The following is a 56,869-nucleotide window of genomic DNA, read 5'->3' on the forward strand; positions in this document are numbered from 1 at the left end:
GCCGCGCTTCTTGGCGTAGAGCCAGTTGAACAACGCGGTGCGGGCGCCTCCGATGTGGAGGAAGCCGGTGGGCGACGGGGCGAAGCGGGTGACGACGGAATCAGTCATTATCGGGGCGGGCCATATGCATGAGAGGCGGTGGTGTATAGCAGGACCGGTGCATAACTAAAGTCTCGCTATGGGCAAGGTTTGGGCAAAGCGGGCTTGGCTGATGGGGGCGAATTTGGCAGAAGGGCCGCTGATCCCGAACAGGAATTAATAATGACCACAGAACCGGTAGCGGCAGAGGCGGGGCGCGATTTCATCCGCGACATCGTCCAGGCCGACCTCGACTCCAAAAAACACAGCCTGATCGTGACCCGGTTCCCGCCCGAGCCGAACGGCTATTTGCACATCGGCCACGCCAAGTCGATCGGGCTCAATTTCGGCATCGCGCAGGAATTTGCCGGGCGTTGCCATTTGCGCTTCGACGACACCAATCCGACCAAGGAAGAGCAGGAATACATCGATTCCATCCAGGCCGACGTGCACTGGCTCGGCTACGACTGGGGAACCGATCTGTTCTACGCCTCGGACTATTTCGAGCGCCTCTACGGCTGGGCGGAGGGCCTGATCGCGGCCGGCCATGCCTATGTCGACGACCAGTCGCAGGAGGATATCCGCCTTGCGCGCGGCACGCTGACCGAGCCGGGCAAGAACAGCCCGTTCCGCGAACGTACGGTCGAGGAGAACCTCGATCTGTTCCGCCGCATGAAGGCCGGCGAGTTTCCGAACGGCGCTCGGGTGCTGCGCGCCAAGATCGACATGGCGTCCGGCAACATCAACCTGCGCGATCCCGTGCTCTATCGCATCCTGCATGCCGAGCATCCGCGCACCGGCACCAAATGGTCGATCTATCCGAGCTATGACTACGCCCACGGCCAGTCGGACGCCATCGAAGGCATCACGCATTCGATCTGCACGCTGGAATTCGAGGACCACCGGCCGCTGTATGAGTGGCTGCTCGACAAGCTGCCGGTGCCGTCGAAGCCGCGGCAGTACGAATTCGCCCGCCTGAACCTGACCTACACGCTGCTGTCGAAGCGCGTGCTGACCCAGCTCGTCCGCGAAGGTCACGTCTCCGGCTGGGACGATCCGCGGATGCCGACGATTACCGGCCTCAAGCGGCGCGGCGTGCCGCCGGCGGCGGTGCGCGAATTCATCAAGCGCATCGGCGTGGCGAAGGCCAACAGCGTGGTCGACGTCGGCATGCTGGAATTCTGCATCCGCGAACACCTCAACAAGACCTCGCAGCGCCGGATGGCGGTGCTGCGGCCGCTCAAGGTCGTAATCGAGAACTATCCGGAAGGGCAGACCGAGGAACTCGAAGCCATCAACCATCCCGACGACCCGGCGGCGGGCACCAGAAAAATCTCATTCGGCCGCGAGCTCTATATCGAGCAGGACGACTTCATGGAGAATCCGCCGAAGAAGTTCTTCCGGCTGTCGCCGGGCAACGAGGTGCGGCTGCGCTACGCCTATTTCATCAGGTGCCGGGAAGCGATCAAGAACGCCGCCGGCGAAGTGGTCGAGCTGCGCTGTACCTACGATCCCGCGACCAAGGGCGGCAACGCCCCGGACGGACGCAAGGTCAAGGCCACGATGCACTGGCTGTCGGCGGCACAGTCGAAGCCGGCCGAGATTCGCGTCTACAGCCAGCTGTTCGCGAAGCCGAGCCCGGATGCCGGCAATTTCGCCGCCGACATCAATCCGCAGTCGCTGGAAGTGCTGTCGGACGCGCGAGTCGAGGCATCGGTCGCCGAGAGCAATTCGAACGAGGTGATGCAGTTCGAGCGCCAGGGCTATTTCGTCCGCGACAAGGACTCCGCGCCGGGCAAACCGGTGTTCAACCGCACCATCGGCCTGCGCGACACCTTTGCGAAGGAAGTCGCCAAAAGCTAGGCCTGTGTGACGGGATCATCCGATGAGCGCGACCGACGACATCGTCTCCGGCATCATGGCGAAATGGGCTGACAATTTCAGCAAGTTCGACGCTGACGCACAGGCTTCGCTCTATTCGAAGAACGCGCTGTTCTTCGGCTCGAAGCCGACGCTCTATCGCGGGCAGGACGGCGTGGCGTCGTATTTCAACGGCCTGCAGAAGTGGCGCTCGCGCGAGGTGACGTTCACCGATCTCGTCGTAGTGCCCGCCGGGGACGATGTGATCAACGTCGCCGGCATTGCGAACTTCGTGATCGACGAGGGCGCCACCAACCTGTCGGTCAAGATCACCTGGGTCATCGTGCGCGAAGACGGCGACTGGAAGATCGTCAGCCATCACGTCTCGTCCAGGGGCGCGCTGATCTAGCAACTGGTTGTCCGAAAGGCCGTCTAGCAGCCCCGGCAAATGCCGCGCATGGCGCGGGCGAGCGTTACATCGTCCGATGCCATCGGCTCAAGCGGCTTCGATTGTTCGGCCTCGCGGGCCGCTTGCGCCTTTTGCCGGTCGGCGCGGGCCGCTTCCTGGCGCTGATAGCACGCCTCCCGTTCGACCTTCTCCTGGACAAAACGGCATTGCTCGGCCGCGGCGTTTGCGGAAACGCAGGCGGTCATGGCCAAGGGAAATGACAAGGCCAATGAAAAGGCAAATGTAAAGCAGGCCGCAAGTTTCATGTCTCGCCCTTGATCCCGGTCCGAATCCGATGTGCCCGATTGTACCGATAGTCGGGATTGGTTTCCTCAGGTTTCTGCATCCGTTCTGCTATCGCTGTCATGACACGTTCCGGTAGCTTTGCGCCCTGCAGGACATCGCGGGTAGCGGGATGGCGGAGCAGGGCAATACGCCGGGTGGGCGGCGCGGCTATGCCGGGACGTGGCCGCCGCGTGCGGCGGCGCCGGTTGGCGGATTTGCGCCGTCCATTCTCGGCGCCTGGCCGCCGTTCATCGAAACCCTGCGCCAATGGGTGCGCGCGGAAGCGGGCGCCGGGCGCCTCCTGCCGTGGGTGCCGGTCGCGTTCGGCACCGGCATCGCGTTTTATTTCGCCGCCGATCACGAGCCGGTGCTGCCGGTGGCCGTCACCGTGGCGCTGGCGCTGTGCGCGCTGGCGTTGCTGTTGCGGCGACAGAAATTCTTCGCCGCAGCGGTGATGATCGCGGCCGTGGCGGCAGGCTTTGCGACAGCTACCTGGAAGACCGCGCGGATCGCGCATGGCGTGCTGGCACAGCCGATGTTTTCGGTGACGCTGACGGGCTTCGTCGAGACCCGCGACATCCGCGAGCGCACCGACCGCTTCGTGCTGCGGGTCGTCACCATGGAAAGCGCGCGCGGGCAAACCAAACTGGAACGCGTGCGGCTGTCGGTAAAGAAGGGGACCGCGCCCGCGGTCGGCAGCTTTGTCGCGCTGAAGGCGCGGCTGTTGCCGCCGCTGGCGCCATTGCGGCCGGGCTCCTACGATTTCGGCCGCGACATGTTCTTCTCCGGCATCGGCGCTTCCGGCTTCGCGATGGGAGCGATCAGGACCGCGGAGCCGCCGGCGGCGGGCGGGCTGGCGTTGCGCTATTCGGCGGTGATGCAGAATCTACGCGATGCGATCGATGCGCGGATCCGCACCGTGCTCGACGGCGACCGGCGCGCGATCGCGACCGCGCTTCTGACCGGGCGCCGCGACGCGATCACGACGCCGGTCAACGATGCGATGTTCATCTCCGGCCTCGGCCACGTGCTGTCGATCTCGGGCTACCACATGGCGGTTGTCGCCGGCGTGGTGTTCTTTGCGGTGCGGGCGCTGCTGGCGCTGTTTCCGGCACTGACCGCGGCCTATCCGATCAAGAAATGGTCGGCGGCGGCGGCACTGGTGGCTGCCGCCTTCTATCTGCTGCTGTCGGGCGCCGAGGTCGCGACGCAACGCTCGTTCTTCATGACCGCGGTGGTGCTGATCGCGGTCATGGTCGACCGCCGCGCCGTCACCTTCCGCACGCTGGCGGTCGCGGCCATGATCGTGCTCGCGATCGCGCCGGAAGCCCTGGTGCATCCGAGTTTTCAGATGTCGTTTGCGGCGACCTTAGGTTTGGTCGCGCTGGTGCAGATCGGCATGCCGCGCCTGTTCGCGACGGCAGATCATTCCGCCACCGCGCGCGTGGCGCTGTGGGGCGGACGTGAGATCATGGTGCTGTTGCTGGCCTCGCTGGTGGCGGGGCTGGCGACCACGCCGTACGCGGCGTTTCACTTTCACCGCATCACGCCCTACGGCGTGCTGGCCAATCTTGCGGCGATGCCGGTGGTCTCGGCAGTGGTGATGCCGGCGGGGCTGCTCGGCCTCGCGGCGATGCCGTTCGGCTTCGACGGGTTTTTCTGGTGGCTGATGGGGCTCGGCATCGACTGGATGATCTGGGTCACGCAATGGGTCGCGGGCCTGCCCGGCGCGGTCGGCCGGGTGTCGGCGTTCGGCATCGGTCCGTTGATCGCGGCCAGCGCCGGCATCATCCTGCTTGGCCTGTTGCGGACCCCGTTGCGCTGGTCCGGCGTGGCGCTGATGCTGTTCGCGGCGGTGTGGGCGGCGCGCGTGCCGCAACCCGACATCCTGATTTCCGCCGATGGCCGCCATGTCGGGGTGCGCGGCCAGGACGGCCGGCTGCATTTGATGCAGGCCGCAAAGGGCTCCAAAGACGCCTTCCTGGTCAGGGAGTGGCTGGCGGCGGACGCGGATGCGCGAACCGCCGACGACGCCACGCTCGGCGAGGGCGTCTCCTGCGACGACAACGGCTGCGTGACGGCATCGCCCGGTGGCGCGCTGGTCGCATGGGCGCTGCGGCCCGAGGCGCTGGCGGATGATTGCGAGCGCGCGGCGCTGATCGTGACCACAAGGCAGTCGCCGGCCGCCTGCGCCGCGTCGGCGATCGACACCGAGCGCCTGCGCCGGCAGGGCGCGCTGGCGCTGCGGCGCGGCCGCGACGGATTTGTCGTCGATGCCGTCAAACCCGGAGGGATCGATCGTCCCTGGTCCAAGGCGATCGCCGAGGATGGCGAGACCGACAGCGCCGTGCTGGCGCCGCGCAAGCCGTCGCCGCGCGCCGTCGATGCGACGCCGGCGGACGCCGACCTGCAGGCGGAAGAGTGAGGCGCTAAGTCAATGCTCGTCGAGTACGGGGGAGGCCGGCAACTCAAACGCGCCGAGATGAAATTCCTCCGGCGCATCCGGCTCCGAGGGCAGGTTGACCAGCGTAAACGCCGCATCGGGAAACTGCTGCCAGATCGCGAGATCGTCCGCGCTCACCGTGAGCCAGCCGAACCGGAACATGTAGCGGCCGGGCTCGGTGACACGACCAGCCTTTTGCCACGTGACCTTGTTGACCATGATCAGCCCCGATACCGGGCTCCGCCGACGGTTGCCGGCGGAGCCTAGTCCCGAGAAATCAGCCGGTAAAGATCGATGTCGCTGAAGGTGATGTCACTTCGCTCGCAGCGGGCGCGCGTTCTACCGCCGGCTGTTGCACCGGCAATTGTAGCACGCTGACGCGCTGGCCTTCGCAGAGCTGCGTCACCAGCACACGGCTTCCGTCCGGAAATTCGATCGCGTCGTGATGACGATCGGGCACATCAGGCGCGATCTGGTTGAACTTGCAGACCCGCCAGTCGAGCGTGCGCGTCCAGATCCAGCGGTTATCGTATTTGACCTCCTGCGCGAAGGCGAGCTCGGTGCCGGGAAGCATGCAGACCGCTACCGCAGGTTCGTTTTCGGATGCAAAGCCGCGGGTCGACGTGCCGCGGAAGGTGGTGGTGATCAGCGTCTCTCCGACCTTGGCGGGGCGCGATGCCACGGCGTGCAGACTGTAGTCACACATCGGATGGCTCCCTCGATTGAGATAGCTAACCCGTGTCTGTGGGAGGCACAGGCCTCTATCAGAGTGGACATTGGCGCTGAGTCTCCTCCGCTTTCGGGGCAATTCTGCGACTCTGCGCCGGTGCCTTTATCACAAACGCGCTAGCGCGCGTTGGTTCCAAATGCGCAACAAAAAACCCCGGCCGACGGCCGGGGCTGTGTTCGATGTCGCGGCTGGCGGCTGCCGGGAGCCGATCAGTACTTCCGGTACAGCCCGATCAGCTTGCCCTGAATCCGGACCCGGTTCGGCGGCAGGATGCGGACCTCGTAGGAAGCGTTGGCGGGCTCGAGGGCGATCGAGGCGCCGCGGCGGCGGAAGCGCTTCAGGGTTGCTTCCTCCTCGTCGATCAGGGCCACCACGATGTCGCCGGTGTCGGCGGTCTCGTTGCGCTGGATCAGCGCCATGTCGCCGTCGAGAATGCCGGCGTCGACCATCGAGTCGCCGCGCACTTCGAGCGCGTAATGTTCGCCGCTTCCGAGCATGTCGGGCGGCACGCTGATGGTGTGGCTGCGGGTCTGCAGCGCCTCGATCGGTGTACCGGCGGCGATCCGGCCCATCACGGGGACGGCGACCGGGCGGTTGCCGTCATCCTCGGCGGCCGAGGCGCCGGTGGCGCGGACCTTGCCCAGCGTGCCCTCGATGACGCTCGGCGTGAAGCCGCGGCGACCGTTGCCGTTGTTACCACCGCCGGTAATCTCCGGAAGCTTGATGACCTCGATGGCCCGGGCGCGGTTGGGCAGGCGGCGGATGAAGCCGCGCTCTTCCAATGCGGTGATGAGACGGTGGATGCCGGATTTCGAACGCAGGTCGAGTGCGTCCTTCATTTCGTCGAAGGAGGGCGGCACCCCGGCCTCCTTCAGCCGTTCGTTGATGAAACGCAGAAGTTCATACTGTTTGCGCGTAAGCATCGCGAGCATTCCCCCGGTTGGCGGTATTCGTCCGGTTTCGAAACCTCAGGCCCAGATCGCCGAGAGTTCCGAAACTCTCGTTTGTAGACACTAGTTCTCGAAACAAATCATGAACGAACACTATATGTTCGATATGTGTTCCGCAACCACTTAATTTCCGGTGAATGCGATCAGGGTTTTGGCAGCAGGTGTCGCTCGGGGCGTCACTCCGGCAGCCGCAAGAACGTGCAAGGCGTCCCTTTCGGGGCGGCGGCGGCAAACGGCGGACGTATCAAAAGTGCCCGTGCCGCAGCGAGATTTCCAAGCAGCGAGGAATCCTGATGATTGACGGGCATCGCCGTCAGCGTGCCGTCGGCGCGCTCCTCGAGCCGGGCGCGCAGATAGTCTTCGCGCTGGTCGTTGGCGGCGAGATCGCGGCCGAGCAGGGCGGTCTCGCGCGCGTGATGGATGCTGTTGCGGCCCGAGAGCGCCCGAATCAACGGCACCAGAAACAGGAACCCGCAGACATAGGACGAGACCGGATTGCCGGGCAGGCCGATCACCCGCATCCCGCCGAGCCGTCCGTGCATCATCGGCTTGCCGGGCCGCATCGCGATCCGCCAGAACGCCATGGTGACGCCCTCGGCCTCCAGCGACGGCTTGACCAGGTCGTGGTCGCCGACCGAAGCCCCGCCCGTGGTGATCAGGATGTCGGCGCCGGAATCGCGGGCGCGGCGGATGCCTTGCGTGGTAGCGGCCACCGTGTCGGCGGCAATCCCGAGGTCGATGGTCTCGGCGCCCTCGGCCCGCGCCAGCGCGCGCAAGGCGTAGCCGTTGGAATAAACGATCTGGCCCGGGCCAGGCGTCGCACCCGGCATCACCAGCTCGTCGCCGGTGGCGAGTACCGCGACCTTCGGGCGGCGGCGCACCGAAAGCTCCGGATAGTTCATGCCGGCGGCGAGCGACAGATCGCGGTCGGTGAGGCGGCTGCCGCGCGCCAGCAAGACGTCGCCCTCGCGGAAATCTACCCCGGCGGGGCGGATGTGGCGCCCGGCGACGGCGGTCTCGGTGATGGTGATGTGATCGCCCTGGACGTTGGTGTCTTCCTGGATGATGACGGCATCGGCGCCGTCGGGGACGACACCGCCGGTGAAGATCCGCACCGCTTCGGCGGCGCCAACCTTGCGCCCGAACGGCCGCCCGGCCGCAACCTCGCCGATCACCTTCAGCCGCGCGGTGAGGTTACCGGCGTCGGCCGCGCGGACCGCATAGCCGTCCATCGCCGACATTGCCTGCGGCGGCTGGGTGCGGCGCGCGGCGACGTCGCGCGCCAGCACGCGATGCCAGGCGGTATCGAGCGCGGCCATTTCCTCCGGCAACGGGTCCGCGCCCGCGAGAATGGCGGCAAGCGCGTCGGCAACCGGCATCAAGGCCACGGGCGAAACTCCCTCAAATTCCAGACTCAAGTCCCGGGTGCGGTAATCCCGAGTGCGGTGAGTGCCTTTGCCACGTCATCCGTCGATGTCACGTGGACAGCAGCCAGGCCGCGCGCCCGCGCGCCCTCGATGTTGGCGGCGACGTCGTCGAAGAACAGAACTCGCGACGCCGGCACGCCGATCGCCTTTACCACATGATCATAGGCTGCGGCGTCGGGTTTTCTCAAGCCGATGGTCGAGGACAGAAATATCTCGCGGAAGTGACCGAGCACGTCGGAATACGCCTGCAAGAAGTGCGCGACATGGGCCGGATTGGTATTGGAGAAGGCGTAAAGCGGCATCCGCTTGGCGGCGTTTGCCAACAGCGGTGCGATGCCCGGCATCTCGCCGGCGAAGATCGCATTCCAGCCGTCGAGAAACTGGTCGTCGGTGATGCCGATGCCGAGCGACGTGCGCAGGTTGTGGAAGAACGCTGCGTCGTCGATCCTGCCGACCTCATGGTGCTTGAAACTGTCGTCGACGACAAAGCGGTTGGCGAGCTCGGCCGGCGTGCAGCCGGCATGACCGGCCCAGCTGGTCATGACCTTGCTGAAATCGAGGTCGAGTACGACGCGCCCGATATCGAACAGCAGGACGTCGGCGGATCCTTGGGCAAGCCGGGTCTGGGTGAGCGGGGTGGTCATGGCCGTCGTTTACAAAACCGGACAGGTCCGGGCAATGGCTCGCCGTTATGTCACAATGTCCGGTCATGCAATCCAGCGCTTAAGCCGGTGCGCGAGCTGTGCTAAGCGTTGGGAAAGTTTTTGGGAGTGGTCGTATGACAATCTTGAGCCGAGTCTTCAGCCGGGTTTTGGGCCTGGTCGCGTTGATCGCGTTGTTGGCAGTCGCCATGGATTTGCCGGCCTCGGCGCAGAGCAAGAGCATTCCAAAATACGGGGAGACGGACAAGGATAAGACGCCAAGCGAAAAGGCAGCCGAAAAAGAAGCCCAGAAGGCCTACGAACGGTCGCTGGGCAATATTCCGGAGCAAAAGAGCGCGGACCCCTGGGGAATCGCGCGTGGCGACAACTCCCCCCCGAAGGCCGCTACCAAGACCGCGTCGCCGAAGCCGAAGGCCAAGAACGACACGAAGAACGACACCAAGACCGACAGCGCCGCCAAGCAATAGAAACACCAAGAGACCCGCCGGCGCGATGCCCGGACAATCAGGGTCCGGCCAGGAGGAAACGCCGAAATGTCGGACACGCTGCTGTTTTCCCCGATGTCGATCCGCGGCGTCGAGTTGCGCAACCGCATCGTGGTGCCGCCGATGCACCAGTATTCGGCGGTGAAGGGCTTTCCGACCGACTGGCACCTGATGAACGCCGGCAAGTTCGCCGCCGGCGGCGCTGGCCTCGTGGTGGTGGAATCGACCAAGGTCGAGCGGCGCGGCTGCGGCACCGTCGGCGACCTCGGCATCTGGGATGATGCCTTTGTCGAGCCGCTCAGCCGTCTCGCCAAGTTCATCAAGCAGCAGAACTCGGTTGCCGGCATCCAGCTCGGCCATTCCGGCCGCAAGGCGCGTGCGACGCGCCCGTGGGAAGGCGACCGGCCGCTGCAGCGTTCCCCTGAGATCGAGGATTGGGACGTCTGGTCGCCGGTGGCGCCGAGCGCGATCGCCCATAGCGAGAAATGGCCGGTGCCGAAGGCGCTGGAACGCCACGAGGTCAAGGATCTGGTGCAGGCCTGGGGCCACGCGGCGCGCCGTGCCCATGAGGCCGGCTTCGACGTGCTGGAGCTGCACGGCGCTCACGGCTATCTCGTGCACCAGTTCCTATCGGAGCGATCCAACCAGCGCAGCGACGAATATGGCGGTTCCGAAGCCAACCGGATGCGCTTCATCACCGAAATCACCGAAGCGGTGCGGACGCACTGGCCCGATCACAAGCCGTTGTTCGCCCGCCTCTCGGTCGAGGACAATGCCGGCTGGGGGCCGGAACAGAGCGCGCGGCTGGCGAAAATCCTCAAGGCCAAGGGCGTCGACGTGATCGACTGCTCATCCGGCGGCATCACCGAGATGGCCCCGATCCTGGGCAAGGAAATCAAGTACAGCTACCAGGTTCCATTGTCGGAATACGTCAAGCGCCACGCCGATATCATGACCATGGCGGTCGGCCTCATCATCCATGGCGATCAGGCTGAGCAGATACTGCGCGACAAGCAGGCCGACCTGATCGCTGTGGGGCGCGAAATCCTCAACAATCCGAACTGGCCGATGGATGCCGCCCTGAAGCTCGGCGTCGACGGGCCTTTCCGCCATGTGCCGCCGCAGTTCGGCTATTGGCTGGGAACCCGGGCCAAGCGCGGTTTTGGAACCCAGCCCTCGACCTGGCAGAGCGGGCTTCAGGAGTCGGGCAAGGCGACGTGAAAAGATGCATTCTGGAGGCTAGGCATTCCAAAAAAGCCTTCCCGAACAATGCCCACCGAAAGCCACCGTAATGACCCGGTAAGGTCATGGCCTTGATCCGACCAAAATGACGTTGTGTGGTCCGCCTGCCGGGTCAGGACGCCGATTCACGTGAACCGCGTGAATCCAGGCTGTCGATATCAAAAAGGACCGCTCGTGATGCGCAAGAACATTACCTTTCTGCTGGGCACGGCCACGGGCGTCTGCCTAACCCTTCTGGTTGCCGGACCCCAGCAACTGGCGACCGCGGCCAGGGCTGCGGTCGAGTCCGGCACCTACTCGAAACTCAATCTGTTCGGCGACGTGTTCGAGCGGGTCCGCTCCGACTATGTCGAGAAGCCCGACGACAGCAAGCTGATGGAAGGCGCCATCAACGGCATGATCTCCTCGCTCGATCCGCATTCGCGTTACATGAACGCGAAGGGCTGGAGCGACATGCAGGAGACCACGCATGGCGAGTTCGGCGGGCTCGGCATCGAGGTCACGATGGAAGACGGCTTCGTCAAGGTGGTGACGCCGATCGACGATACGCCGGCCGCCAAGGCTGGCATCATGTCGGGCGACGTGATTACCCAGATCGACGACGATACCATTCAGGGCCTCACGCTCGACCAGGCCGTGGCCAAGATGAAGGGACCGGCCGACAGCAAGATCAGGCTGAAGATCGTTCGCAAGAACGCCGAGGCGCCGATCGACGTCGCATTGGTGCGCGAAGTGATCCGCGTGAAGCCGGTGCGCTACCACACCGACGGCGGCGATATCGGCTATATCAGGATCACCAGCTTCAACGAGCAGACCACCGATGGCCTGCGCAAGGCGATCACGGAAATTTCAAAGGAAATCCCGCAGGACAAGCTCGCGGGTTACGTCGTCGACCTCCGCAACAATCCGGGCGGACTGCTCGATCAGGCGGTATCGGTGTCGAGCACCTTCATGAACCGGGGCGAGGTGGTCTCGACCCGCGGGCGCACGCCGGAGGAAACCCAGCGCTTCACCGCGCGCGGCGGCGACCTCACCAAGGGCAAGCCGCTCGTCGTGCTGATCAACGGCGGATCGGCTTCCGCGTCCGAGATCGTGGCCGGCGCCTTGCACGACCACAAGCGTGCCACGCTGATCGGCACGCGTTCGTTCGGCAAGGGCTCGGTGCAGACCATCATTCCGCTGGGCTCAGGCAATGGCGCGCTGGCACTGACCACTGCGCGCTACTACACGCCGTCCGGGCGTTCGATCCAGGCCCAGGGCGTGACGCCCGACCTCGAAGTGCTTCAGGTGGTGCCGGACGAGCTGAAGAGCCGCGCCGAACTGCAGGGTGAGGCGTCGATGCGCGGCCATCTGGCCGCCGATGGCGCCGAGCAGACCGGCTCGCAATCCTACGTCCCTCCGTCGGAGAAGGACGACAAGGCGCTGAACGCCGCCTTCAATCAACTCCGCGGCGTCACCGTGAATGCCAACGCGCCGTCGGCGGTGAAGCGGCCGGTGCCGAACTAGCGGGGCAAGCTGGAGCGTCTTATACCGTCATTCCGGGTTCGCTTCGCGCCCCGGAATGACGCCGGAAATTGTATGCCTTGGCGGTTGGAATCCAAACTCTCCACGTCATTGCGAGGAGCGCAAGCGACGAAACAATCCATCTAGCGGCGCAAAGAAAGAATGGATTGCTTCGCTCCGCTCGCAATGACGGTAGCCGGCGTCAGCGCTCCGTCCCAATTCTCAAGCGCTACGGGCGATCGGCTTGGGTTTGCCGCCCCGGGCCGGGCGCGCCGCGTCGGAGCCTTGCCGGTGCGTGGACAGTAACGGCCTGATATCGGCCGCGGGCTTCGCCGCGCTGAACAGGTAGCCCTGCATTTCTGAACAGCCAAGCCCCCGCAGCAATTCGCGCTGCTGCTCGGTCTCGACGCCTTCGGCCGTCGTCGTCATGTGGCGATCGGCGGCGATGTTGACCACCGCCTGGACGATAGAGGACGAGCCTTCCGGCGACGCGAGATCGGTAACGAAGCAACGGTCGATCTTGATCTTGTCGAACGGAAAGCGTTGCAGATAGCTCAGCGAGGAGTAGCCGGTGCCGAAATCGTCGAGCGCGATTCTAACGCCGATGTCGCGAAGCTGGTGCAGGATGGCAAGCGCGGCGTCATCGTCGCGGATCAGCACGGCTTCGGTGATTTCGAGTTCGAGACGGCTGGCGGCAAGGCCCGATGCGGCCAGTGCGCCAATGACTTTCAGCGCCAGCGTGCCGCTCTTGAACTGAACCGGCGAGACGTTGACCGCGAGCCGGATATGGTCGGGCCAGGTCGCGGCCTCCGTGCAGGCGGTGGTCAGCACCCATTCGCCGAGCTGGTTGATCAGGCCGGTTTCCTCGGCGATCGGGATGAAGTCGGCTGGCGAGATCATGCCACGCTGCGGATGGCGCCAGCGCAGCAGCGCCTCGCAGCCGGTAATGCGGTTGTTCTGCAGGCTGAGACAGGGCTGGTAGTAGACCTCGAAGCCGCCATCCGTGATGGCCTGGCGCAGGTCGATTTCCAGGACGCGGCGGGCGCGGACCTCGGCTTCCATCGCGGGTTCGAAGAACCGGGAGGTGCGGCGGCCGGCGGCCTTGGCCGCGTACATCGCCAGATCGGCATTCTTCAGGATCTGGTCGAGATCGGATCCGTCCTGCGGCGCCAGCGCGATGCCGATCGAGGCGTCGGTGGTCACCTGATGGCCGAGGCATTCATAGGGCGCGCGGATCGCCTCGAAGATGCGGTTGACGAGTTCGGTGACGTCGGAGGCGCTCGTGACGCCGGTCTGAACGATGGCGAATTCGTCGCCGCCGAGCCTCGCGACGAAATCGGTTTCGCGCACGCAGCCGCCGAGACTGACCGCCACCGACTTCAAGAGTTCGTCGCCGATCATGTGCCCGAGCGAGTCGTTGACGCTCTTGAATTCGTCGATGTCGATATAGAGAACCGCCAGTTGCTGGCCGGATGCGGCGTGAGGCAGTTCGCGCTTGAGCCGTTCGTGGAACAAAGCGCGGTTCGGCAGATCGGTCAGCGCGTCGTAATGGGCGAGGTGGGTGATGCGCTCCTCGGCGCGCCGGCGCTCGGTGACGTCTTCATGGGTCACCACCCAGCCGCCGTCCGCCAGCGGTTCGTTGACGACCTGGATCGAGCGCCCGTCGGGCGTGGCGATGACCATCACGTTCTGATGCGCGACGTCGCGCAGCACCAGCCGGACGTAACGCTCGACGTCGCCATCGAAGGAGCCGGTCTGTGCGCGGTGGGCGATGACGTCGTGGAAACTGCAGCCCGGTTTTACGACCTCGGCCGACAGGCCGTACATCTCGATATAGCGTTGGTTGCAGATGACGAGCCGCTGGGTTGAATCGAACAGCAGCAGGCCCTGGGTCATGTTGTTGACGGCGGTGTCAAGCCGCTGCTTCTCCAGCGTCAGCCGCTGCTTCGACGCAAGGTGTTGCTGCGAAAGCTTGCGCACCACTAGAAACAGCAGCACCGATATCGCCAGCACCGACAGGCCTGCCACCACGATCAGGATGGCGATCTGCTCGCGCCAGTCCGCTAGCGCCGCGGAGGTCGTCGTCGCCGCGACGATCACGATCGGGAAATTCGTCAGCGCGCGCGAGGAAATCAGCCGGTCCTCGCCGTCGACCGGACTGGTGAGGCGGGACGTGCTGTGGGGCAGATTGAACACCTGCAGCTGGCTGGCCGCGCCGGTCTTGAAGTTCTTGCCGATCATCTCGTCGACATGGGGATAGCGGGCGAGCAGCGTGCCGTCGCGATGGTGCATCGATATGGCCGCGCCGCTTCCGAGCGCCACGGTTGCGAAGAATTTCTCGAAATTGACTGGTTCGATGCCGCGCCCGACGACGCCGAGGAACTCGCCGTTGGGGCCGGTGACCTTGCGGGCGATCACCGTGGTCCAGACGCCGGTGATGCGGCTGTAGACCGGCTCGATCAGCATGGCCGGCGATTGCGGATCGGACTTGAAGGTCTTGAAGTAGGAGCGGTCGCCGACGCTGACCGCGGGCACCGGCCAGGCGGCCGAGGCGTTGATCAGTCTGCCGTCGGCGTCGAAGACGTTGACGCCGCCGACATAGGACAGCGCATCCATCTTGGACTTGAGCATCAGGTGAATTTCCTGGCTCGACATCCGGCGCTTGAAATTCTCTGCGGTGGCGATGCCGTTGGACCGCATGAAGCTGATGAGGTCCTTCTGGACGACCTCGAAATCCCCGAGCTGCTGGTCGAAATGGCGGGCCAGCAACAGCACGGTATTTTCCAGTTCGCGCTCGCTGTTGCGCAGCGCACGTTCGCGGAAATTGCCTGCCATCAGCGTAGCGCCGATCGCAATCGCTGATATCAGCAATATGCCGCCAAGGATCAGCCAGCGGATCGGGCCACCGCGGAAGCCTGGAGCAGTGTTGAGGGAACTAATGCCGGTCGAATCCATCGAAAGGGTCGCTGTCTGGAGAGAACTCCGGAAGCAGAGTTCTCTCAGCGTCCGGCCCATCATCTCAGTAACGCGGCGAGATGGAGTTGACGTTAGTAAGTCTGGTTAACGAAGCGTTATCCCGGTTGCGGCCGCGACCTTCGCAACTGCAGAAGTTGCCGCTTCCCGTCAGCCGGTCGATGGCGCCGGGTTGGCCGGAATGCGCAACGCTGCGGGCCGTCACTGCATGCGTGTCGCCGACGTGTGCGATCGCTTCCTTGCGACGCCCATCGTTTGGCCGGGAACTGTGGCGCCCGCGTTAACGCTTCGCTGATAGTTGCTGTCGGTGTAGGGATTGCCCGGTCCCTTGTTCTGGCAATTGGCGTTCGGATAAAAAAATGCGCAGTAACCGGGTTCGGCAATCACCTGCTGTGCCATTGCCGGTCCGGTGATCATGGCGAGCGCAGCGACGGCGCTGAGAAGCCTGCAAGTCGGCATTGGATTCCTCCTCGTGAAGGTCCCACAGGAAACAACCCCGCCGGCGCATGCGGCATTCCTCGCTGCGCTGGTCACACTGGCGTTACCGCCGCAGCGTCCCCTTGCTCAGTCCCCGGAACGATAATGTCCGGACTTACCGCCCTGCTTCTCGACGAGGTGAATGCCCTCGATGCGGACGCCGCGTTCGACCGCCTTGATCATGTCATAGATCGTGAGACAGGCCACCGACACTGCCGTCAGCGCCTCCATCTCGACGCCGGTAGGCCCGGTGACCTTCACGGTGGCGCGGATGATGCAGCCGGGAAGCTTGTTGTCGGGGGTGATGTCGAGCGTTACCTTCGACAGCGCCAGCGGATGGCACAGCGGGATCAGATCCGAGGTGCGCTTCGCCGCCATGATGCCGGCAATGCGCGCGGTGCCCAGCACGTCGCCCTTCTTGGCATTGCCGGACACGATCAGCTCCAGCGTCGCCTTGTGCATGACGACACAGCCTTCGGCGACCGCGACGCGTTCGGTCGCCGGCTTGGCCGACACGTCGACCATGCGCGCTTCGCCCGCGGCGTCGATATGGGTGAGGGCGGCGCCGGCTTTGGAAGGCTTACCTTTGGAAGTCTTGCCTCTGGAAGTCTTGTCTCTGTAAGTCTTGCGGGCCATCTTCTAGCGGGTTCCGGTGGCGCGGGGCGTGTCGGTGCGGGCCAGCAGCGCACGGGTTGCCGCCGTCACGTCGGCCTGCCGCATCAGGCTTTCGCCGACCAGGAAGGTCGACATCCCCACGCGTTCCAGTCGCGCGAGGTCGGCCGGGGCAAAGATACCGCTCTCGCCGACCATCAGCCGGTCTTTCGGGATCAACGGCGCCAGCGCCTCGCTGGTCGACAGCGTGGTCTCGAAAGTGCGCAGATTGCGGTTGTTGACGCCGATCATCGGCGACCGAAGTTTCAGGGCGCGATCGAGTTCGGCGCGGTCGTGGATTTCGATCAGCACGTCCATGCCGAGCGCAATCGTCGCGTCCTCGATATCCTTTGCCGCGGTATCGTCGAGTGCTGCCATGATGATCAGGATGCAGTCGGCGCCATGGGCGCGGGCCTCCACCACCTGATAGGTGTCGAACACGAAATCCTTGCGCAGCACCGGCAGATGGGTCGCCGCGCGTGCCGCCACCATGAAATCGAGATGGCCCTGGAACGAAGGCGTGTCAGTCAGCACCGACAGGCAGGCCGCGCCGCCGGCCTCGTAAGCCCGGGCGAGCACCGGCGGATCGAAATCGGCGCGGATCAGTCCCTTCGAGGGCGAGGCCTTCTTCACTTCCGCGATCAGCGCATAGTCGCCGCGCGCAAGCTTCTCGCGGATCGCGCGCACGAAACCGCGCGGCGGCGAGGCGGTCTTGGCGCGCGCCTCGACCTCGGCCGGCGGATGCGCCCGCTTGGCGGCGGCGATTTCCTCGCGCTTGTACGTCTCGATCTTGGTCAGGATGTCGGACATGTCAGGCGCTCCCGCGGTCAGCCGTTGGAAACCGCGATCAGGTGTTTGAGCCGTGCCGCCGCGGTACCGCTGTCGAGCGACGTAGTGCCGAGCGCCACGCCTTCCTTCAGATCCTTGGCGCGGCCGGCGACGATCAGCGCGGCTGCTGCGTTCAAGAGGGCGACGTCGCGATAGGCGCTCGGCTTGCCGTCGAGCACGCTTTGCAGCGCCACCGCGTTGGCATCGGCGTCGCCGCCCTTGAGGCCGTCGCCACCGGCGCGGGCAAGGCCAGCGTCCTCCGGCGTCACCTCGAAGGTGCGGATGTTGCCGTTCTCAAGGCTCGCCACGAAACTCGGGCCGGTGAGGGTGATCTCGTCCAGCCCGTCGGAGCCGTGCACCACCCAGGCGGATTCGGAGCCGAGGTTCTTCAGCACCTGCGCCAGCGGCTGCACCCAGTGCCGGGAGAACACGCCGACCATCTGCCGTTTGACGCCAGCCGGATTGGAGAGCGGCCCGAGCAGGTTGAAGATGGTGCGGGTGGCGAGTTCGACCCGGGTCGGGCCCACGTTCTTCATGGCGGGATGATGCGTGGGCGCGAACATGAAACCGATGCCGGCCTCCTGGACGCAGCGGCCGACCTGCTCCGGCGTCAGGTCGAGCTTGACACCGAGCGAAGCCAGCACATCGGCGGCGCCCGAGCGCGACGACAGCGCGCGGTTGCCGTGCTTGGCGACCGGCACGCCCGCGCCCGCGACGATGAAGGAAGCGCAGGTCGAGACGTTGACCGAGCCGGAGCCGTCGCCGCCGGTGCCGACCACGTCGACGGCGTTGGCGGGCGCCGTGACCCGCAGCATCTTGCTGCGCATCGCCGATACCGCGCCGGTGATCTCGTCGACGGTTTCGCCGCGCACCCTGAGCGCCATCAGCAACCCGCCCATCTGCGAGGGCGTCGCCTCGCCGGACATCATGCTGTCGAAGGCGGATGCCGCTTCGTCACGCGACAGCGTCGCGCCGGTGGCGACTTTTCCGATAATAGATTTGAGGTCGTCCATCTCGTGCTTTCAGGATCGCGCTTGCGTTCGGATTAGGCTCAGTTGTTGGCGCCCGTCACCTGCGCGAAGGCGGCCTGATTGATTGACGTACCGATCTCGGATTCGATCTTGGTCACGTATTGCGCGACCTGTTCGTCGGTCAGTCCGCGCTGCAACGTGTCCTTGAGCTTCTTCATCTCGTCGGATGCCGCATCGATCTGCGGCACGCTGACATCGGTGACGCGGAACACGATCCAGGCGCTGCCGCCGGCGTCCGGGGTCTGCCCGACGCCGTCCTTGGGCGTGCGGAAGGCGGCGGTGACGACCGAGGAGGGCACGCCTGCCGGCGAGGCGTCGCGGCGGAAATCCTTGACGGTCTCGACCTTGGTTCCGATCGCGCTGGCTTCCGCGGCGAGTGTGGCGCCTTGCTCGAGCTTTTGCACCATCTCGGTCGCTTTGGCCCGTAGCCTGTCCGAGATCTGGTCTTCGCGCCATTTCGCCTCGACCTGGTCCTTGACCTCGTCGAGGTTTCGCTCGCGCGAGGGCGTGACGCCGAGCACGTCGAACCAGACATAGCCGCCGCGGAACTGGATCGGGTCGTTGTCGACGCCGACGTCGCTGTTGAAGGCCTGCGAGACCAGGTCGAGACCCTGCGGGATGTTGGCCACGGGCTGCCCGCTCGGCAGACGGCCCGAGCGATCGACGGCGTCGATCGTCACGGCGGTCAGACCGAGCTTCTGCGCGGCTTCCACCACATTGGAGCCGCCGCTGCGCTCGTCTTCCATCTTGTTCTGGATTTCGGCGACCTTGGCGCGCGCGCGCTCGGTCGCGAGCTCCTTCTTCACCTGGCCCGCCATGCTCTCATAGGTGGGCGTGACGCCCGGTTCGATCTTGCCGATCTTGACCAGCGCCACACCGAACTGGCCTTTCACGGGCTGGCTGATCTCGCCGGACGGCAGCGCGAACGCCGCGTCCGCGATGGCGGGATCGATGATCGCGGATTTCGTGATCAGGCCGAGGTCGACGTCGGACAGATTGAGGTTGCGCTCCTTGGCGAGGTCGTCGAACGACAGTCCGCCGGTGACGCGGCTGCGCGCCGACAGCGCTTCCTCGGCATTGGGAAACACGATCTGCGTCACTTCGCGCTTCTCCGGCGTGCCGATCTTGTCGCGGCGCTGCTCGAAGACCTTTTTCGCATCCTCGTCGGAGACGTCAGACCATTTGCCGATCTCTTCGGGGTTGATCACGACAAAGGCCAGCTTGCGATATTCGGGCGCGCGGAACTGGGTCTTGTGGTCCTCGAAATAGGCGGCGAGCGTCTCGGGCGAGGGCGTCTCGATGGTGCCGGCCTGCGCGGCGTCGAGCTTGAGATAGTCGATCGAGCGCTGCTCGTTCTGGAAGCGGGTCAGTGCGTCCACCATCAGCTTCGGCGGCTCCAGGCCTGCCGAAATGGTGCCCGCGATCTGGCGCCGCAGCCCGACGCGCCGCTGTTCAGCGAGATAGCGCTGCTCGGTGTAGCCGAACTGCCGGATCGCGGCCTGGAAGCGCGCGGGCTCGAACGTGCCGCCCAGTCCCTTGAAATTGGGGTCGGAGTAGATCGTTCGCATGGTTTCGGCCTCGGACTGGCCGAGCCCCATGCGCCGGGCTTCCTCGTCGAGCGCGGCCTCGGCGATGGTCTGCTGCAACACCTGGCGGTCAAGCCCAAAGGCGCGGGCCTGGTCCATGGTCAGGGGACGGCCGAAACTGCGGCCAAGCTGCTGCAGCCTGTCGGTGTAGATCTGGCGGAACTGCTCGGTCGAAATCTCGGTCTTGCCGATCTTGGCCAGCGAGGACTGTCCGAACCCCTTGAAGATGTCGGCGATACCCCAGACTCCGAAACTGACGATCAAAACGCCCATGACGACGCTCATGATCGCCTTGCCGAGCCAATTTGATGAGGCCTTGCGTATTCCTCGAAGCATGGGTCCAACTTGTCTGATTATGAGGGAACCGGGTCGCGCCTTGGCCAGATCCTCGAACGGATACCGAGAAGGGCGTCACCGAGTTGATAAAGCATCATAAAGTGGCAACGTCCCGGTCGCAACCCGACCGGGGCGGGCCAATTGAAGCGGTTAACGGCCGGGGATCGCAAGGGGATGGCTCTTGGCTGCATCTGGAACTGGCCGCAAGCCTCTGCTAGCGCATCTCTAACGCTGACATTGCGAGAATTTTGACATGACCGACGCCATCCGGCCGCTGATCGCGGGCAACTGGAAAATGAACGGCCTGAAATCGGCTTTTGCCGAATTCGATGCCATGATCGCCGGCGCCGCCGCCCTGGCCGCCAAGGCCGATTTGCTGGTCTGCCCGCCGGCGACGCTGATCGCAGGCTTCGCCGACAAAGCAAGGGGCTCCAAACTCGCCGTTGGCGCGCAGGATTGCCACCCGAAAGCCTCCGGCGCCCATACCGGCGATCTCTCGGCGGAAATGCTGGCCGATGCCGGCGCCAGCGCGATCATCGTCGGCCATTCCGAGCGGCGCGCCGACCACGGCGAAACCGATGCGCTGGTGCGCCAGAAGGCCGAAGCCACCTGGCGCGCCGGGTTGACCGCCATCGTCTGCATCGGCGAGACCCAAAAGCAGCGCGATGCCGGCCAGACATTGGACATCTGCGGCGGCCAGCTTGCGGGATCGCTACCTGATGGTGCGACCTCGGCCAATCTGGTGGTGGCCTATGAGCCGGTCTGGGCGATCGGGACCGGACTGACGCCGACGACCGGAGATGTCGAGCAAGTTCATCGGTTTATCCGGCAGGTGCTCACCGATCGATTTAAGGCGGAAGGCGGCAAGGTCCGCATTCTCTATGGCGGCTCGGTCAAGCCCTCGAACGCCGCGGAGCTGATGGCGGTGGCCAACGTCAACGGCGCCCTGGTCGGCGGCGCCAGCCTGAAGGCTTCGGATTTCCTGGCGATCGCGGCGGCGTGCTAGTTCAGGCCGTCTCTCGCTCCTGCAACCGCTTCCAGTAGATCAGCGTCCCCGTGAGGCCGCCGTGCGGTTTCAGCGCGTAGTCGGGGATCACGCCGGTCAACCGGAACCCCAACCGCTCGTACAATCCGGCCGCGCCTTCATCCTCGGCGGTGTCGAGCACCAGCAGCCAGCGTCCATGTTCGAGCGCGATGCGCTCGGCTTCGCGCAGCAAGGCCGTCGCTATGCCGCGATGGCGGTGACTGAGCCGCGTCATCATCTTGGCGATCTCGGCGCGATGCGGCTGGTTCGGCGGCAAATTCAGCAACAGCGTGACGGTTCCGATCAGGCTCTCGCCGTCGAAGGCGCCGAGGACGATCCGCTCGCCGCGGGCCGCCGCGCCGAGTGAGTCCTGCCAGAACGCATTCGCTGCTGGCGCCGGCATCGGGTGCATGAAGCTGACCGAACCGCCATGGGCGACCGTCTCCACCAGCATTTCGCTCAATGCCGCAATCGTGTCCGGCGAAGCAGTGAGGGGTGCAATCCTGATCGGCGGCATCATCTCAGCTCCGTGCCAGCGCAACGACGTAGACGCAGGGTGCCGCGCTCTCATTGGCAAAGGTGGTTTCTGCGGGCGGCCCAAAGCCGAGGCAATCGCCGGCGCTCAGCTCATGGCGCTCGCCAGCTTCGGTGATGACCAGCGCGCCCGACAGCACCCAGAGGGTTTGGCGGATGTGGGCGTAGGACGAGGCCGGCAGCGTCACCTGTTGTCGCGCCGGCATTTCGACCCTGACGATCTCGATCGGGTTGTCGGGACGGCTGAACACCTGCCGGCGCAGGTAACCGGTCTCGGGATCGCGCCACACTTGTTGGTCGGCGGCCCGGGAAATGCGGTCGCCCTGGCCCTCGGCGCGCAGCATCAGGCCCGCGAGCGTCAGGTCGAAGGCGCTCGCCAGCCGCACCAGCACGACGGCGGTCGGGCTGACCTCGGCGCGCTCGATCTTGCTGATGGTGGCCTTCGAGACGCCGGAGCGCTCGGCGAGATCCGCCAGCGACCAGCCGCGGCTGTCGCGCTCAAGCCGCAGCCGGTGGGCGAGGCGGTTGCTTAGATCGTCTATAATAGTATCCATATGTCTATTATAGGAGAAATTCGAGCTGCCTCAAGCCTGAATTGAACGGATCGGGCGGGGCCGAATTCCTTGTCCCCAAAGGCTGCGGCAATTATCTCCCGCGCAGCGGTTGGGGGTGACAATGCCCCTGCCGATCGTGTAACACCGCGCAACTTCAGGAAAACCCGCAAGCCCCTCAAGCAGCCGAAGCCCGGCGCTGTCGGCTTGTGACGGAAGGTTAGAGATGCAGACCGTCATTATTGTCGTTCACCTCATGATCGTTTCCGTGCTGATCGGCGCGGTGCTGCTGCAGAAGTCGGAAGGCGGCGGCCTCGGCATGGGTGGCGGCGCCGGCTTCATGTCGAGTCGCGGCACCGCGAACCTGTTGTCGCGCACGACCGCTATTCTGGCGGGCCTCTTCTTTCTCACCAGCATGGCTCTCGCCTGGATCGCCGGCGCCGATCGCAAGCCAAGCTCGATTCTCGGTACCGCGCCGGCGACGCAATCGCAGCCCGGCGGCGCTTCACCGATCACCCCGCCGACCTCTGGCGGCCTTCTGGATTCGCTGAAGAAGGCGGACGAACAGCCGGGCCAGCCGCCGGCACCGTCGGGCCCGCAGGCGCCGCGTTCGCAATAAAGCAGGGTGGCTATGCAGGGCGGCGTCTACCGTCCCGCATCAGCACTTCCCATCAATGCTCTGATATCGCTTTAAATTTCACGTCACCCACAGCCCGGCAGAATGTTTGCCTTGGTATGCGATTCGTTTTGGCGAATCGGGGCAGTGGCCTTAAAGGTTGAGTCCCATGGCGCGGTACATATTCATCACCGGCGGCGTGGTTTCTTCGCTCGGAAAGGGTCTGGCTTCAGCGGCACTCGGTGCCCTGCTGCAGTCCCGCGGGTACAAGGTCCGTCTCCGTAAGCTCGACCCCTATCTCAACCTCGATCCCGGAACGATGTCGCCGTATCAGCACGGCGAAGTGTTCGTGACCGATGACGGCGCCGAGACCGATCTCGATCTCGGCCATTACGAGCGCTTCACCGGGCGTCCGGCTACCAAGGCCGACAACATCACCACCGGGCGCATCTATCAGGACATCATCACCAAGGAGCGCCGCGGCGATTATCTCGGCGCGACCATCCAGGTGGTGCCGCACGTCACCAACGCGATCAAGGAATTCGTGCTTTCGGGCAACGAAGAATACGATTTCGTGCTGGTCGAAATCGGCGGCACCGTCGGCGACATCGAGGGCCTGCCGTTCTTCGAGGCGATCCGCCAACTCAAGAACGAGCTGCCGCGCGAGCACGCCGTCTACATTCATCTGACGCTGCTGCCGTTCATCCCGAGCGCGGGCGAGTTGAAGACCAAGCCGACGCAACATTCGGTCAAGGAGCTGCGCTCGATCGGCATCCAGCCGGACATCCTGCTGTGCCGCACCGACCGCGAAATTCCCAAGGAAGAACGGCGCAAGCTCGGCCTGTTCTGCAACGTGCGCGAAAGTGCTGTCATCGAGGCGAGGGATGTCGACAACATCTACGCCGTGCCCGAGGCCTATCACGCCGCCGGGCTCGACGACGAGGTGCTGGCCGCGTTCGGCATCGCGCCGAAGATTCCGCCGGCGCTGCAGAGCTGGAACGTCATCAACGAACGCGTGCGCAACCCCGAAGGCGCCGTGACCATCGCCATCGTCGGCAAGTACACCGGCATGAAGGATGCCTACAAATCGCTGATCGAGGCGCTGTCGCATGGCGGCATCGCCAACAAGGTCAAGGTCAACCTCGACTGGATCGAGAGCGAGGTGTTCGAGCACGAGGATCCGGCGCCGTTCCTCGAACATGTCAACGGCATCCTGGTGCCCGGCGGCTTCGGCCAGCGCGGCGCCGAGGGCAAGATCCGCGCGGCACAGTTCGCCCGCGAGCGCAACGTGCCGTATTTCGGCATTTGCTTCGGCATGCAGATGGCGGTGATCGAAGCCGCGCGTAATCTGGTCGGCATCGAGGATGCCAACTCCACCGAGTTCGGCCCGACCAAAGAGCCTCTGGTCGGCCTGATGACGGAATGGCTGCGCGGCAACGAGCTTGAGAAGCGCTCGAAGGCCGGCGACCTCGGCGGCACCATGCGGCTCGGTGCCTATCCTGCGGCGCTGAACCGCGGCAGCCGGGTGTCGGAAGTCTATGGCGGCGCCACCGAGATTTCGGAACGTCATCGTCACCGCTACGAAGTCAACACCGCCTACAAGGACCGGCTCGAACAGCACGGCCTGCGCTTCTCGGGGCTGTCGCCCGACGGCGTGCTGCCGGAGATCGTCGAATACGAGGACCATCCCTGGTTCATCGGCGTCCAATTCCATCCCGAATTGAAGTCGCGGCCTTTTGAACCGCATCCGCTGTTCGCGTCGTTCATTCAGGCGGCGGTGGTGCAGTCGCGGCTGGTTTGATCCCCACCACCGGTTGTCTTTGACGAACGCGCCGATTGTTGCGACAAACCGCTCCCGTGACCTGCAAGAACAATAAATCAAGGGAGTGCGTTCGATGATCTACGAGATGCGCGTCTATCGTTGCCTGCCGGGCCGTCTGCCGGCGCTGCTCAAGCGTTTCGAAAACACCACGCTGAAGCTGTGGGAAAAGCACGGCATCAAGCAGGCCGGGTTCTTCACCACGCTGGTCGGCGAATCCCATCAGGAACTGACCTATCTGCTGGCCTGGGAATCGCTGGCCGACCGTGAAAAGAAATGGACCGCGTTCCAGAGCGATCCGGATTGGATCACTGCGCGCGCCAAGACCGAGGAAGACGGCCAGATCGTCGGCAATATCGTCAACCAGTTGCTGGTGCCGACCGCGTTCTCGTCAGTGAAGTAACTGGTGGCGCAACCCTGATATTCGGGGGCTTTCCGGGGTTGATCCTGATTGCGCGGACCGGCATGGTCCGCGCCGAACGAAGGAAAATCCCTTGAACGCAAACCTCAAAGCAGCTCCGGTCGTGACCGTTGGCCCGGTCAAATTCGGTAACGATCTGCCGATTTCAATCATTGCCGGACCATGCCAGCTCGAGAGCCGCGCGCATGCGCTGGAAGTGGCTGGCGCGCTGAAAGAGATCGCGACACGGCTCGGAATCGGCCTTGTCTATAAAACCTCGTTCGACAAGGCCAACCGCACCAGCGGCACGGCCGCGCGCGGTATCGGGCTCGCCCAGGCGCTGCCGATCTTTGCCGAGATACGCTCCTCGCTCGGATTGCCTGTCCTCACCGACGTGCACGAGGCCACGCAATGCGCCGAGGTGGCACAGGCCGTGGATGTGCTGCAGATCCCCGCCTTCCTGTGCCGGCAGACCGATCTGCTGTTGGCGGCGGCTGCGACCGGCAAGGTCGTCAACGTCAAGAAGGGGCAATTTCTGGCGCCGTGGGACATGGCGAATGTCGTCGGCAAAATTACCGGCGGCGGCAATCCGAACGTGCTGGTGACCGAACGAGGCGCGTCCTTTGGCTACAACACACTGGTGTCGGATATGCGGGCGCTGCCGATCATGGCGCGCACCACCGGCGCGCCGGTCATTTTCGACGCCACCCATTCGGTGCAACAGCCGGGCGGGAAGGGCGCCTCATCCGGCGGCGAGCGTGAATTCGTGCCGGTGCTGGCGCGCGCGGCGGTTGCGGTCGGCGTCGCCGGCGTCTTCATCGAAACCCATCCCGATCCTGATCGCGCGCCGTCGGACGGACCCAACATGGTGCCGCTGCGGGAGTTCGAGGCGCTGATCAAAACCCTGATGGGGTTCGACGCGCTCGCCAAGGGAACGACCGGTCGATGACACGGATATTGCGGTGACCGCGTCCAGCCGCCTGCCGCCAGCGTTGAACATCATTACGCTGGCGACGTTTGCGGCCAGCCTGTCGGCGCGCGCACTCGATCCGGTGCTGCCGCATGTCGCCGACGATTTCGGCGTGAGCATTGCGACCGCCGCCGCTTTCGCTTCCGTCTTCGCCTTCACCTTTGCGATCATCCAGCCGGTGCTGGGCGCGGCGGCCGATCTGTTCGGCAAGGCGCGGCTGATGGTGGTGTGCCTGATGCTGCTGGGCGTTGCCAACATCCTCGGCGCGATGTCGACGTCGTTCTGGCTGCTGTTCGCCTCGCGGATTCTCGCCGGGATCGGCTCCGGCGGCGTATTTCCGGTGGCGCTCAGTCTCACCAGCGATCTGGTCGGCCCGGAGAAACGGCAGATCGCGATCGGCCGCACGCTGATGGGGTCGATGACCGGCAACCTGCTGGGGGCAACGGTCTCGGGTCTGATCGGTGACTTCTTGGGTTGGCGCGGCGTGCTGGCCCTGCTTGGCCTCTTGGTCATTGTCGCCTCGGTCGCGGTTCTCATGGGCTTTCGAGGGGCTGAACTGACGAAGCCGCCCAGGACGAACCTTGCGGCGCTCCGGCACGGCTACCGCACGATATTCGCCAATCCCAATGCCTTTTGTTATGCGGCGGTGTTCATCGAGGGCTGCTGCGTGCTCGGCCTGTTTCCCTACATCGCATCGTTCCTGTTCGAGCTCGGCGAAACCTCGCTGTCGATCGCCGGTATCGTGATCGCGGGCTTTGCCGTCGGCGGACTGGTCTACACCCTGACTGTTTCGCGGTTCCTCCCGAAAATCGGCGTCAACGGCATGATGATCGCGGGCGCGGCCCTGGTCGGGCTGCAGCTCATCGTGGTCGCGATGGGGCCTGGATGGAAGCTGCAAACCGTGAGCCTGATCTTCATGGGCTGGGGCTTCTACATGATCCACGGCTGCCTGCAGGTGTTTGCCAGCGAGCTGTCGGTGGAGGCGCGCGCGACCGCGCTGTCGTTGCATTCGTTTTTCTTCTTCATGGGCCAGACCATCGGGCCGATCGCCTACGGCTTCGGCATTCTGCATGCCGGCAAGACCCCGACCTTGCTGGCCGCTGCCGCCGTCATCATCGCGCTCGGCTTTGTCTGCGCGCGGCTGCTGCGACAGACGCGGCCGACGGATGCGGCCGCCCGACCCGACGTCGAGCCCTAGCTGAACGTTTGCCCGCTTCGCGCGTATTTTGCGGTTATGAAAACAGCGTCAGGATGTATTCGAGCAAATAGACCGTGGTGGCGTAGGTAACCGCGCCGATCGCCAGCAGCGCGACCGAGAGCCATACCCACAGCGGCGTCGATTCCTTTTGCATTGAAGCGCTCACGGGTCGAGTGCTGCGTCTTAGCAGCGCTGGTTTCCCCGGCCCCGTGACCATGGCGCAGTTTGGATGCCTTTTGTCAGAAAATGGCGCGCTAGCGTCAGGATGACGCATGGCTGAGGGATGCGGGCAGGATGCGAATACCGTCCATGGCACAGAGATTGCTTTGTTTTCTGACATTTAAGGTGAGCACGTGGACGCCCAAGTTACACGCCCCGCCAGGGGCAACATCAACGCCAGAAATGCCGGCTATGCCAACCAGTCTCCGCTCCAGCGATTCCTGGCCGGTTGCTACGAGGAATTCAAATCGGACAATTCGGGCGCGGTCGCCGACTACATCCCCGAGCTACAGCGCGCCAACCCCGCGCATTTTGGTGTCGCGCTCGTCACCATCGACGGCCACGTCTATGAGGTCGGCGACAGCGCGGCGCCGTTCACCATCCAGTCGGTCTCCAAGGCCTTCGTGTTTGCGCTGGCGCTGGAGGCGGTCGGCGAGGAACGGGTGTCGGCGGCGATCGGCGTCGAGCCAAGCGGTGAGGCGTTCAATTCGATCCGGCTCACCAACGACAACCGGCCGTTCAATCCGATGGTCAATGCCGGCGCGATCGCCTGTTCCGGGTTGATCCATCAGGCCTATGGCGCGTTGGCGTTCGAGCGGATCCGCGAAAAGCTCAGCCAGTTTGCCGGGCGCGAGCTCGGCGTCGACGATGCCGTGCATGCCTCCGAAGCGCTGACCGGCAACCGCAATCGCGCCATCGCCTGGTTGCTGCGCAACTATCTCGTGGTGCGGGACGATGTCGACGCGGTGCTGGATACGTATTTCCGCCAATGCGCCATCCTCGTCACCGCGCGCGATCTCGCCGTGATGGCGGCGACGCTGGCCAATCGTGGCGTCAATCCGGTGACCGGGGTGCAGGTGATCACGCCGCACATCGTTGCCCGCACGCTTTCCGTCATGACCAGTTCGGGCATGTATGATTACGCCGGCGAATGGATCTATCGCGTCGGCATTCCCGCCAAGAGCGGCGTCGGCGGCGGCATCGTCGCAGCGCTGCCATCGCAGATGGGGCTCGGCACCTTCTCGCCGAACCTCGATAGCCACGGCAACAGCGTGCGCGGGCTGAAAGTCTGCGAGGCGCTGTCGTCGCGCTTCGATCTGCATATGCTCAATCGCAGCGCCGACGTCCGCACCTGCATCATCGCCGATTACGACATCTACGGCATTTCATCGCGCCGCAGCCGTCAGCCGCACGAACAGCAGATCCTCGACGAGCGTCACAGCGACATCAGGGTGGTCGAGCTGGTCGGCGCACTGAATTTCGCGGCAGTCGACTATGTGGCGCGGCGGCTGGCCGGCGAGCCGCCGAACGCGCCGCTCCTGATCCTGGATTTTCGCCGGGTGCCCGATGTGACGGCCGCGGGTGCGCAACTGCTCGGCGAGAACCTCACTATTCTCGGCCAGAGCGGGGTCACCGCGATCCTGACCGGTTTCGAGCCGACATCGGCGGTGTGGCAGGCGATCTCGACGCGCGTTGCCGACCCACGCTGGCTGCGGCGTTTCGCGCTGCTCGACGAAGCCATCGAGTGGGCCGAGGATCAGGTCATCTACCGCTATGGCGGCTTCATGTTGTCGAAGGAAACCAGCCATCTCGGCGAACAGGCGCTGCTGGCGGATCTGGCGCCCGACGAAATCGCCGCTTTGGCGGAGCTATCGACCACGCGACGTTATGAGGCCGGTCAGCGCATTGTCCACGCCGGCGAGCCCGCCAATTCGCTGTTTTTCCTGCAAAGCGGCATGGTGAGCGTGAAATTGCCGAGCGGGGTGCGGTTGGCGTCGCTCGGGCCCGGCATGGAATTCGGCGAGATGGCGATCATCGAGCAGAAGCGCAGCGCCGATGTCTGGGCCGATACGCCGGTGAAATGCCTCGAACTTCCGCTCGACAGCTTTGCCGATTATCGCCAGCTCCACCCGCAGATCGCGATGAAGATCATGCGCAATCTGTCCACGCTGCTGGCGCGGCGGCTGATCCTCGCCAATGCCAAGGTCGATCTGCTGAGCGCGTATTGATCGCGGCCGGAGATTACTTTCCCATCGCCTCCGCCAGCAGTGCCTGAGCCTGCTTTGTCACCTCAGCGAATGACCGCTGTTGCGGGCCGCGCTGGGTAAAGCACTTCTTGTAGGCGTCTTCGCCTTGTTGCCTGACGTCGCCGAGCTTGTCATAGGCTTTTTTGTCGATGCGATGGGATTGGAAATCCTCGGCGGCCTTCTCGGCTTTCTTGTTGTAGTCGGCCCTGATCGCACGGCAGGCCGGGATTTCCACCTTGGGGCTGATCGAACCATAGGCGACGTAAACCTTGCCGTTGGAAACCGCCGAAACGAACACTTCGTCCGCCGCGTCAGGCGCGGAGTCCTGGGTTCGCCCGCCCAGTAGTGCAGCGGCTGATGTAGCGGAGGCCGGCTTGACGATCGGCAATTCGTTAAAGCCCACGACCGCTGAGTCCGTCGGGATGGCCTGAGTGTAGAAGGATTCATCCTTGAACGCTGCAGCCATCTGCTGCGGCACGTTCTTGATCTTCTTGCCCCACCAATCCTTGTGTCCGCGCAGCCAGCGCTCGAGCAGCGTCTGCGTCGTGACGATGATGTGCGCCTTCGGTTCGATATACTTGCCGTCGGAGCCGTTGGCGTCGGCTTTCTCGCCGTTTTCGCCGACCAGGGAGTCGAACCGCAGGCCGTCGAGCAGGCCAAAGCCCTCGTCGCCTTTGGAGTAGGCGTCGAGGTTGAGCTTGGCCGGCCCGAATCCCTTGCGATCGGGTTCGGCCAAAATCAGCTTCATCTGCGCAAGAAGATCGGCGTTGGCCGCCTTTTCGGTCTTCTCGGCCTCATCGCCTTTTTTGCCGTCATACAGTTTGGAGATTTTCGCGATCGCAACGTCGCGCGCCGCGATGTAGCGATCCTCCGACGGCATTGGCGCGGCATGTACGCTCGAAAGCATCCCGAGCAGACACGACACGGCGGCAAATCGGATGACGGCAGAGACTGAGTTTCGCATGTGCGGTGGTCGGAATGACCGGCCGTTCGGTTCAACCCCGCCCGCGGTAGGGGGCAACGCCCTGGTCGGGCATCCACATGCCCTTGGGCAGTTTGCCGGTCTGCCAGAACACGTCGATCGGGATGCCGCCGCGCGGATACCAGTAGCCGCCGATGCGCAGATATTTCGGCTTGATTTCGTCGGCGATGCGCTTGCCGATCATCACGGTACAATCCTCGTGGAAGGCGCCATGGTTGCGGAAGCTCGCGACATAAAGTTTCAGAGACTTGGATTCGAGCAGCCAGCGGCCGGGCACGTAGTCGATCATCAGATGCGCGAAATCCGGCTGGCCGGTGACCGGGCAGAGCGAGGTGAATTCCGGCGCGGTGAAGCGGACCACGTAATTGGTGTCGGCCTGCGGATTGGGAACACGGTCGAGTTTGGCCTTTTCGGGGCTATCGGGCCATTCCACGGCACGGCCGAGTTGCAGGCCGGGCGACTTCGCAGGTTTACGAGGCATTTTCGACATAAGGATTCTCCATTGCCGCGTTATTAGACAATTCGGCCGCCAGCGTCACGGGTGAGGGCGGCCTTTTCCGGCCCCAAGCCTTGCTGTAGAAGCAGCGCCAACCGTCCTTTCTCCAATTCCCAAGAGGCTCCCATGACCGCCATCGTCGATATCATCGGCCGCGAAATTCTCGATAGCCGTGGCAATCCCACCGTTGAAGTCGATGTGGTACTGGAAGACGGCTCGGTCGGCCGCGCGGCGGTGCCCTCGGGCGCCTCGACCGGCGCGCATGAGGCGGTTGAACTCAGGGACGGTGACAAGCAGCGCTATCTCGGCAAGGGCGTGCAGAAGGCGGTCGAGGCCGTCAACGGCGAAATTTTCGATGCGTTGAGCGACCAGGCGGTCGAGGAACAGGTCCAGATCGACCAGATCATGATCGACCTCGACGGCACGCCGAACAAGAGCCGGCTCGGCGCCAACGCCATCCTCGGCGTCTCGCTCGCCTGCGCCAAGGCGGCGGCCGAATCCTTCGACATGCCGCTCTATCGCTATGTCGGCGGCACCTCGGCGCGGACCTTGCCGGTGCCGATGATGAACATCATCAACGGCGGCATGCACGCCGACAACCCGATCGATTTCCAGGAGTTCATGATCCTGCCGGTCGGGGCTGCGAGTTTCGCCGAGGCGCTGCGCTGCGGAGCCGAAATCTTCCACACGCTGAAGGGTGAACTGAAGAAGGCCGGCCACAACACCAATGTCGGCGACGAGGGCGGCTTTGCGCCGAACCTGCCGTCGGCGGACGCGGCACTCGAATTCGTGGTGAGCGCGATCGGCAAGGCCGGCTATACCGCGGGCAAGGACGTCATGCTCGGGCTCGATTGCGCCGCCACCGAGTTCTTCAAGGACGGCAATTACGTCTATGGCGGCGAGAACAAGACCCGCTCGCGCTCCGAGCAGGCGAAGTATCTCGCCGATCTCGTGTCGCGTTATCCGATCGTCACGATCGAGGATGGCATGTCGGAAGACGACATGGACGGCTGGAAGGAGTTGACCGACCTGATCGGCGACAAGTGCCAGTTGGTCGGTGACGATCTGTTCGTCACCAACGTGACGCGTCTTGCCGACGGCATCAAGAACGGCCGCGCCAACTCGATCCTGATCAAGGTCAACCAGATCGGCACGCTGACCGAAACCCTGTCAGCGGTCGAGATGGCCTACAAGGCGGGCTACACCGCCGTGATGTCGCACCGCTCCGGCGAGACCGAGGATTCCACCATCGCCGACCTCGCGGTCGCCACCAACTGCGGCCAGATCAAAACCGGCTCGCTGGCGCGCTCCGACCGCACCGCCAAGTACAACCAGCTGCTGCGCATCGAGGAGCAGCTCGGCACCCAGGCGATATATGCCGGCCGGGCGGCCTTCAAGGCACTGGCGTAACGCGCCGGCGCATCCAGATATAACAAACACAAACGGGAGGATTTGCGATGAGTGATGGCAAGACCGGGCTGCAACTTCGTTCGCTGCTCAAGAAGAGCGGCGAACTCGAACTGTCGCTGGTGAATATCCCGACGCCCGAACCCGCCGACGACGAAGTCGTGGTCCGCGTCGAGGCGACGCCGATCAACCCGTCCGATCTCGGGCTCCTGATCGGTCCGGCCGACATGTCCACCGCGGTCGTTTCGGGCTCGAAGGAATCTCCGGTGGTTACCGCGAAGATGCCGGATGCGGCGGTGAAGATGATGGGCGCTCGGCTCGATCAATCCCTGCCGGTCGGCAACGAGGGCGCCGGCACCGTGGTCCGGACCGGCTCGTCGGATGCCGCCAAGGCGCTGATGGGCAAAACCGTCTCGATCATCGGCGGCGCGATGTACTCGCAGTATCGCACCATGAAGGTGCGGGACGTGATGGAACTGCCGGCCGGCACCACCGCGGCCGACGGCGCGTCGTGGTTCGTCAATCCGCTGACCGCGCTCGGCATGACCGAGACCATGCGGCGCGAGAACCACAAGGCGCTGGTGCATACCGCCGCCGCCTCCAACCTCGGGCAGATGCTCAACAAGATCTGCATCAAGGACGGTATCGGCCTCGTCAACATCGTCCGCAGCAAGGAGCAGGCGGATATCCTGCACAAGATCGGCGCCAAGTACGTCGTCGATTCCACCTCGCCGACCTTCATGGATGATCTGACTGCGGCCCTCGTCGAGACCGGCGCCACCATCGCGTTCGACGCCATCGGCGGCGGCAAGCTCGCGAGCCAAATCCTGACCGCGATGGAAATCGCCGCCAACAAGACTGCCAAGGAATACAGCCGTTACGGTTCGAGCGTGTTCAAGCAGGTCTATATCTACGGCAGCCTCAATACCGGTCCGACCGAGTTGAGCCGGGCGTTCGGCCTGACCTGGTCGGTCAGCGGCTGGCTCTTGACGCCGTTCCTGCAGAAGATCGGTCCGGCCGACATCGGCCGGCTGCGCCAGCGCGTGGCTTCCGAGTTGAAGACGACCTTTGCCAGCCACTACACCCAGGTGGTGTCGTTGCCGGAGGTGCTGCAGATGTCCAACATCGCCGTCTACAACAAGCGCGCCACCGGCGAGAAATTCCTGATCAATCCGAACAAGGGCTGACGGCTCCCGGCTGGTCCGACGACTTTGCAGGCCGCCTGAACAAGGCGGCCTGTTTTGCTGTGGGGAGCAAGATTATTCTCCCCCAGGCCGTCACAAACGTCATTGCATGCACTTGCATCCTTCTTCCCGATCTGGCTTAACTGCGCGCCGGGCACTTCAGCTTCAAGAGGGAAAATCCAATGGCCACCCATACCATCGTCACCATCGCGGGCAGTCTTCGCAAGGAGAGCTTCTCGCTCAAGATCGCCAACGCACTGGCCAAGTTGGCGCCGGCGTCCCTGAAGCTCGAAGTCATGACCCCGCACGGGATTTCCAACTTCAACCAGGACGAGGAAGCAGCTCCCCCGGCCGATTGGACTGCGTTCCGGGAAAAGCTGCAAAAGTCGAACGGCGTCCTGTTCGTGACGCCCGAATATAACCGCTCGATCCCCGGCGTGTTGAAGAACGCCATCGACGTCGCTTCACGCCCCTACGGCAAGAGCTCGTTGCTCGGGAAGCCGGTCGGCATCGTCTCGAATTCTCCGGGCCCGCTCGGCGGCGTCAGCGCGGCCAAGCACCTGCAGAACATCCTGCCGGGCATCTCCGGCGCGATCATGGGACAGCCCGAAATCTACCTGACCGGTATCGGCGATGCCTTCGACGACAAGGGCCAACTCACCAAGGAAGCGCTGCAGAAAGTGCTGCAGCAGTACATCGAAGCCTTCGCCGCTTTCATCGAAAAGCATAACCGCTAAGGCTGCGGTCTCTCCCCCGTCATTGCGAGCCAACGGGTCGCGCGAATGCGCGCCCGATGACAGGCTCCGCGAAGCAATCCATCTTTCCGCTCGGGAAAATGTGGATTGCTTCGTCGCTTTCGCTCCTCGCAATGACGGCGCTTGTTTTTCGGCCGTGGCGACGGTCTTAGGATACTCTTAACCAGACCGTCGCATCTTGGCCCTATGGTCTCTCGCACCCGACTGAAATCGCTGCTTACCGGGCTCGCCCTCTACACGATGGCGGCGCTGATGGTCGGCTATTTCGGTGTCAACGCCTATACCGGCAAATACGGGCTGAACGCGCGTCAGGAACTCGATCAGGAGATCATCGCGCTGACGTCGGAACTGGCGCGGCTGAAGCGGGAACGGATGCAGGGCGAGCAGCGGGTTTCGCTGCTGAGGTCGGATCGGGTCGACCCCGACCTGCTCGACGAGCGCGCGCGCTTCCAGCTCGACTACGCCAATCCGCGCGACCTCGTGCGGACCGTCACGCCACGCTGACGCATGCAACGGCGTGCACGTCGGGAACGCGCTGACGGCTCATCCGCAAATTTCAAAAACCTGCAAAATCAATTTCAAAAATGTCGCGTCTCGTTGCAGTGCGGCATAGCAATATTTTCGCCGCCGCACGCAATGCTTTCGCAGCGGTTTGAGTTGGGATAGAGAGGGCTGATCGTCTCTCTCATCCGGAATTGCCATGGCCGCACCCAAGAAAAGCGTTGAGAAGGAAGCAGGGCAGGAGAAGGCAAAGGGGTCCCCTCCGGAATTCACCAAAGCGCAGGATTTAGCTGCGCTCCGGGACATGCTGCTGATCCGCCGCTTTGAGGAAAAAGCCGGCCAACTCTACGGCATGGGTGCGATCGGCGGCTTCTGCCATCTCTATATCGGCCAGGAAGCCATCGTGGTCGGGATGCAGATGGCCCTGAAAAAGGGCGATCAGGTCATAACCGGATACCGCGACCACGGCCACATGCTGGCCTGCGGAATGGAAGCCAACGGCGTGATGGCCGAACTGACCGGACGGCGCGGCGGCTATTCCAAGGGCAAGGGCGGCTCCATGCACATGTTCAGCAAGGAGAAGAATTTTTACGGCGGCCACGGCATCGTCGGTGCCCAGGTTTCGCTCGGCACGGGTCTGGCCTTCGCCAATCGCTATCGCGGCAATGATTCCGTCAGCCTGGCTTATTTCGGCGACGGCGCCTCCAACCAGGGCCAGGTCTACGAAAGCTTCAACATGGCGGAGCTGTGGAAGCTCCCGGTGATCTACGTGATCGAAAACAACCGTTACGCCATGGGCACTTCGGTGACGCGCTCCTCGGCCCAGACCGATTTCTCCAAGCGCGGTGTCTCCTTCAACATCCCCGGCAAGCAGGTCGACGGCATGGACGTTCGCGCCGTCAAGGCCGCGGGCGACGAGGCGGTGGCCTGGTGCCGCGCCGGCAAGGGACCGTTCATCCTTGAAATGCAGACCTATCGCTACCGTGGTCACTCGATGTCGGATCCGGCCAAGTACCGGACCCGTGAAGAGGTCGAGAAGGTCCGCCACGACCAGGACCCGATCGAGCAGGTGCGCAATCGCCTGCTGGCGGCCAAGGTCCCCGAGCAGGAGTTGAAGGCCATCGACGCCGAGGTCCGCGAGATCGTCAACGCTTCGGCGGATTTCGCCCAGCGCGATCTTGAGCCGGATGCGTCCGAGCTTTGGACCGATGTGTACCGCTAGTTCTACCGCGCAGACCAAAACGAGAGACTGACTTCGGGAGCCGATATGCCCATTCAAGTGCTGATGCCTGCGCTGTCGCCCACCATGGAAAAGGGCAACCTTGCCAAGTGGCTGAAAAAGGAAGGCGAGACCATCAAGTCCGGCGATGTCATCGCCGAGATCGAAACCGACAAGGCGACGATGGAAGTCGAGGCGACCGATGAAGGCACGCTCGGCAAGATCCTGATCCCCGAGGGGACGGCCGATGTTGCCGTCAACACTCCGATCGCAACCATTCTGGCTGATGGAGAGACCGCCGCCGATCTCGCCAAAGCGCCGGCTGCAGCACCTGCGAAGCAGGAGAAGGCCGCGGAATCCGCAGCTCCCGCCGCCGCCAGGGCGGAAGCGCCCGAGCCATCGCCAAAGGCACCGGCCGCTGCCGTCGCCGAGCCCGATCCGGAAGTCCCCGCCGGCACCGAGATGGTGACGATGACCATCCGCGAGGCTCTGCGCGACGCGATGGCCGAAGAAATGCGGCGCGACCCTGACGTGTTCGTCATGGGCGAAGAGGTCGCCGAATATCAAGGTGCCTACAAGGTTACGCAGGGTCTGCTGCAGGAATTCGGCGACAGGCGCGTCATCGACACGCCGATCACCGAGCACGGCTTTGCCGGCATCGGGGTCGGTGCGGCGATGGCGGGACTAAAGCCGGTTGTCGAATTCATGACCTTTAATTTCGCCATGCAGGCGATCGACCAGATCATCAATTCCGCGGCCAAGACGCTGTACATGTCCGGCGGCCAGATGACCTGCCAGATCGTATTCCGCGGTCCAAATGGTGCGGCGTCCCGTGTCGCTGCCCAGCACAGCCAGGACTACTCGGCCTGGTATTCGCAAGTGCCCGGCTTGAAGGTGATCGCGCCGTTCTCGGCCGCCGACTACAAGGGGTTGTTGAAGGCTGCGATCCGCGATCCCAATCCGGTGATCTTCCTCGAAAACGAAATGCTGTACGGCCACACCGGCGAGGTACCGAAGCTCGACGATTACGTGATCCCGATCGGCAAGGCGCGCATCGTTCGCTCTGGCGGACACGTCACGCTGATCTCGTGGTCGAACGGCATGAGCTACGCGTTGAAGGCCGCCGACGAGCTGGCCAAGGAAGGCATCGAAGCCGAGGTGATCGACCTGCGCACGCTGCGCCCGATGGACACCGAGACCATCGTCGCTTCCGTCAAGAAGACCGGCCGTGCGGTGACGGTGGAAGAGGGCTGGCAGCAGAGCGGCGTCGGCGCCGAGATCGCCGCCCGCATCATGGAACACGCCTTCGACTACCTGGATGCGCCGGTGGCGCGGGTGTCGGGCAAGGACGTGCCGATGCCGTATGCGGCGAACCTCGAAAAGCTCGCATTGCCCACGGTAGCTGACGTGGTCGCGGCCGCCAAAGCCGTGTCGTATCGGTAACGTTCATGGCTGGTCCCAACGAACAGCCACTGCCGCCCGACGTCATCGGCCGCGAGGACGCGATCGAAATATTGCGTGCGTTCGTGGTCGATGGCGGGCTCTCGATCGCGTTCCAGCGCGCGTTTGAGAATCCGGATATGTGGGGCCTGCTGCTGGTCGATATCGCCCGCCACGCCGCGCGCGCCTATGGGCGCGAGGCCGAATACACCGAAGACGAGGCGCTGGGGCGCATCGTCGACATGTTCGAAGCCGAAATCAATCGACCGACTGACGTGGGCACGACCACGCCCCGGTCGCAACAAGGTCACTGACAATGCCGATCAACATTTTGATGCCTGCGCTGTCGCCCACCATGGAAAAGGGCAACCTTGCCAAGTGGCTCAAGAAAGAGGGCGACAAGGTCAAGTCCGGCGACGTGATCGCGGAGATCGAGACCGACAAGGCGACGATGGAAGTCGAGGCGGTCGACGAAGGCACGATCGCCAAAATACTTGTTCCTGAAGGCACGCAGGATGTTCCGGTCAACGATATCATCGCGGTGCTGGCCGGCGACGGCGAGGATGTGAAGGCGGCGGGATCCGCTGCTGCGTCGGCGCCGAAGGCCGCCGCTGCACCGGCCGCGCAACCGGCTCCCGCAGCAGCGCCTGCTGCTGCCGCTCCTGCGCCCAGGCCCGCTGCCGCTGCACCGGCTCCCGCGCCGCAGGCCGCACCGGCGGCGCAAGCCAACGGCCACGCCCGCGTATTCTCGTCACCGCTGGCCCGGCGTCTCGCCAAGGAAGCCGGCATCGAGATCGGCCGCATCAACGGCTCCGGCCCGCATGGCCGCATCGTCGCCCGCGACGTCGCGGACGCCAAGTCGGGCAAGGGCCTGAAGGCGCCGGCGGCAGCCCCGGCCGCGGGTGGAGCGCCCGCGATTGCGCCGGCGATGAGTGACCAGCAGATCCTCTCGCTGTTTGAGCCGGGCTCCTACGAAACCGTGCCGCATGACGGCATGCGCCGAACCATCGCGCAGCGCCTGACGGCGGCCACGCAGTCGATTCCGACCTTCTATCTCACCATCGACTGCGACATCGGCCGGCTGCTCGACGCGCGCGAACAGATCAATGCTGCCGCGCCGAAGGACAAGGAAAAGAAGCCGCTCTACAAGCTCTCGGTCAACGACTTCGTCATCAAGGCGCTCGCGGTCGCGTTGCAGCAGGTGCCAAACTGCAATGTCAGCTGGACCGAAGCCGGCATGCTCAAGCACAAGCATTCCGACGTCGGCGTTGCGGTCGCGATGCCGGGCGGTCTGATCACCCCGATCATTCGCAATGCCGAGAGCAAGTCGCTGTCGACGATCTCGAACGAGATGAAAGATCTCGCGGCGCGCGCCCGCACCCGAAAGCTCAAGCCGCAGGAATACCAGGGCGGCACGTCGTCGGTTTCCAACCTCGGCATGTTCGGCATCAGCCACTTCACAGCCGTCATCAACCCGCCGCAGTCGACCATCCTCGCGGTCGGAGCCAGCGAGGAGCGGGCGGTGGTGCGTAATGGCAAGGTCGAGGCCGCGCACATCATGAGCGTGACGATGTCGTGCGATCACCGCGCCATCGACGGCGCACTTGGTGCCGAGTTGATCGGAGCGTTCAGGCGACTGATCGAAAATCCCGTCATGATGATGGTGTGACAGCCGTCATTGCGAGCGCAGCGAAGCAATCCATTCACCACCGGAAGCATGGATTGCGTCGTCGCAAGTGCTCCTCGCAATGAGGGAAGTGAACAGTCCGGTTGAACGATGAGAATGAGCGCATAGCCATGGCCGACACATCCTTCGACATCATCATCATCGGCTCCGGCCCCGGCGGTTACGTCACCGCGATCCGCGCCGCCCAACTCGGCTACAAGACCGCGATCATCGAGAAATCCTATCTCGGCGGCATCTGCCTGAACTGGGGCTGCATTCCGACCAAGGCGCTGTTACGCTCGGCCGAGATCTACCACTACATGCAGCACGCCAAGGATTACGGACTGTCGGCCGACAACGTGTCATTCGATCCGAAAGCCGTGGTGGCACGCTCGCGCGGCGTGTCGAAGCGCCTCAATGACGGCGTCGGCTTCCTGATGAAGAAGAACAAGGTGACGGTCATCTGGGGCGACGCCTCGATCGACGCGCCCGGCAAGGTCACCGTGAAGAAATCCGCTGTCGATGCGCCGAAGGGCGCGCTCGGCGAGGGCGCCTATCAGGCCAAGCACATCATCCTCGCGACCGGCGCGCGGCCGCGCGTGCTGCCGGGACTGGAGCCCGACAAGAAACTGGTCTGGACCTATTTCGAGGCGATGGTGCCGGACAAAATGCCGAAGTCGTTGCTGGTGGTCGGCTCCGGCGCGATTGGCATCGAGTTCGCGTCGTTCTTCCACACCATGGGTGCTGATGTCACCGTGGTCGAAGTGCTGCCGCAGATCCTGCCCGTTGAGGACGCCGAGATCGCCGGCCTGGCGCGCAAGCAGTTCGAGAAGCAGGGCATCAAGATTCTCAGCAACACCAAGGTCACAAAACTCGAGAAGAAGGTCGACAGCGTCGTCGCCACCATCGACGACGGCAAGGCGCCGCAGACGGTCGAGTTCGAGCGGGTGATCTCCGCGGTCGGCGTGGTCGGCAATATCGAAGGCCTTGGGCTTGAAAAACTCGGCGTCAAGACCGACCGCGGCTGCGTCGTGATCGACGGCTACGGCAAGACCAACGTGCCCGGCATCTACGCCATCGGCGACGTCGCGGGACCGCCGATGCTCGCGCACAAGGCCGAGCATGAGGGCGTGGTCTGCGTCGAGGCCATCAAGGGCCTGCATCCGCACGCGATGGACAAGAACCTGATTCCGGGCTGCACCTATTGCCAGCCGCAGGTCGCCTCGGTTGGTCTGACGGAGGCGAGGGCGAAAGAGGGCGGGCGCGAAATCCGGGTCGGCCGTTTCCCGTTCGTCGGCAACGGTAAGGCGATCGCGCTCGGCGAGGACCAGGGCCTGATCAAGGTGATCTTCGACAAGAAGACCGGACAACTGCTCGGCGCCCACATGATCGGTGCCGAGGTCACCGAACTGATCCAGGGCTATGTGGTCGCGATGAACCTGGAGACGACCGAAGAAGAACTGATGCACACGATCTTCCCGCATCCGACCTTGTCCGAGATGATGAAGGAAGCGGTGCTGGATGCCTATGGGCGCGTGTTGAACATGTAAGGCGCTATCGCTCGATTGCGCCCAACGACAAACGAGAGATCAATCCGTGAAAGACAATGACAATCTGACGATCGAACGCCCGACGTTCGTGACCCATCTCGAATGCGCGATGGAAGGCGATCATTATCCCGCTGACCAGATCCATAACCTTTCGAAAGCCAACAAGCCGCTGTTGGTGCGCTACGACCTCGCCGGCGTAAAGAAGGCGTTGACGAAAGACGCGCTGGCGCAGCGGCCCGCCGACATGTGGCGCTATCGCGAGATGCTGCCGGTGCGGAAGGTCTCCGACATCGTCAGCCTCGGCGAAGTCACGACGCCGCTGATCCGGTTGCCGAAGCTGGGCAAGAAGCTCGGCGGCGGCGAGATCATCGTCAAGGACGAAGGCCGTCTGCCGACGGGGTCGTTCAAGGCCCGCGGACTGGTGATGGCGGTCTCGATGGGCAAGGCGCTCGGCATCAAGCACATGGCGATGCCGACCAACGGCAATGCGGGGGCGGCGCTGGCGGCCTATGCGACGTCCTGCGGGATCAAGACCACGATCTTCTGCCCGGCCGATACGCCGGAGGTGAACGTCAGCGAGATCGAACTGCAGGGCGCGACCGTCTATCGCGTCAACGGCCTGATCGACGACTGCGGCAAGATCGTCGGCGAGGGCAAAGCCAAGGCCGGCTGGTTCGATACCTCGACCCTGAAGGAGCCGTACCGGATCGAAGGCAAGAAGACGATGGGGCTGGAACTCGCCGAACAGCTCGGCTGGGAAGTGCCTGACGTGATCTTCTATCCGACCGGCGGCGGCACCGGCCTGATCGGGATGTGGAAGGCGTTTGCCGAACTCGAGGCGATCGGCTTCATCGGCTCGAAGCGGCCGCGCATGGTCGCGGTGCAGGCGTCAGGCTGCGCGCCGATGGTGCGCGCTTTTGAAGCAGGCACCGAGCACGCGCCGCGCTGGGAAGATGCGCACACCATCGCGTCGGGCATTCGTGTGCCGCAGGCGGTCGGAGATTTTCTGATCCTGCGCGCGGTCCGCGAGAGCAAGGGTTTCGCCATTGCGGTGACGGATGAGAAGATTTCTGCTGCGCTCAACGAAGTGGCGCGAGAGGAGGGGCTGTTGCTGTGTCCGGAGGGCGCTGCGACCTACGCCGCATATAAGGAAAGCCTCGCCGACGGACGCGTCACTAAAAATGATCGCGTGATGCTGTTCAACTGCGCGACAGGGCTTAAGTATCCCTTGCCGCCGGTTACGCGTACCCTCGATCGCCATCAGCCGATCGATTACGCGAAATTGTAACCGTCATTGCGAGCGTAGCGAAGCAATCCATCTGGCGGCATCGGAAGTATGGATTGCTTCGTCGCAAGTGCTCCTCGCAATGACGGCGGTAGGATGTTTGGGGAGTTCGTCATGCGGAAGATCATTCTGGCGGTTGTTGCGGCCCTGGCTTTCAGCGGTGTCGCCGATGCCGAGAATTATCCCTCGCGCCCGATCACCATCATCGTGCCGTTCGCCGCCGGCGGGCCGTCGGATGCGATGACGCGGATTCTCGCCGAGCGGATGAAGATCACGCTCGGTGAAACCGTGCTGGTCGAGAACGTGACCGGGGCGGGCGGTTCGATCGGCGTGGGCCGTGCCGTGCGTTCGCCGCCGGACGGCTACACCATCTCTTTCGGACATCTCGGCACCCACGTCGCCAATGGCGCGATCTACAAGCTCGGTTACGACCTCGTCACCGATCTCGAGCCGGTGGCGTTGCTGCCGAGCAATCCCATGATCATCGTCAGCAAGAACGCGGTGCCGGCGAAGTCGCTGAAGGAATTTCTGGCCTGGCTGAAGGCGCAGCCGAAGCCGCCGACCGCGGGCACCGCCGGTGCAGGCTCCGGAAGCCACATCGCCGGGCTGTATTTCGAGAACGTCACCGGCATCAAACTGCAATACGTGCCGTATCGCGGCACCGCGCCAGCACTGAACGATCTCGTCGCCGGCCAGATCGACCTGATCGTCGACCAGACCTCCAATTCAATCAGCCAGGTCCGCGCCGGCAATATCCGCGCCTATGCCGTCACCGACGACAAGCGCGTCGAGTCCGCCGCCGACATTCCGACCGTGGACGAAGCGGGATTGCCGGGATTTCACATGACGCTGTGGTCCGGCCTCTGGGTCCCCAAGGATACACCCAAGGAAATCGTCGCGAAATTGAATGCGGCTGCGGTCGATGCCCTCAGCGATCCGGCCGTGCGCAAGCAGCTTGAAAATCTCGGCTTGCAGATGCCGCCCAAAAATCAGCTCACGCCGGAGGCGCTCGGCGCCTGGCAGAAGGCCGAGATCGCAAAATGGTGGCCGATGATCAGGGACGCCAATGTGAAGGTTGACTAGGCGTTTGCCGGCGGATCGCGGATATCGGGACAATTCGCCGGTCCGGATCTGACGCCCGAGCGCGGCTGGTTTCAGCCGCGCTCGAACGCCGTTTTGTCGGATCAGCCAACGAGTTCGAAGCGATCCGCGTTCATCACCTTGGTCCAGGCGGCGACGAAGTCGCGCACGAACGACGCTTGCGCGTCGGCGGAGGCATAGACTTCGGCAAACGCCCGGAGCTGGGAGTGCGAACCGAAGATGAGATCGACACGGGTGCCGGTCCACTTCACGGCGCCGGTTTTGCGATCGCGTCCCTCGAACACATCCTGCGCTTCCGAGACCGGCTTCCATACCGTGCTCATGTCGAGCAGGTTGACGAAGAAGTCGTTGCTGAGCGTCCCCGGCTTCTTGGTGAAGACGCCGTGCTTGGACTGTCCAACGTTGACATCGAGCACGCGCAGGCCGCCGAGCAGGGCGGTCAACTCGGGCGCGGTCAGCGTCAGCAGTTGCGCCTTGTCGACCAACTGCTCTTCGGCGGACACGCGCTGCTTGCCGCGGCTGTAGTTGCGGAAGCCGTCGGCGGTGGGCTCGAGCGGCGCAAACGAATGTGCGTCGGTCTGCTCCTGTGATGCGTCCATCCGGCCCGGCGTGAACGGCACCTTCACGTCGTTGCCACCGTCCTTTGCGGCCTTCTCGATAGCGGCGCTGCCGCCGAGAACGATCAGGTCGGCCAGCGAGACTTTCTTGCCGCCCTTCTGTGCCGCGTTGAACTCCTTCTGGATCGCTTCGAGCTTCGCCAGCACCTTGGCAAGCTCGGCCGGCTGGTTGACTTCCCAGTCCTTCTGCGGCGCCAGGCGGATGCGGGCGCCGTTCGCGCCGCCGCGCTTGTCGGAGCCGCGGAACGTCGAGGCGGAAGCCCAGGCCGTCGAGACCAGCTGGGATACCGACAGGCCGGAGGCGAGGATCTTCGCCTTCAGCGCGGCAATGTCCTGATCCCCGATCAGCTCATGATTGATCGCCGGAATCGGATCCTGCCAAAGCAGTTCTTCCTTCGGCACCAGCGGGCCGAGGTAACGCACGATCGGACCCATGTCGCGGTGGGTCAGCTTGTACCAGGCGCGGGCGAACGCGTCGGCAAACTGGTCCGGATGCTCGTGGAAACGCCGCGAGATCTTTTCGTAGGCCGGGTCGAGCCGCAGCGAGAGGTCGGTGGTCAGCATCGACGGGGAGTGACGCTTCGACGGATCGTACGCGTCCGGTATCGAACCCGCGCCGCCGCCGTTCTTCGGCGTCCACTGATGGGCACCGGCCGGGCTCTTGGTCAGTTCCCACTCGAAGCCGAACAGGTTGTCGAAGAAGTTGTTGCTCCACTTGGTCGGCGTCGTGGTCCAGGTCACCTCGATGCCGCTGCCGATGGCGTCGGCGCCCATGCCCGTGCGATAGGAGCTGGCCCAGCCAAGACCCTGCTGCTCGATGCTTCCGGCTTCCGGCTCGGGGCCGACCAGGGTTGCGTCGCCGGCGCCATGGGTCTTGCCGAAGGAGTGTCCGCCGGCGATCAGGGCCACGGTTTCCTCGTCGTTCATCGCCATGCGCGCGAACGTCTCGCGGATGTCGCGGGCCGCGGCGAGCGGATCGGGCTTGCCGTTCGGGCCTTCCGGATTGACGTAGATCAGGCCCATCTGCACGGCGCCGAGCGGGTTCTCAAGATCGCGGTCGCCGCTGTAGCGTTCGTCCGCCAGCCACTTGCCTTCGGGACCCCAGAAGATGTCGTCTTCCGGCTCCCAGACATCGGCGCGTCCGCCGGCGAAACCGAACGTCTTGAAGCCCATCGACTCCAGCGCGACGTTGCCGGCGAGGATCATCAGGTCGGCCCACGAGATCTTCTTGCCGTACTTCTGCTTGATCGGCCAAAGCAACCGGCGCGCTTTGTCGAGGTTGACGTTGTCGGGCCAGCTGTTGAGCGGCGCAAAACGCTGCTGTCCGGCGCCGGCGCCGCCGCGGCCGTCACCGATGCGGTAGGTGCCCGCGCTGTGCCATGCCATGCGGATGAACAGCGGCCCGTAATGGCCGAAGTCCGCCGGCCACCAATCCTGCGAGTCCGTCATCAGCGCGTGGAGGTCCTTCCTCAAGGCCTCCAGATCGAGCTTCTTGAATTCTTCCGCGTAGTTGAAGGTCTCGCCCATCGGATTGGAGAGGGCGGAGTGCTGATGGAGAACGCTGAGGTTCAGCTGGTTCGGCCACCAGTCCTGGTTGGTGTGTTGGCTGCTTGCCCCGTGCATGACCGGGCATTTGCCGGCGTTCTTGCCATCATTTCCGTCCATATATCTCTCCGATCGTGGCTTCGTTGACTGAACTGCTGTGTGGACGGTGCCCGTGACGCCGGGGTGACGTCGGCTTACCCGTCCCCAATTTGAAGGGTTCTAGCACGGTCATTTCATCAGTTTAAGTGTGATTTACTGATTGCCGTGATAAGCTGTCGTTATGAACAACCTGACCCTCAAGCAACTGCGTTACTTCGAGGCGCTGGCGCGACACGGCCATTTTGGACGCGCCGCGGACGCCTGCGCGATCTCGCAGCCGGCGCTGTCGATGCAGATCAAGGAACTGGAAGGCGAACTGGGCGCGCCGCTGTTTGAACGCGGCGCGCGACAGGTCCGCCTGACCGGCTTCGGCGAAGCCTTCGCACTGCGCGTTCGTGACATTCTGCGTTCGGTCGATGAACTGCAAGACCTGGCCCGTGTCTCCCAGGACGGGCTGGTCGGGCGGCTGCGCATCGGCGTGATCCCGACGGTTGCGCCCTATCTGCTGCCGGCCATCATCGGCAACCTCACGCGCACCTATGCCGGCCTTGATCTTCACGTCCGCGAGACCGTGACGGGAAAGCTGATCGGGGAATTGGTGGAGGGGCGGATCGACGCCGCGATCGTCGCGCTGCCGGTGTCGGAGCCTTCGTTCGCCGAGGTGGCGCTGTTTGCCGAGGATTTTGTGCTGGTCCGTCCGGGAGAGGACGAGGGCAAGCCGGTCCCCAACGGTGAAACACTCAGCAAGATGCGGCTGCTGCTGCTGGAGGAGGGGCACTGTTTCCGCGATCAGGCGCTGTCGTTCTGCAACCGGCACTCGGCGCTGCCGCGGGAATTACTCGATGGCAGCTCGCTGTCGACGTTGGTGCAAATGGTCAGCGCCGGCATCGGCGTCACCTTGATCCCGGAAATGGCTGTTACGGTGGAGACGCGCTCGGCGTCGGTCTCCGTCGCGCGGTTCGAGAATCCAAAACCATCGCGAACCATCGGCATGATCTGGCGCAAGACAAGCCCGCTCGCGAGCCAACTCTTACAGATTTCCGAGGTTGTGCGACGCTCGGCCGCGGCATCGCGCAAGCAGCAGAAGCCGGTGGCGTCGCGCAAGCGCTGAGACCGGTCGTTGGCGACCGGGTCGGCCGCCACGGCCGATCCGGCCAAAGTGGAGGGGTATTGGGGGACTATTGCACGTGGCCGTAATCGGCTAACCTGCGCGAGTATGGGGGCATGACATGAGATCGTCGGTTGTCCAGGAAGTGCAATTTCCAAAGCAGCCGGCGCTGCAGTTGATCTATGACACCGCGCCGATCGGCCTTGCCTATCTCTCGCCAGACTGCCGCTATCTGCAGATCAACCAGCGCCTCACCGAGATCTGCGGGATATCGGTCGAGGGGCATCTCGGGCGCACGGTGCGCGACTGCGTGCCGGGGCTCGCAGACGCGGTCGAGGCCATCGTGCGCTCGATCATGGAGACCGGCGACCCCGTGACCGGCATCGAGGTCAACGGCCAGCGCACGGGCCAGAATGATGATCGCTGCTGGATCACCTACTGGCATCCGCAGCGTGGGCCGAACGGCAATATCGTCGGCGTCAATGTCGCCGCCGAGGAGATCACCGAGCGCAAGCGCAGCGAGCGCGAGATCCGCGGCGCGCGCGATGCCGCCGAGGCGGCGCTGCACCATTTGCAGGAAACCCAGGCGTCGCTGATCGAGGCGGAGAAGCTCGCAGCGTTAGGCCGGCTGGTGGCGGGAGTTGCCCACGAGATCAACAGCCCCGTCGGCACCAGCCTGACGGTGGCGTCGGTCCTGGAGCGCAAGTGCGCGGCGTTCGCGGCCGAAGTCGCCCGCGGCGGCTTGAAGCGATCGAGCCTGAACGAGTTCATCGAAGTCGTCGGGGACGCATCGGCGCTGCTGGTCACCAATCTCAATCGCGCGGCCGAGATGGTGCAGTCGTTCAAGCAGGTCACGGTGGATAGAAGCTATCTGGATCAGCGCCATTTCGATGCCGGCGAGTTCACGGTCGAGGTGCTGGCGGGCCTGCGGCCGGCACTGCCGAAAAACAACGTGACGCTCCACGTCGACTGCCAGCCCGGCCTGACCGCGGACAGCTATCCCGGCCCCTATGGTCAGGCGTTGACCAATCTCTTTCTCAATTCGGTGATGCACGCCTTTCCGGACGGCAAGGGCGGCAATATTAATGTCGGGCTGCGGGCTTCGGGCGTGGACCATATTGAAATCATGTTTGCCGACGACGGCTGCGGCATGAGCCTCGACGTGCGCCGTCAGGCCTTCAATCCGTTCTTCACCACGCGCCGCGACGGCGGCCGCGTCGGGCTCGGCCTGCATATCGTCCACAACATCGTGACCAATCGGCTCGGCGGCGAGCTTCAGCTCGACAGCGCGCCGGGCGAGGGCACGAAAATCAGCATCATTCTGCCGCGCGTCGCGCCGGGACGGCCGTCAGCGGGGTGACCTCATCCCGTTCACCCGGCCTGCGCAACATCGGCCTGTGCGCCCTGATTTTCCTCCGCAAGCAGAGCATCGAGATCGACAAGCAGCGGGTCGTCGTGCCCGGGTTCGCCGTGGGGTTCTTCGCTGCCATGAAGGTGCATCAAGGTCTGCACGCGCCGGGCATTGAGATAGTCCACATGGTGATGCCGCAATGCTACCGGGAGCAGGTGCTTTGGCAGCCTGACCATCGCAAAGGCCGGAACCCGGCGCGTCTCGCCGTCCTCCCGCCAAAGCAGCGGATGCAGGGTGTAAATCATCTGCCGCTCGGTCTCTGCCGGCGGCGGTTGCTCTGAAAGGGACGGGGCGGGGCTTGCCATGTTCGCGTTGCCGGCGCGGGTGCGTACCGCGGCGGACCGCAGCTCCCAGCAGATCAGGTCGGTCGCCGAAAGGACCTCGCGACGCACGGCATCCACGCTGCTCGAGAACCTGGTTGCTTCCGGTATCGACGCCGAGCTTTTTGTGACGGCTTCGATCAGTGCGGCCGCACTGGCTTGAAATCCCGGTGCCGCCCGTTCAATGGCCGCAGCCATTGTCTCAATCTCGTCAGCGATCATGTTGCGGTCGTGCTGCGCCTTGGCATCCGCCAAAGCGCGCTCGGCCGAGGCCACCTGTTCGTCAAACTCCGCCAAGCCGGCACGCATGATCTTGGTGCGATCCTCGACGGTACGCATATTGGCTTCCGCTCGATCAAGCCGGGCATTGGCGGCACCGGCCACTGCCAGCTGTTCGGCCGCGGTGCGCTTTTCTTCAAGTTCCTTTTCGGAGAGGCTCAACCGTGCTGCCAGTTTTTGCCGCGCCGCCAGCTTGTCCTTCAACACGCTCTCGAAGCGCTCGACCGGACCAAGCTCGCGCTTGAAAAATGCCATGGAGTCACCTCGTGCTTTGCAATGAACAGCCGAATCGGCCGACGAATTTGTTACACGCGAGAGCTAGTCAGAAACTTGGATAACATTGCGGCCCGAGTCGCTGCAGTTTTTTCAACGGGTCCGGCGCGCATGTCCACTGGCGTGCCGACAGCCTGTTGTGACGCAGCCGCCTGCGGCAAATAGGACATGAAGACTGTCCTTGGTGCCTTAATTAGATGCTCATTGATTTCTAGACTCTAGCGAATTGATTCCAAGTCGCGGCGGCGTCTGTCTGGTGTGGGTGCAGGACGGAGCGACTCCATGCGCGTTGCGTTCTTTGGTGCGGCGTTCATTGTTGCGTCGATATCAGCATTGACGGTGCCATCGCAGGCCTCGAGTTCCTGCATGAGCAAGAGCGAAGCGCGCCAGCATTATGGCTCGGTGCACATCTATTGGCATGGACCGGATCATTGCTGGGACGCGACGCCGGGCCGGCATCGCGAGGTCCGTAAAAATCAGTCAGATATCGATCGACAGGTTCAACGGGGAAGCCGTCGTTCCGATTGGCGTCAGGCCATGTCGGAAATGCTGCCCGATGACGTTCCTGCTCAGACGTTGGACGCACGCGGGGGCGGGGCGGGCGGCACGGCGTCCGCAAGCTGGCTGGATCGCTGGATCGATATCGTCCAGGTCGTGCCGCGCGCCCAGACCGAACGTCAATCCGAGCCCGCGATGACGTTGCCGGTTCTCGCGGCCGAACCCGAATCCGGCGGCACGCCGCACGTTGTCGTCGTCCTGGCGTTTTTCGCGTTCTTGCTGATATTCGCGACGATCGAAATTCTGCTGCGCAGCGACGAGCAGCAAAAGTAGAGATCAGGATCAGCCTGGTTGGGACCGGCGCTCGCGCTCCGACCGCTGTTGTCTCGTTGGCTTGAGCAATGTCATCGCGTCCTCTGTGATGTAAGTGGCCGCGCACGGCTTAAGCCGAGGTTCAAAGACCGTCGCAGACGCAAGGCAGATCAAAGAGGTGAGGGCATCAGCCCGTCATCAGGACTTCATGGCCCTCATCAACGCGCCAATTTCGATCGTGGCAAAATTGGAAAACGTATCGGAGACGGCATAAGGAAAGATGATGTTATCGCCGTGCCGCATCGCACCGCAGGTATAAACGACGTTCGGAACGTATCCTTCGCGTTCGGAGGGATCGGGCCGCAGCAACGGCTCGCGCAAACGGCCGATTACCTTCGACGGATCCTTCTTGTCGAGCAATGCGGCCCCAATCGAATATTTGCGCACGGGGCCGACGCCATGCGTCAACAACAGCCATCCTTCGTCCAGTTCGATCGGCGATCCGCAGTTGCCGATCTGGACGAATTCCCACGGGAATTCAGGCTTCAGGATCGTATGGCCGCCTTCCCAGGTATAGAGATCGTCCGAGTAGATTAGATATAGATTTTCGTTGTCCTGGCGGGCGATCATCGCGTATTTGCCGTCGATCTTCCTGGGGAATAGCGCCATGCCCTTGTTGCGGGCCGCGTTACCTTTCAATGCCGACAGCCGGAACGATACGAAGTCGGATGTCTCGATCAGTTCCGACCGGATCGCCCTTCCGCTGTAGGCGGTATAGGTCGCGTAATAGGTGCGCCGTCCATTGTCGTCGAACTGTACGAACCGGGCGTCTTCGATTCCGTTCGACTGCGACTCCGTGACGGGAAAGATGACCCGTTCGCTTATTTCTTCGGCGTTTTTGAAGATTACCTTGACGTCATCTCCGCCCGGACCCGATGAGTGCTTGACGATATCGGGGCTAGAGGCAAGCCGAGCTGTGGGATCAACCTTCACGGTTCCGTCCGAGGCGATTGTCCCGGATCGAAATGTCAGCGAGGATACGTGCCCTTCGCCGACAGCGCGAAGGCTCAGGACGAAGCGAAGACTGCCGTCGGGCAAACCGGACTGATCCGGATGGGCGACGATGCTCGGATTGAACAAGGCCGAGGCTTCAAACGAATACTCGTTGAGAAAGTAAGCCCCGACCAACTGCCGCTGCACCTGGGTGAACGCGGCATGATCGGCAAGCGCCTCTTCCATCTCCCCGGCGCGCAACTCGAACGCCTGCAGCAGATTGCGATGGCGCCCCAGAAAATTCTCGAGCACGTCGGCCAGTTGCGCGGCGGCGGTCGCGGAATCCAGTGAGAGTACCCGTTCGACAATATGATTGGCCCGGGTCTTGTCCGTCGGATTGAGGTCGCGCGGTTCGGTTGCCGGTTTGAACGGACGAACGATAACCCTTGTGGGATCAGGCCGCAGATAAAGTGCCTGACGGTTCAGGAACGGGAATTGCGACAAGGTGCCCTCGGTTGGTTCAGGGGAAGGGATATGTGGGCGGCCGTCAAGCGACCAAAGGCGTCGGCCTTGCGCGGCTTTCGCCGAGACGGGCTACCTGTCTAATTTCGGAAAGGCCGAGAAGGTACGACACCACCGATTCTCCGCCCCTGTTCTCGTTGGGACGATCGGGATGCAGGCCATCGCGACAACTTCCCGTTTCCAGATCGACAAGGGAGACCGAGAGGTCGTTGCTGCCAAGGAACCAGGCGAACACGCGTGCAGCTTCGGCTTTCCACTCGACATCATGATCGGCCCGCCACGCCGCGAAGCAGGCCGCAATGGTGGCCGTCGCTTCCAGCGGCTGCTGATCGAACGCCTGCGGCCGCCGCCGGGTCTCGCCGAAGCCTTCGGTGCCGACCGGACGAAATTGGCCGGTCACGGATGTCTGTTGTCCCACAAGCCAGCGCAAGGACTTCAGTCCGGTCTCCAGATAGATCGGATTCCGGGTGGCCATGCCGGTCAAGATCAGCGCCTGCGGCAGGCGGGCGTTGTCGTAGGCAAGCCCTTCCTCGAACCACACCCAGTCCCCGGTTTCGACCGCGTCGAACACCGAGATCAAGCGGTCCGCAAAGAGAAGGCGCAAGGTGGCGGCGCGGGCATCTTCGGTGACGGCCGAGCAGTAGGCGTCAAGTCCGAGCAGGACAAATGCCCACGCTCGCGGCGAACGAAACTGGTCCGCGATTGCCATCGCCTCGGCGAACAGCGAGGCGGCCCACGTCCGGCGAGACAAATTGGCATCGGTGAGGGCGCAGACGCCCAAGGCCCACAGAGTCCGCCCGTGACTGTCCTCTGACCCGGAATCCTCCAGCCAGCAGCGATTGAACCCCATGAAATTCCGAAACCGCCTTGTATCGGGATTCCAGGCGTGCTGGACGAAAGCGGCAAATCGGGCTGTCAATACTTCCGGCAGTCGTTGCTCGCCGGGAGTGTTGAGCGCGCATGCCAGCAGAAGCGCACGGGCATTGTCGTCAACGCAGTAGCCGTGCGAGCGATCCGGCACGCTGTGCACGGCATGTTGAAGCAGGCCGGTGTCGTCGCACATCGACAGGAAATGGTCGATCCGCATTTCCGGCGGAGCGCTTCTGTCGCGCAGCAACGTGCTGGTGTCAGACCTCGCAATCGTCTTCAGCCGATGTCTCCGCCCGGCATTCTCGAACACTGCCATATAGCGCTCAGCGGTCCGCTCCCACGTCATCGAACGACTGCTTGAATAGGCGCGCTTGCGCATCGCCTGCCGCAGGACATCGTTCGTCAGCAGTTTGGATATCTCGACACTTAGCGCCGCGGCGTCGCCGAACGGCACCAGTATGCCGCGGCCGTCGGCCAGCAGTTCACACGCATGCCAGTAGGGGGTCGAAACCACGGCTTTCCCGAGTCCGAAGCTGTAGGCCAGCGTACCCGAGGTCATCTGGGCTTCGTTGAGATACGGGGTGACATAGACGTCGCTCATGGAGATGAATTCGAGCAGCGTCTTCTGGTCGACAAACCGGTCCAGGAACACCACGTGGTTTTCGACGCCTGCCGCGCGCGCATGCGCTACCAGGCTGGCGCGATAGGCTTCGCCCTGATCCCGCACCAGATTGGGATGGGTCGCGCCAAGGACCACGTACACCGCATCAGGCCGCGTTTTCAAGATCGACGGCATGGCGTCGATCATGACCTCTATTCCCTTGTTCGGCGACAGCAGTCCGAACGTCAGAATGACCGCCTTGTCACTGAAACCGAGCTTGGCCTTGGCATCGTCGGGTTCGACAAATGCAAATTCAGGAATCCCGTGCGGAATGATCTCGATCTTTTCGTCTGGTACTTGGTAGACGGCCCGCAGCAGCTCGCGGCCTTTTTCGGCCATTACCACCACTCGCGACGAAATATTGATGATGCGGACGAGGACATCGCGCTGCGCCTTGGTTGGTTCGGACAGAACGGTGTGAAGCGTCGTCACCACCGGTATTGTGAGGCGCGACAGCAGCGCCAGAATGTGACCGCCGGCCTCGCCGCCGAAGATGCCGAACTCGTGCTGCAGCGAAACGGCATCGAACCGGCCGTTATTCAGGAACTCCGCCGCGCGGATATAGTCCTCGGGACGATTGTCGTTGATCTGGAATCCGACGGTGGATGGATAATCGTAGATCTGGCCGTGATCGGTCATTGCCACGATGACCGCCTCCAGATCGCCGCGCGAGGCCGCTACGGCGTTCTGCAGATCGGTGGTGAACGTCGCGATACCGCACCGGCGCGGCAGCGAATTACCGATGAAGGCTATGCGATTTGGAGTCGTCACGTTTGCACCTCGGGTGCTTTGGGCAGGAAATTTTCCGATACGGCGGCGATCAACGGCGCCGGAGACGAATGACGTCCGACGTTGTCGGATCGTTGTTTGAGCGCCCACGGATCCACATGTGGGCCGATGTAGGCCAGCAACGCTTTCAGGCCTCGATCACCAACCTGGATGTCGGCACGATCACCTTCCACGAAGATGGCTTCGCCAGGAGCGACCTTGACCGAGCCAATTTGGGCAGATCCGCCGATGGCGAGAAGCCAGGCTTCCTTTTGAACTTCGATCGTCCAGACAGAGCCGGGAAGAAATTCGATCTGCTCCAGAACAAAATGCGCATCGACCACTACGGCCTTCCTCGCTTCATCGAATTGAATCGGAGATGACTGGCGTTTGGCAGGTCCGGCTATGGCTGCAACAACCGCGTTGTCGATATGCAACTCCCGCTGCCGGCCATAGTCAAAAAGCCGGAAGGTTGCGTCGCTTCGCTGCTGAACTTCCGCAAGAACGATACCGGCGCCGACCGCGTGAATGGTGCCTGCTGGAACATAGACAACGTCACCCGCGCGCGCGGGATACCATTGCACCATATCGACGATCGAACCGTCCGCGATGGCTGATCGTAACTCCAGCGGGGAAAGCGTGCGCTTCAGGCCGAGGGCGATCCGAGCGTCCGGTCCGGCCGAAAGGATGTACCACGCCTCGGTCTTGCCGTTGGCCAACCCGATCGACCGCGCGAAGGCATCGTCGGGATGGACCTGAATGGATAGCGGCTCCGTCGTGAACAGCAGCTTGAGCAGCAATGCCGTGTCCGGCGCTGCGGTGTCGGCGCGTTGAAACCATAATTCGCCGACCGGCGCGCCGTCCGTCGACGTACCGTTCCACGGGAGCAGATTGGTGCTTCCCCACGGCTTTTGTTTGATTTCCACGCTCGCTAATTCGATTGTCACGTGAGTTGGCTGCCTCCATGTTGAATTCTAACAACCACGGCAGATGTTCTTCAGTTTGGCCGTCGTCCTGGCGTCTTCAGCGATAAATGGATCGTTGTAGGGAGGCCGAGATGCGTCGCCTTCAGTGACCGCGCGCTGCTCCGGCTTGGGAGGTGATGCCAGATCGTAACAAGCCAGCCGCGCGCTGGATGTTGCGATGTCGCGGCAGACCGGCTCTTTGGCATGCGCGTTTTGTGCAAATGCGCAAAGTATCAACACGACGAGCGTCTTTTTCATCTTAGCTCCTTTGGCCACTCGATTAAGCGGCGTACAGCCATCCCACCGACAGCGGCTATTTCTTTTTGCCGGCGCCGAAAGTCGGCTGCCATCCCGCCGTCTTCTGGCTCGGAGCTGCGGCAATGGTCTTGATCTTCTCTTTTTTGGGCTTCTTCGACTCTCGATTTCCCTTTTGCTCGCCTTTGGCCATCGCGGTCTCCCTGGGTTTGCGTGTTTGATTGAACGAAGGTTCGTCACATTGACGCATAACGCGTCGCGCTTTTCACGGCGATGTCGATCTCGTCGGCCAATTCGGCCTCACCCAATTCATGGAGCAGGGGAATCATCGTTGATGCCTGGTCGGCAGACATCGACAGCGGCTCGACGGTTTCGTAGTTGAATTTGATGCGCCAGACTCCCGCGTGGTTGCGATGCGGCTCGATCAATAACGCCGGCAGGTCCGGCAGCCCGTTCTGAAACAGCAATGCGGGTAAGGTAAGTTTCAATGGATCATGCGCGGCCCCGCTCATGCCAAATGCCGGAAAAGTTCAAACGCCATGTTTTGCGGCTGTCGCATCGGTTTCCTGTTGCTAGAGGCAGTCAGATTGACGGGCCTAGCTCTTCGTTACCCAAGCCGGACGAGGGCCGGTCCACGGGGGGAGCGCATCCCATTCCGTCCATCGCATGCGACGCTCCTCATCTCCCACCCGGATAAAAACAAAGGGGGCGTCGTCGCTGCCTGTTTTCGACCCGACAAATACGGCCGGCGCGCCATACGCATCCCGGATGACTGTCTTATTTGCCATTAGGAGGTCCCGATAGAATTGGGCGCCGTATTGCGTCGCTTCGATGGAGACCGATTATCACGGCGAATAAGCGGGAGTTCCGATCGAGACCAAAAGGCATCGGTCGTTTGCTGGGATCGAATTCGGGGGTGTTTGGCATCTGACCGCCTTTCTGACCGAGGCGGGAGCGCAATGCTCTCAGTCACCGATAACAGCCGGGGGCGCGCGGTGATACCTGGACATATAGTGCCGCTTCGCCAAATAGCGAGGCTCAAAGGCAAGTATTCCGTCTTTTCCCGTCACGACACGACGGGCAGCGCTGGCATCCGGCGCTTTGATCGTCATTCTCGCTCGTTATCGGCGGATCGCTATGGATCATGGCGAACCTGAACTACAACATGGCGCCGGCGGATCAGATCATGCAGATGCAGCGGTGAATGATGGTTTGCCGACGACCGCGAATGGACTCGACGAGAGATTCTACTCGCGGTCAGGACGAGACCGATCGGCGGGCTCAACGTCCGTTCGCGCCGCTCTTCACGGCTCCGGGCTCTGTCGCGCGGCCTTCGCTGTTTGCGCCGGCTGCGGTGGGGGCGCCGGAGTTGTTGGCATCATCTGCAGACGGTTCGATGGCGCCGATGCCGCCACCCATGCCAGTTCCGGTGGTACTTCCTTCGCCCGACGTCACCGAACTGCCAGTGGTGCCCTGTACGGTGGGCGCGCCGGATTTGGGGATGTCGCGTGAGCCGGTCTGGGCGAAGGTGAGGCTGCCGGACAGGGCGATGGCCGCAACGAGAAGTATTGTTCGGAAAATCATGAGTCGTCTCGCGTCGATTGTGAGTCTGATGCAAAGGCAATCACGGCGAGGGCGCTTTAGTTCCTAAGATCAAAACGGTGAGAAGCTCCAGGCGAGACCGATCGCGCACCCTTCACGCTGCGACAAATTGGCGCGTCGGGCAAATCACCAAAAGTCTGTCCAGCCCTTCGCGCAAAAATATTCCGCTGGTGCCGTCGGGCAAATCAGTCGTTCAACTCCCGCCATCCTGTCCCACCAAAGGGGCGTAGGCCATCGTCGCAAACGAGGGGCAGGGAGCGGTGGACGCGAAGGCTGCGACTGACGAGCGTGGCAAAAGCGTACGGCGAAATCGTTCGGGTCCGACGCCCCGGTGCTGGCGTCAAGTTGGCGGAAGCGAAAGCCGACGTCGATGATGGTGGCAAGAAAGCCGGTCACCAGGACGAAATCGTATAAGCCGTAAAGCCATTGCGCAGGGAAGGCCGGGTGTTCTCCGCTGACCTGTATGCTCGTGTGCAGCATTTCTAATGCACATCGCACGCGAGACCGCGGGTGCAGCGCGCATCCGGTCTTCCCTGCGCCCTCTGTATTTTCGAGAGGGCAAGGTTGATACAAAACTCGGGCAAATCATGCCGCGAGAAGGCGAATGTATGACGTGGATCGGCCGCGGCGTACCGGATACCCGCATACACGGGTCTGACAGGAGGGCTCTTGCATGCACCGCTGTTGCGACACACTTCAGAAACGCCCGCAACAGGCTGTCATTCTTCGGCACGGGAACCGCGCATGAACTTTCAGGCAGACTTCGCCAGCCAAAACTTCGCGAGCCAGGACTACTTTCGCAATCCCGCGGCGGCGATTGAAAGACCGCGTG

The 56,869-nt window shown here is 63.5% G+C and carries 54 protein-coding genes and 1 pseudogene (2 of these 55 cut by a window edge); 29 read left to right on the forward strand and 26 right to left on the reverse strand.

The genetic code is table 11. From position 1 onward, the window contains the following. Window positions 1–108, reverse strand: the beginning of a protein-coding gene (gene gltX, locus FFI89_RS16385) for a glutamate--tRNA ligase (protein ID WP_138838241.1). It extends 1,317 nt beyond the left edge of the window; the window shows 108 of its 1,425 coding nt (coding positions 1–108); it begins with the start codon at window positions 106–108; its stop codon lies beyond the left edge, outside the window. 153 nt (window positions 109–261) lie between these two features. On the opposite strand from gltX, the gene FFI89_RS16390 reads away from it, so the two are divergent. Then, window positions 262–1,941, forward strand: coding sequence for a glutamine--tRNA ligase/YqeY domain fusion protein (locus tag FFI89_RS16390; RefSeq protein WP_138838243.1), 1,680 nt, complete (start codon window positions 262–264; stop codon window positions 1,939–1,941). 22 nt (window positions 1,942–1,963) lie between these two features. Beyond that, window positions 1,964–2,347 (forward strand): nuclear transport factor 2 family protein, encoded by a 384-nt coding sequence (locus FFI89_RS16395; protein WP_138838245.1) that lies wholly within the window; start codon window positions 1,964–1,966, stop codon window positions 2,345–2,347. A 23-nt stretch (window positions 2,348–2,370) separates the two neighbouring features. Here FFI89_RS16395 and FFI89_RS16400 read toward each other — a convergent pair whose 3' ends face one another. Then, a complete protein-coding gene (locus FFI89_RS16400) occupies window positions 2,371–2,652 on the reverse strand; it encodes a hypothetical protein (protein ID WP_210249127.1) in 282 nt (93 codons plus the stop codon). Window positions 2,653–2,801: 149 nt separating this feature from the next. On the opposite strand from FFI89_RS16400, the gene FFI89_RS16405 reads away from it, so the two are divergent. Continuing rightward, a complete protein-coding gene (locus FFI89_RS16405; RefSeq protein WP_138838249.1) occupies window positions 2,802–5,096 on the forward strand; it encodes a ComEC/Rec2 family competence protein in 2,295 nt (764 codons plus the stop codon). Between the two features lie 9 nt (window positions 5,097–5,105). Here FFI89_RS16405 and FFI89_RS16410 read toward each other — a convergent pair whose 3' ends face one another. From FFI89_RS16410 to FFI89_RS16430, 5 genes are all read right to left on the reverse strand, one after another. Further along, a complete protein-coding gene (locus FFI89_RS16410) occupies window positions 5,106–5,333 on the reverse strand; it encodes a hypothetical protein (RefSeq protein ID WP_138838251.1) in 228 nt (75 codons plus the stop codon). Window positions 5,334–5,391: 58 nt separating this feature from the next. Beyond that, window positions 5,392–5,820, reverse strand: coding sequence for a hypothetical protein (locus tag FFI89_RS16415; protein WP_138838253.1), 429 nt, complete (start codon window positions 5,818–5,820; stop codon window positions 5,392–5,394). 233 nt (window positions 5,821–6,053) lie between these two features. Continuing rightward, window positions 6,054–6,767 carry a transcriptional repressor LexA gene (gene lexA, locus FFI89_RS16420; RefSeq protein WP_138838255.1) on the reverse strand — a complete coding sequence of 238 codons (714 nt, stop codon included), beginning with the start codon at window positions 6,765–6,767 and terminating at the stop codon, window positions 6,054–6,056. 203 nt (window positions 6,768–6,970) lie between these two features. Then, window positions 6,971–8,182 carry a gephyrin-like molybdotransferase Glp gene (glp, locus tag FFI89_RS16425; RefSeq protein WP_138838257.1) on the reverse strand — a complete coding sequence of 404 codons (1,212 nt, stop codon included), beginning with the start codon at window positions 8,180–8,182 and terminating at the stop codon, window positions 6,971–6,973. Window positions 8,183–8,208: 26 nt separating this feature from the next. Then, window positions 8,209–8,865: an HAD-IA family hydrolase gene (locus FFI89_RS16430; protein ID WP_138838259.1), complete on the reverse strand. Its 657-nt coding sequence runs from the start codon at window positions 8,863–8,865 to the stop codon at window positions 8,209–8,211. A 134-nt stretch (window positions 8,866–8,999) separates the two neighbouring features. On the opposite strand from FFI89_RS16430, the gene FFI89_RS16435 reads away from it, so the two are divergent. The 3 genes from FFI89_RS16435 (at window position 9,000) to FFI89_RS16445 (ending at window position 12,116) form a co-directional block, all read left to right on the forward strand. Continuing rightward, window positions 9,000–9,350: a hypothetical protein gene (locus FFI89_RS16435; RefSeq protein ID WP_246669474.1), complete on the forward strand. Its 351-nt coding sequence runs from the start codon at window positions 9,000–9,002 to the stop codon at window positions 9,348–9,350. Window positions 9,351–9,416: 66 nt separating this feature from the next. Then, window positions 9,417–10,589, forward strand: a complete 1,173-nt coding sequence (locus tag FFI89_RS16440) for an NADH:flavin oxidoreductase/NADH oxidase (protein WP_138838261.1) — start codon at window positions 9,417–9,419, stop codon at window positions 10,587–10,589. A gap of 198 nt (window positions 10,590–10,787) precedes the next feature. Then, window positions 10,788–12,116 carry a S41 family peptidase gene (locus FFI89_RS16445; protein WP_138838263.1) on the forward strand — a complete coding sequence of 443 codons (1,329 nt, stop codon included), beginning with the start codon at window positions 10,788–10,790 and terminating at the stop codon, window positions 12,114–12,116. 219 nt (window positions 12,117–12,335) lie between these two features. Here FFI89_RS16445 and FFI89_RS16450 read toward each other — a convergent pair whose 3' ends face one another. The 6 genes from FFI89_RS16450 to FFI89_RS16475 all read right to left on the reverse strand — a co-directional run bounded on the left by FFI89_RS16450 (window position 12,336) and on the right by FFI89_RS16475 (window position 19,995). Beyond that, the gene (locus tag FFI89_RS16450; RefSeq protein WP_138838265.1) at window positions 12,336–15,068 is read right to left on the reverse strand and encodes an EAL domain-containing protein; all 2,733 of its coding nucleotides are present in this window, start codon (window positions 15,066–15,068) and stop codon (window positions 12,336–12,338) included. Window positions 15,069–15,287: 219 nt separating this feature from the next. Continuing rightward, complete coding sequence (locus FFI89_RS16455) at window positions 15,288–15,545, reverse strand: hypothetical protein (protein WP_138838267.1); 258 nt, start codon at window positions 15,543–15,545, stop codon at window positions 15,288–15,290. Window positions 15,546–15,650: 105 nt separating this feature from the next. Continuing rightward, window positions 15,651–16,199: a cyclic pyranopterin monophosphate synthase MoaC gene (moaC, locus tag FFI89_RS16460; RefSeq protein ID WP_138838269.1), complete on the reverse strand. Its 549-nt coding sequence runs from the start codon at window positions 16,197–16,199 to the stop codon at window positions 15,651–15,653. Window positions 16,200–16,202: 3 nt separating this feature from the next. Next, window positions 16,203–17,024 (reverse strand): indole-3-glycerol phosphate synthase TrpC, encoded by an 822-nt coding sequence (trpC, locus tag FFI89_RS16465; RefSeq protein ID WP_138838271.1) that lies wholly within the window; start codon window positions 17,022–17,024, stop codon window positions 16,203–16,205. A gap of 17 nt (window positions 17,025–17,041) precedes the next feature. After that, entirely contained in the window at window positions 17,042–18,055 is a 1,014-nt protein-coding gene (trpD, locus tag FFI89_RS16470; RefSeq protein WP_138838273.1) for an anthranilate phosphoribosyltransferase, read from the reverse strand. A 38-nt stretch (window positions 18,056–18,093) separates the two neighbouring features. Further along, window positions 18,094–19,995 (reverse strand): peptidylprolyl isomerase, encoded by a 1,902-nt coding sequence (locus FFI89_RS16475; protein ID WP_168212910.1) that lies wholly within the window; start codon window positions 19,993–19,995, stop codon window positions 18,094–18,096. Window positions 19,996–20,248: 253 nt separating this feature from the next. Between FFI89_RS16475 and tpiA the strand changes: the two genes are divergently transcribed. Continuing rightward, window positions 20,249–21,001, forward strand: coding sequence for a triose-phosphate isomerase (gene tpiA, locus FFI89_RS16480; RefSeq protein ID WP_138838275.1), 753 nt, complete (start codon window positions 20,249–20,251; stop codon window positions 20,999–21,001). A 1-nt stretch (window position 21,002) separates the two neighbouring features. Here the strand turns inward: tpiA and FFI89_RS16485 are convergent, their stop codons facing one another. Together FFI89_RS16485 and FFI89_RS16490 are read right to left on the reverse strand one after the other, a co-directional pair. Continuing rightward, the gene (locus FFI89_RS16485) at window positions 21,003–21,536 is read right to left on the reverse strand and encodes a GNAT family N-acetyltransferase (protein ID WP_138839333.1); all 534 of its coding nucleotides are present in this window, start codon (window positions 21,534–21,536) and stop codon (window positions 21,003–21,005) included. A 4-nt stretch (window positions 21,537–21,540) separates the two neighbouring features. Further along, window positions 21,541–22,107 carry an XRE family transcriptional regulator gene (locus FFI89_RS16490; RefSeq protein ID WP_138838277.1) on the reverse strand — a complete coding sequence of 189 codons (567 nt, stop codon included), beginning with the start codon at window positions 22,105–22,107 and terminating at the stop codon, window positions 21,541–21,543. Window positions 22,108–22,330: 223 nt separating this feature from the next. Between FFI89_RS16490 and secG the strand changes: the two genes are divergently transcribed. The 6 genes from secG to glsA all read left to right on the forward strand — a co-directional run bounded on the left by secG (window position 22,331) and on the right by glsA (window position 29,335). Beyond that, complete coding sequence (gene secG, locus FFI89_RS16495) at window positions 22,331–22,723, forward strand: preprotein translocase subunit SecG (RefSeq protein ID WP_138838279.1); 393 nt, start codon at window positions 22,331–22,333, stop codon at window positions 22,721–22,723. A gap of 166 nt (window positions 22,724–22,889) precedes the next feature. Further along, a complete protein-coding gene (locus FFI89_RS16500; RefSeq protein ID WP_138838281.1) occupies window positions 22,890–24,521 on the forward strand; it encodes a CTP synthase in 1,632 nt (543 codons plus the stop codon). Window positions 24,522–24,615: 94 nt separating this feature from the next. Continuing rightward, window positions 24,616–24,942: an NIPSNAP family protein gene (locus FFI89_RS16505; protein ID WP_138838283.1), complete on the forward strand. Its 327-nt coding sequence runs from the start codon at window positions 24,616–24,618 to the stop codon at window positions 24,940–24,942. A gap of 91 nt (window positions 24,943–25,033) precedes the next feature. Next, window positions 25,034–25,888, forward strand: a complete 855-nt coding sequence (gene kdsA / locus FFI89_RS16510; protein ID WP_138838285.1) for a 3-deoxy-8-phosphooctulonate synthase — start codon at window positions 25,034–25,036, stop codon at window positions 25,886–25,888. A gap of 13 nt (window positions 25,889–25,901) precedes the next feature. Then, window positions 25,902–27,107: an MFS transporter gene (locus FFI89_RS16515; RefSeq protein ID WP_168212911.1), complete on the forward strand. Its 1,206-nt coding sequence runs from the start codon at window positions 25,902–25,904 to the stop codon at window positions 27,105–27,107. A 353-nt stretch (window positions 27,108–27,460) separates the two neighbouring features. Further along, window positions 27,461–29,335, forward strand: coding sequence for a glutaminase A (gene glsA / locus FFI89_RS16520; RefSeq protein WP_138838289.1), 1,875 nt, complete (start codon window positions 27,461–27,463; stop codon window positions 29,333–29,335). A 13-nt stretch (window positions 29,336–29,348) separates the two neighbouring features. Here glsA and FFI89_RS16525 read toward each other — a convergent pair whose 3' ends face one another. Both FFI89_RS16525 and queF read right to left on the reverse strand, forming a co-directional pair. After that, window positions 29,349–30,317: a hypothetical protein gene (locus tag FFI89_RS16525; protein ID WP_138838291.1), complete on the reverse strand. Its 969-nt coding sequence runs from the start codon at window positions 30,315–30,317 to the stop codon at window positions 29,349–29,351. A 31-nt stretch (window positions 30,318–30,348) separates the two neighbouring features. Beyond that, a complete protein-coding gene (queF, locus tag FFI89_RS16530) occupies window positions 30,349–30,825 on the reverse strand; it encodes a preQ(1) synthase (protein WP_138838293.1) in 477 nt (158 codons plus the stop codon). A 132-nt stretch (window positions 30,826–30,957) separates the two neighbouring features. On the opposite strand from queF, the gene eno reads away from it, so the two are divergent. The 11 genes from eno (at window position 30,958) to FFI89_RS16585 (ending at window position 42,921) form a co-directional block, all read left to right on the forward strand. Then, a complete protein-coding gene (eno, locus tag FFI89_RS16535; protein ID WP_138838295.1) occupies window positions 30,958–32,241 on the forward strand; it encodes a phosphopyruvate hydratase in 1,284 nt (427 codons plus the stop codon). 47 nt (window positions 32,242–32,288) lie between these two features. After that, window positions 32,289–33,425 carry a zinc-binding dehydrogenase gene (locus tag FFI89_RS16540; RefSeq protein ID WP_138838297.1) on the forward strand — a complete coding sequence of 379 codons (1,137 nt, stop codon included), beginning with the start codon at window positions 32,289–32,291 and terminating at the stop codon, window positions 33,423–33,425. A gap of 179 nt (window positions 33,426–33,604) precedes the next feature. After that, entirely contained in the window at window positions 33,605–34,159 is a 555-nt protein-coding gene (locus FFI89_RS16545; RefSeq protein WP_138838299.1) for an NADPH-dependent FMN reductase, read from the forward strand. 204 nt (window positions 34,160–34,363) lie between these two features. Further along, on the forward strand, window positions 34,364–34,681 hold the full coding sequence (locus FFI89_RS16550; RefSeq protein ID WP_138838301.1) for a septum formation initiator family protein: 318 nt from the start codon (window positions 34,364–34,366) through the stop codon (window positions 34,679–34,681). Between the two features lie 196 nt (window positions 34,682–34,877). After that, a complete protein-coding gene (gene pdhA, locus FFI89_RS16555; RefSeq protein ID WP_138838303.1) occupies window positions 34,878–35,900 on the forward strand; it encodes a pyruvate dehydrogenase (acetyl-transferring) E1 component subunit alpha in 1,023 nt (340 codons plus the stop codon). A gap of 45 nt (window positions 35,901–35,945) precedes the next feature. Beyond that, window positions 35,946–37,340: a pyruvate dehydrogenase complex E1 component subunit beta gene (locus tag FFI89_RS16560; RefSeq protein ID WP_138838305.1), complete on the forward strand. Its 1,395-nt coding sequence runs from the start codon at window positions 35,946–35,948 to the stop codon at window positions 37,338–37,340. 5 nt (window positions 37,341–37,345) lie between these two features. Continuing rightward, a complete protein-coding gene (locus FFI89_RS16565) occupies window positions 37,346–37,651 on the forward strand; it encodes a DUF5076 domain-containing protein (RefSeq protein WP_138838307.1) in 306 nt (101 codons plus the stop codon). A 2-nt stretch (window positions 37,652–37,653) separates the two neighbouring features. After that, window positions 37,654–39,006, forward strand: a complete 1,353-nt coding sequence (locus FFI89_RS16570) for a pyruvate dehydrogenase complex dihydrolipoamide acetyltransferase (protein ID WP_138838309.1) — start codon at window positions 37,654–37,656, stop codon at window positions 39,004–39,006. 128 nt (window positions 39,007–39,134) lie between these two features. Beyond that, window positions 39,135–40,553 carry a dihydrolipoyl dehydrogenase gene (gene lpdA / locus FFI89_RS16575; protein WP_138838311.1) on the forward strand — a complete coding sequence of 473 codons (1,419 nt, stop codon included), beginning with the start codon at window positions 39,135–39,137 and terminating at the stop codon, window positions 40,551–40,553. Between the two features lie 46 nt (window positions 40,554–40,599). Next, window positions 40,600–41,841, forward strand: coding sequence for a threonine synthase (locus FFI89_RS16580; protein ID WP_138838313.1), 1,242 nt, complete (start codon window positions 40,600–40,602; stop codon window positions 41,839–41,841). 111 nt (window positions 41,842–41,952) lie between these two features. After that, the gene (locus tag FFI89_RS16585; RefSeq protein ID WP_138838315.1) at window positions 41,953–42,921 is read left to right on the forward strand and encodes a tripartite tricarboxylate transporter substrate binding protein BugD; all 969 of its coding nucleotides are present in this window, start codon (window positions 41,953–41,955) and stop codon (window positions 42,919–42,921) included. 101 nt (window positions 42,922–43,022) lie between these two features. Here the strand turns inward: FFI89_RS16585 and katG are convergent, their stop codons facing one another. After that, window positions 43,023–45,221 (reverse strand): catalase/peroxidase HPI, encoded by a 2,199-nt coding sequence (katG, locus tag FFI89_RS16590; RefSeq protein WP_138838318.1) that lies wholly within the window; start codon window positions 45,219–45,221, stop codon window positions 43,023–43,025. A 160-nt stretch (window positions 45,222–45,381) separates the two neighbouring features. Here katG and FFI89_RS16595 point away from each other — a divergent pair, with 160 nt between their 5' ends. Beyond that, entirely contained in the window at window positions 45,382–46,311 is a 930-nt protein-coding gene (locus FFI89_RS16595; protein WP_138838322.1) for a hydrogen peroxide-inducible genes activator, read from the forward strand. Between the two features lie 118 nt (window positions 46,312–46,429). After that, window positions 46,430–47,668 carry an ATP-binding protein gene (locus FFI89_RS16600; protein WP_138838324.1) on the forward strand — a complete coding sequence of 413 codons (1,239 nt, stop codon included), beginning with the start codon at window positions 46,430–46,432 and terminating at the stop codon, window positions 47,666–47,668. Window positions 47,669–47,679: 11 nt separating this feature from the next. Here FFI89_RS16600 and FFI89_RS16605 read toward each other — a convergent pair whose 3' ends face one another. Next, entirely contained in the window at window positions 47,680–48,573 is an 894-nt protein-coding gene (locus FFI89_RS16605; protein ID WP_138838326.1) for a hypothetical protein, read from the reverse strand. Window positions 48,574–48,957: 384 nt separating this feature from the next. Here FFI89_RS16605 and FFI89_RS16610 point away from each other — a divergent pair, with 384 nt between their 5' ends. Continuing rightward, window positions 48,958–49,422 (forward strand): hypothetical protein, encoded by a 465-nt coding sequence (locus tag FFI89_RS16610; RefSeq protein ID WP_138838328.1) that lies wholly within the window; start codon window positions 48,958–48,960, stop codon window positions 49,420–49,422. Window positions 49,423–49,599: 177 nt separating this feature from the next. On the opposite strand, the gene FFI89_RS16615 is transcribed toward FFI89_RS16610, so the two are convergent. From FFI89_RS16615 to FFI89_RS16635, 6 genes are read right to left on the reverse strand one after another with little or no spacing between them, the layout of a single operon-like run. Then, window positions 49,600–50,898, reverse strand: coding sequence for a glycoside hydrolase family 130 protein (locus tag FFI89_RS16615; RefSeq protein ID WP_138838330.1), 1,299 nt, complete (start codon window positions 50,896–50,898; stop codon window positions 49,600–49,602). Between the two features lie 43 nt (window positions 50,899–50,941). Further along, complete coding sequence (locus FFI89_RS16620; protein WP_138838332.1) at window positions 50,942–53,218, reverse strand: glycosyltransferase family 4 protein; 2,277 nt, start codon at window positions 53,216–53,218, stop codon at window positions 50,942–50,944. Next, on the reverse strand, window positions 53,215–54,162 hold the full coding sequence (locus tag FFI89_RS16625; RefSeq protein WP_138838334.1) for a class I mannose-6-phosphate isomerase: 948 nt from the start codon (window positions 54,160–54,162) through the stop codon (window positions 53,215–53,217). Before FFI89_RS16625 ends, FFI89_RS16620 begins: the two co-directional genes overlap by 4 nt. 27 nt (window positions 54,163–54,189) lie before the next feature. Beyond that, entirely contained in the window at window positions 54,190–54,438 is a 249-nt protein-coding gene (locus FFI89_RS16630) for a hypothetical protein (RefSeq protein ID WP_138838336.1), read from the reverse strand. Window positions 54,439–54,493: 55 nt separating this feature from the next. Then, window positions 54,494–54,628, reverse strand: a complete 135-nt coding sequence (locus FFI89_RS35210) for a hypothetical protein (RefSeq protein WP_256379191.1) — start codon at window positions 54,626–54,628, stop codon at window positions 54,494–54,496. Window positions 54,629–54,671: 43 nt separating this feature from the next. Beyond that, window positions 54,672–54,947: a hypothetical protein gene (locus tag FFI89_RS16635; RefSeq protein ID WP_138838338.1), complete on the reverse strand. Its 276-nt coding sequence runs from the start codon at window positions 54,945–54,947 to the stop codon at window positions 54,672–54,674. 605 nt (window positions 54,948–55,552) lie between these two features. On the opposite strand from FFI89_RS16635, the pseudogene FFI89_RS35365 reads away from it, so the two are divergent. Continuing rightward, window positions 55,553–55,639, forward strand: a pseudogene (locus FFI89_RS35365) (cytochrome o ubiquinol oxidase subunit IV); the annotation flags it as partial. Between the two features lie 77 nt (window positions 55,640–55,716). Here the strand turns inward: FFI89_RS35365 and FFI89_RS16645 are convergent. Further along, window positions 55,717–56,019, reverse strand: coding sequence for a hypothetical protein (locus FFI89_RS16645; protein ID WP_138838342.1), 303 nt, complete (start codon window positions 56,017–56,019; stop codon window positions 55,717–55,719). 762 nt (window positions 56,020–56,781) lie between these two features. Here FFI89_RS16645 and FFI89_RS16650 point away from each other — a divergent pair. Next, window positions 56,782–56,869, forward strand: partial view of a cytochrome P450 gene (locus FFI89_RS16650; protein WP_138838344.1) — the 5' portion only. 1,145 nt of this gene lie beyond the right edge of the window; 88 of the gene's 1,233 nt are visible here — the first part of the coding sequence; the start codon lies at window positions 56,782–56,784; its stop codon lies beyond the right edge, outside the window.

It is taken from the genome of Bradyrhizobium sp. KBS0727, assembly GCF_005937885.2.
Classification (GTDB): domain Bacteria; phylum Pseudomonadota; class Alphaproteobacteria; order Rhizobiales; family Xanthobacteraceae; genus Bradyrhizobium.

Coding starts and splice junctions, on each gene's coding strand:
- FFI89_RS16390 (WP_138838243.1), top strand. CDS start 262: ATGACCACAGAACCGGTAGCGGCAGAGGCGGGGCGCGATTTCATCCGC.
- FFI89_RS16395 (WP_138838245.1), top strand. CDS start 1,964: ATGAGCGCGACCGACGACATCGTCTCCGGCATCATGGCGAAATGGGCT.
- FFI89_RS16400 (WP_210249127.1), bottom strand. CDS start 2,652: ATGAAACTTGCGGCCTGCTTTACATTTGCCTTTTCATTGGCCTTGTCA.
- FFI89_RS16405 (WP_138838249.1), top strand. CDS start 2,802: ATGGCGGAGCAGGGCAATACGCCGGGTGGGCGGCGCGGCTATGCCGGG.
- FFI89_RS16410 (WP_138838251.1), bottom strand. CDS start 5,333: ATGGTCAACAAGGTCACGTGGCAAAAGGCTGGTCGTGTCACCGAGCCC.
- FFI89_RS16415 (WP_138838253.1), bottom strand. CDS start 5,820: ATGTGTGACTACAGTCTGCACGCCGTGGCATCGCGCCCCGCCAAGGTC.
- lexA (WP_138838255.1), bottom strand. CDS start 6,767: ATGCTTACGCGCAAACAGTATGAACTTCTGCGTTTCATCAACGAACGG.
- FFI89_RS16430 (WP_138838259.1), bottom strand. CDS start 8,865: ATGACCACCCCGCTCACCCAGACCCGGCTTGCCCAAGGATCCGCCGAC.
- FFI89_RS16435 (WP_246669474.1), top strand. CDS start 9,000: ATGACAATCTTGAGCCGAGTCTTCAGCCGGGTTTTGGGCCTGGTCGCG.
- FFI89_RS16440 (WP_138838261.1), top strand. CDS start 9,417: ATGTCGGACACGCTGCTGTTTTCCCCGATGTCGATCCGCGGCGTCGAG.
- FFI89_RS16445 (WP_138838263.1), top strand. CDS start 10,788: ATGCGCAAGAACATTACCTTTCTGCTGGGCACGGCCACGGGCGTCTGC.
- FFI89_RS16450 (WP_138838265.1), bottom strand. CDS start 15,068: ATGGATTCGACCGGCATTAGTTCCCTCAACACTGCTCCAGGCTTCCGC.
- FFI89_RS16455 (WP_138838267.1), bottom strand. CDS start 15,545: ATGCCGACTTGCAGGCTTCTCAGCGCCGTCGCTGCGCTCGCCATGATC.
- moaC (WP_138838269.1), bottom strand. CDS start 16,199: ATGGCCCGCAAGACTTACAGAGACAAGACTTCCAGAGGCAAGACTTCC.
- trpC (WP_138838271.1), bottom strand. CDS start 17,024: ATGTCCGACATCCTGACCAAGATCGAGACGTACAAGCGCGAGGAAATC.
- trpD (WP_138838273.1), bottom strand. CDS start 18,055: ATGGACGACCTCAAATCTATTATCGGAAAAGTCGCCACCGGCGCGACG.
- FFI89_RS16475 (WP_168212910.1), bottom strand. CDS start 19,995: ATGCTTCGAGGAATACGCAAGGCCTCATCAAATTGGCTCGGCAAGGCG.
- tpiA (WP_138838275.1), top strand. CDS start 20,249: ATGACCGACGCCATCCGGCCGCTGATCGCGGGCAACTGGAAAATGAAC.
- FFI89_RS16485 (WP_138839333.1), bottom strand. CDS start 21,536: ATGCCGCCGATCAGGATTGCACCCCTCACTGCTTCGCCGGACACGATT.
- FFI89_RS16490 (WP_138838277.1), bottom strand. CDS start 22,107: ATGGATACTATTATAGACGATCTAAGCAACCGCCTCGCCCACCGGCTG.
- secG (WP_138838279.1), top strand. CDS start 22,331: ATGCAGACCGTCATTATTGTCGTTCACCTCATGATCGTTTCCGTGCTG.
- FFI89_RS16500 (WP_138838281.1), top strand. CDS start 22,890: ATGGCGCGGTACATATTCATCACCGGCGGCGTGGTTTCTTCGCTCGGA.
- FFI89_RS16505 (WP_138838283.1), top strand. CDS start 24,616: ATGATCTACGAGATGCGCGTCTATCGTTGCCTGCCGGGCCGTCTGCCG.
- FFI89_RS16525 (WP_138838291.1), bottom strand. CDS start 30,317: ATGCGAAACTCAGTCTCTGCCGTCATCCGATTTGCCGCCGTGTCGTGT.
- queF (WP_138838293.1), bottom strand. CDS start 30,825: ATGTCGAAAATGCCTCGTAAACCTGCGAAGTCGCCCGGCCTGCAACTC.
- eno (WP_138838295.1), top strand. CDS start 30,958: ATGACCGCCATCGTCGATATCATCGGCCGCGAAATTCTCGATAGCCGT.
- FFI89_RS16540 (WP_138838297.1), top strand. CDS start 32,289: ATGAGTGATGGCAAGACCGGGCTGCAACTTCGTTCGCTGCTCAAGAAG.
- FFI89_RS16545 (WP_138838299.1), top strand. CDS start 33,605: ATGGCCACCCATACCATCGTCACCATCGCGGGCAGTCTTCGCAAGGAG.
- FFI89_RS16550 (WP_138838301.1), top strand. CDS start 34,364: ATGGTCTCTCGCACCCGACTGAAATCGCTGCTTACCGGGCTCGCCCTC.
- pdhA (WP_138838303.1), top strand. CDS start 34,878: ATGGCCGCACCCAAGAAAAGCGTTGAGAAGGAAGCAGGGCAGGAGAAG.
- FFI89_RS16560 (WP_138838305.1), top strand. CDS start 35,946: ATGCCCATTCAAGTGCTGATGCCTGCGCTGTCGCCCACCATGGAAAAG.
- FFI89_RS16565 (WP_138838307.1), top strand. CDS start 37,346: ATGGCTGGTCCCAACGAACAGCCACTGCCGCCCGACGTCATCGGCCGC.
- FFI89_RS16570 (WP_138838309.1), top strand. CDS start 37,654: ATGCCGATCAACATTTTGATGCCTGCGCTGTCGCCCACCATGGAAAAG.
- lpdA (WP_138838311.1), top strand. CDS start 39,135: ATGGCCGACACATCCTTCGACATCATCATCATCGGCTCCGGCCCCGGC.
- FFI89_RS16585 (WP_138838315.1), top strand. CDS start 41,953: ATGCGGAAGATCATTCTGGCGGTTGTTGCGGCCCTGGCTTTCAGCGGT.
- katG (WP_138838318.1), bottom strand. CDS start 45,221: ATGGACGGAAATGATGGCAAGAACGCCGGCAAATGCCCGGTCATGCAC.
- FFI89_RS16595 (WP_138838322.1), top strand. CDS start 45,382: ATGAACAACCTGACCCTCAAGCAACTGCGTTACTTCGAGGCGCTGGCG.
- FFI89_RS16600 (WP_138838324.1), top strand. CDS start 46,430: ATGAGATCGTCGGTTGTCCAGGAAGTGCAATTTCCAAAGCAGCCGGCG.
- FFI89_RS16605 (WP_138838326.1), bottom strand. CDS start 48,573: ATGGCATTTTTCAAGCGCGAGCTTGGTCCGGTCGAGCGCTTCGAGAGC.
- FFI89_RS16610 (WP_138838328.1), top strand. CDS start 48,958: ATGAGCAAGAGCGAAGCGCGCCAGCATTATGGCTCGGTGCACATCTAT.
- FFI89_RS16630 (WP_138838336.1), bottom strand. CDS start 54,438: ATGAAAAAGACGCTCGTCGTGTTGATACTTTGCGCATTTGCACAAAAC.
- FFI89_RS35210 (WP_256379191.1), bottom strand. CDS start 54,628: ATGGCCAAAGGCGAGCAAAAGGGAAATCGAGAGTCGAAGAAGCCCAAA.
- FFI89_RS16635 (WP_138838338.1), bottom strand. CDS start 54,947: ATGAGCGGGGCCGCGCATGATCCATTGAAACTTACCTTACCCGCATTG.
- FFI89_RS16645 (WP_138838342.1), bottom strand. CDS start 56,019: ATGATTTTCCGAACAATACTTCTCGTTGCGGCCATCGCCCTGTCCGGC.